This window comes from Shigella flexneri 2a str. 301, assembly GCF_000006925.2.
Taxonomy (GTDB): domain Bacteria; phylum Pseudomonadota; class Gammaproteobacteria; order Enterobacterales; family Enterobacteriaceae; genus ECMA0423.
In genome coordinates, this window is the sequence record NC_004337.2 from 864,378 (window position 1) to 921,929 (window position 57,552).

At 50.5% G+C, this 57,552-nt stretch carries 56 protein-coding genes, 1 tRNA gene, 2 pseudogenes, 11 other annotated features and 1 other gene (3 of these 71 only partly in view); of the genes and pseudogenes, 27 read left to right on the forward strand and 33 right to left on the reverse strand.

Features of this window, described 5'->3' with window-relative positions:
• Positions 1-1,161 (reverse strand) — a mobile genetic element (it extends 170 nt beyond the left edge of the window).
• The 5 genes from SF0830 to insA form a co-directional block, all read right to left on the reverse strand.
• Positions 1-747 carry the 5' portion of an IS2 transposase TnpB gene (locus SF0830; protein NP_706756.1) on the reverse strand. 159 nt of this gene lie to the left of the window's left edge, so the window shows 747 of its 906 coding nt (coding positions 1-747); the start codon lies at positions 745-747; its stop codon lies beyond the left edge, outside the window. It overlaps the preceding feature by 906 nt.
• Positions 705-1,115 (reverse strand): IS2 repressor TnpA, encoded by a 411-nt coding sequence (locus SF0831; RefSeq protein NP_706757.1) that lies wholly within the window; start codon positions 1,113-1,115, stop codon positions 705-707. (Lies within the feature at positions 1-1,161.) Before SF0831 ends, SF0830 begins: the two co-directional genes overlap by 43 nt.
• Positions 1,162-1,512: 351 nt before the next feature.
• Positions 1,513-2,208 (reverse strand): aquaporin Z, encoded by a 696-nt coding sequence (aqpZ, locus tag SF0832; protein NP_706758.2) that lies wholly within the window; start codon positions 2,206-2,208, stop codon positions 1,513-1,515.
• Positions 2,209-2,244: 36 nt separating this feature from the next.
• Positions 2,245-3,012 (reverse strand) — a mobile genetic element.
• Entirely contained in the window at positions 2,260-2,763 is a 504-nt protein-coding gene (gene insB / locus SF0833; RefSeq protein ID NP_706759.2) for an insertion element IS1 protein InsB, read from the reverse strand. It overlaps the preceding feature by 504 nt.
• Positions 2,682-2,957, reverse strand: a complete 276-nt coding sequence (insA, locus tag SF0834) for an insertion element IS1 protein InsA (protein NP_706760.1) — start codon at positions 2,955-2,957, stop codon at positions 2,682-2,684. (Lies within the feature at positions 2,245-3,012.) Before insA ends, insB begins: the two co-directional genes overlap by 82 nt.
• Before the next feature lie 396 nt (positions 3,013-3,408).
• On the opposite strand from insA, the gene ybjD reads away from it, so the two are divergent.
• Positions 3,409-5,067 (forward strand): hypothetical protein, encoded by a 1,659-nt coding sequence (ybjD, locus tag SF0835; RefSeq protein NP_706761.1) that lies wholly within the window; start codon positions 3,409-3,411, stop codon positions 5,065-5,067.
• On the opposite strand, the gene ybjX is transcribed toward ybjD, so the two are convergent.
• A complete protein-coding gene (ybjX, locus tag SF0836; RefSeq protein ID NP_706762.1) occupies positions 5,064-6,056 on the reverse strand; it encodes a hypothetical protein in 993 nt (330 codons plus the stop codon). The genes ybjD and ybjX overlap by 4 nt on opposite strands.
• 68 nt (positions 6,057-6,124) lie before the next feature.
• Here ybjX and SF0837 point away from each other — a divergent pair, with 68 nt between their 5' ends.
• Genes SF0837 through ybjZ form a run of 3 tightly spaced genes read left to right on the forward strand, consistent with a single transcriptional unit; the run spans position 6,125 to position 9,229 of the window.
• The gene (locus SF0837; RefSeq protein ID NP_706763.1) at positions 6,125-6,259 is read left to right on the forward strand and encodes a hypothetical protein; all 135 of its coding nucleotides are present in this window, start codon (positions 6,125-6,127) and stop codon (positions 6,257-6,259) included.
• Positions 6,171-7,286, forward strand: coding sequence for a macrolide transporter subunit MacA (locus SF0838; protein ID NP_706764.2), 1,116 nt, complete (start codon positions 6,171-6,173; stop codon positions 7,284-7,286). Before SF0837 ends, SF0838 begins: the two co-directional genes overlap by 89 nt.
• Positions 7,283-9,229, forward strand: coding sequence for a macrolide transporter ATP-binding /permease (ybjZ, locus tag SF0839; protein ID NP_706765.1), 1,947 nt, complete (start codon positions 7,283-7,285; stop codon positions 9,227-9,229). The genes SF0838 and ybjZ overlap by 4 nt, the downstream gene beginning before the upstream one ends.
• A 72-nt stretch (positions 9,230-9,301) precedes the next feature.
• Here the strand turns inward: ybjZ and cspD are convergent, their stop codons facing one another.
• Positions 9,302-9,526 carry a stationary phase/starvation inducible regulatory protein CspD gene (gene cspD / locus SF0840; protein NP_706766.1) on the reverse strand — a complete coding sequence of 75 codons (225 nt, stop codon included), beginning with the start codon at positions 9,524-9,526 and terminating at the stop codon, positions 9,302-9,304.
• Positions 9,527-9,848: 322 nt separating this feature from the next.
• On the opposite strand from cspD, the gene clpS reads away from it, so the two are divergent.
• Both clpS and clpA read left to right on the forward strand, forming a co-directional pair.
• On the forward strand, positions 9,849-10,169 hold the full coding sequence (clpS, locus tag SF0841; protein NP_706767.1) for an ATP-dependent Clp protease adaptor protein ClpS: 321 nt from the start codon (positions 9,849-9,851) through the stop codon (positions 10,167-10,169).
• A 30-nt stretch (positions 10,170-10,199) separates the two neighbouring features.
• A complete protein-coding gene (gene clpA, locus SF0842; protein NP_706768.2) occupies positions 10,200-12,476 on the forward strand; it encodes an ATP-dependent Clp protease ATP-binding subunit in 2,277 nt (758 codons plus the stop codon).
• A 402-nt stretch (positions 12,477-12,878) separates the two neighbouring features.
• Here clpA and SF4463 read toward each other — a convergent pair.
• The 6 genes from SF4463 to trxB form a co-directional block, all read right to left on the reverse strand.
• Positions 12,879-12,966, reverse strand: a tRNA-Ser gene (locus SF4463).
• A gap of 253 nt (positions 12,967-13,219) precedes the next feature.
• Entirely contained in the window at positions 13,220-13,438 is a 219-nt protein-coding gene (gene infA, locus SF0843; protein ID NP_706769.1) for a translation initiation factor IF-1, read from the reverse strand.
• A gap of 284 nt (positions 13,439-13,722) precedes the next feature.
• A complete protein-coding gene (gene aat, locus SF0844) occupies positions 13,723-14,427 on the reverse strand; it encodes a leucyl/phenylalanyl-tRNA--protein transferase (RefSeq protein ID NP_706770.1) in 705 nt (234 codons plus the stop codon).
• 41 nt (positions 14,428-14,468) lie between these two features.
• Positions 14,469-16,190 (reverse strand): cysteine/glutathione ABC transporter membrane/ATP-binding protein, encoded by a 1,722-nt coding sequence (gene cydC / locus SF0845; RefSeq protein ID NP_706771.1) that lies wholly within the window; start codon positions 16,188-16,190, stop codon positions 14,469-14,471.
• Positions 16,191-17,957 (reverse strand): cysteine/glutathione ABC transporter membrane/ATP-binding protein, encoded by a 1,767-nt coding sequence (gene cydD / locus SF0846; RefSeq protein ID NP_706772.1) that lies wholly within the window; start codon positions 17,955-17,957, stop codon positions 16,191-16,193.
• A 122-nt stretch (positions 17,958-18,079) separates the two neighbouring features.
• Positions 18,080-19,045: a thioredoxin reductase gene (gene trxB, locus SF0847; protein NP_706773.2), complete on the reverse strand. Its 966-nt coding sequence runs from the start codon at positions 19,043-19,045 to the stop codon at positions 18,080-18,082.
• A 543-nt stretch (positions 19,046-19,588) separates the two neighbouring features.
• On the opposite strand from trxB, the gene lrp reads away from it, so the two are divergent.
• From lrp to dmsC, 8 genes are all read left to right on the forward strand, one after another.
• Positions 19,589-20,083, forward strand: a complete 495-nt coding sequence (gene lrp, locus SF0848; protein ID NP_706774.2) for a leucine-responsive transcriptional regulator — start codon at positions 19,589-19,591, stop codon at positions 20,081-20,083.
• A gap of 134 nt (positions 20,084-20,217) precedes the next feature.
• Complete coding sequence (gene ftsK, locus SF0849) at positions 20,218-24,246, forward strand: DNA translocase FtsK (RefSeq protein ID NP_706775.1); 4,029 nt, start codon at positions 20,218-20,220, stop codon at positions 24,244-24,246.
• A gap of 151 nt (positions 24,247-24,397) precedes the next feature.
• A complete protein-coding gene (gene lolA, locus SF0850; RefSeq protein NP_706776.1) occupies positions 24,398-25,012 on the forward strand; it encodes a lipoprotein chaperone in 615 nt (204 codons plus the stop codon).
• Positions 25,013-25,022: 10 nt separating this feature from the next.
• Positions 25,023-26,366, forward strand: coding sequence for a recombination factor protein RarA (gene ycaJ / locus SF0851; protein NP_706777.1), 1,344 nt, complete (start codon positions 25,023-25,025; stop codon positions 26,364-26,366).
• 90 nt (positions 26,367-26,456) lie between these two features.
• A complete protein-coding gene (serS, locus tag SF0852) occupies positions 26,457-27,749 on the forward strand; it encodes a seryl-tRNA synthetase (RefSeq protein ID NP_706778.1) in 1,293 nt (430 codons plus the stop codon).
• A 565-nt stretch (positions 27,750-28,314) separates the two neighbouring features.
• Positions 28,315-30,432, forward strand: an annotated gene (gene dmsA / locus SF0853).
• Positions 30,433-30,442: 10 nt separating this feature from the next.
• Complete coding sequence (gene dmsB, locus SF0854) at positions 30,443-31,060, forward strand: anaerobic dimethyl sulfoxide reductase subunit B (RefSeq protein ID NP_706780.1); 618 nt, start codon at positions 30,443-30,445, stop codon at positions 31,058-31,060.
• A 1-nt stretch (position 31,061) separates the two neighbouring features.
• Positions 31,062-31,853, forward strand: a complete 792-nt coding sequence (gene dmsC / locus SF0855) for an anaerobic dimethyl sulfoxide reductase subunit C (RefSeq protein NP_706781.2) — start codon at positions 31,062-31,064, stop codon at positions 31,851-31,853.
• A 35-nt stretch (positions 31,854-31,888) separates the two neighbouring features.
• Here dmsC and ycaC read toward each other — a convergent pair whose 3' ends face one another.
• Positions 31,889-32,515, reverse strand: coding sequence for a hypothetical protein (gene ycaC, locus SF0856; RefSeq protein ID NP_706782.1), 627 nt, complete (start codon positions 32,513-32,515; stop codon positions 31,889-31,891).
• Positions 32,516-32,829: 314 nt separating this feature from the next.
• On the opposite strand from ycaC, the gene ycaD reads away from it, so the two are divergent.
• The 4 genes from ycaD (at position 32,830) to SF0860 (ending at position 36,930) form a co-directional block, all read left to right on the forward strand.
• Positions 32,830-33,978 (forward strand): MFS family transporter protein, encoded by a 1,149-nt coding sequence (gene ycaD, locus SF0857; protein ID NP_706783.1) that lies wholly within the window; start codon positions 32,830-32,832, stop codon positions 33,976-33,978.
• A 230-nt stretch (positions 33,979-34,208) separates the two neighbouring features.
• Positions 34,209-36,962 (reverse strand) — a mobile genetic element.
• Positions 34,291-34,965, forward strand: a complete 675-nt coding sequence (locus SF0858; RefSeq protein ID NP_706784.1) for an insertion sequence element ISSfl4 transposase — start codon at positions 34,291-34,293, stop codon at positions 34,963-34,965. Its footprint overlaps the feature before it by 675 nt.
• The gene (locus SF0859; protein NP_706785.1) at positions 34,962-35,309 is read left to right on the forward strand and encodes an insertion sequence element ISSfl4 ORF2; all 348 of its coding nucleotides are present in this window, start codon (positions 34,962-34,964) and stop codon (positions 35,307-35,309) included. The genes SF0858 and SF0859 overlap by 4 nt, the downstream gene beginning before the upstream one ends.
• The gene (locus SF0860) at positions 35,329-36,930 is read left to right on the forward strand and encodes an insertion sequence element ISSfl4 transposase (RefSeq protein ID NP_706786.1); all 1,602 of its coding nucleotides are present in this window, start codon (positions 35,329-35,331) and stop codon (positions 36,928-36,930) included.
• Positions 36,962-37,242, forward strand: a mobile genetic element (partial).
• A gap of 219 nt (positions 37,243-37,461) precedes the next feature.
• Positions 37,462-38,710 (reverse strand) — a mobile genetic element.
• Here SF0860 and SF0862 read toward each other — a convergent pair.
• The 3 genes from SF0862 to SF0864 all read right to left on the reverse strand — a co-directional run bounded on the left by SF0862 (position 37,470) and on the right by SF0864 (position 39,112).
• A complete protein-coding gene (locus SF0862) occupies positions 37,470-38,309 on the reverse strand; it encodes an insertion sequence element IS911 integrase core domain-containing protein (RefSeq protein ID NP_706788.1) in 840 nt (279 codons plus the stop codon). It overlaps the preceding feature by 840 nt.
• Positions 38,336-38,674: an insertion sequence element IS911 transposase InsN gene (locus SF0863; RefSeq protein NP_706789.1), complete on the reverse strand. Its 339-nt coding sequence runs from the start codon at positions 38,672-38,674 to the stop codon at positions 38,336-38,338. It lies within the feature at positions 37,462-38,710.
• Before the next feature lie 111 nt (positions 38,711-38,821).
• Positions 38,822-39,112: a bacteriophage protein gene (locus SF0864; RefSeq protein NP_706790.1), complete on the reverse strand. Its 291-nt coding sequence runs from the start codon at positions 39,110-39,112 to the stop codon at positions 38,822-38,824.
• A gap of 233 nt (positions 39,113-39,345) precedes the next feature.
• Positions 39,346-40,608, forward strand: a mobile genetic element.
• On the opposite strand from SF0864, the gene SF0865 reads away from it, so the two are divergent.
• Positions 39,410-39,712 (forward strand): insertion sequence element IS600 transposase, encoded by a 303-nt coding sequence (locus tag SF0865; protein NP_706791.1) that lies wholly within the window; start codon positions 39,410-39,412, stop codon positions 39,710-39,712. (Overlaps the previous feature by 303 nt.)
• A complete protein-coding gene (locus SF0866; protein ID NP_706792.1) occupies positions 39,748-40,566 on the forward strand; it encodes an insertion sequence element IS600 protein in 819 nt (272 codons plus the stop codon). (Lies within the feature at positions 39,346-40,608.)
• On the opposite strand, the gene SF0867 is transcribed toward SF0866, so the two are convergent.
• From SF0867 to SF0875, 10 genes and pseudogenes are all read right to left on the reverse strand, one after another.
• Positions 40,606-40,977: a bacteriophage protein gene (locus SF0867; RefSeq protein NP_706793.2), complete on the reverse strand. Its 372-nt coding sequence runs from the start codon at positions 40,975-40,977 to the stop codon at positions 40,606-40,608.
• 38 nt (positions 40,978-41,015) lie before the next feature.
• Positions 41,016-41,303, reverse strand: a complete 288-nt coding sequence (locus SF0868) for a hypothetical protein (protein ID NP_706794.1) — start codon at positions 41,301-41,303, stop codon at positions 41,016-41,018.
• A 249-nt stretch (positions 41,304-41,552) separates the two neighbouring features.
• Entirely contained in the window at positions 41,553-41,765 is a 213-nt protein-coding gene (locus SF0868a; protein YP_008439234.1) for a hypothetical protein, read from the reverse strand.
• A 170-nt stretch (positions 41,766-41,935) separates the two neighbouring features.
• Complete coding sequence (locus SF0869) at positions 41,936-42,502, reverse strand: hypothetical protein (RefSeq protein ID NP_706795.1); 567 nt, start codon at positions 42,500-42,502, stop codon at positions 41,936-41,938.
• Positions 42,503-42,769: 267 nt separating this feature from the next.
• Positions 42,770-43,183, reverse strand: a complete 414-nt coding sequence (locus SF0870a; RefSeq protein ID YP_008439235.1) for a hypothetical protein — start codon at positions 43,181-43,183, stop codon at positions 42,770-42,772.
• Positions 43,184-43,606, reverse strand: a complete 423-nt coding sequence (locus tag SF0871) for a bacteriophage protein (RefSeq protein ID NP_706797.1) — start codon at positions 43,604-43,606, stop codon at positions 43,184-43,186.
• Between the two features lie 14 nt (positions 43,607-43,620).
• Positions 43,621-44,367: a sequence feature (Similar to Escherichia coli K12 DNA replication factor ref: NP_415878.1 (248 aa). BLAST with identity of 92% in 248 aa. This CDS contains an in-frame stop codon. The sequence has been checked and is believed to be correct.), on the reverse strand.
• Positions 43,621-44,367: pseudogene (locus tag SF0872) on the reverse strand. (Overlaps the previous feature by 747 nt.)
• A gap of 145 nt (positions 44,368-44,512) precedes the next feature.
• Positions 44,513-45,145 (reverse strand): bacteriophage protein, encoded by a 633-nt coding sequence (locus SF0873; RefSeq protein ID NP_706798.1) that lies wholly within the window; start codon positions 45,143-45,145, stop codon positions 44,513-44,515.
• A gap of 77 nt (positions 45,146-45,222) precedes the next feature.
• Positions 45,223-45,645 carry a bacteriophage protein gene (locus SF0874; RefSeq protein ID NP_706799.1) on the reverse strand — a complete coding sequence of 141 codons (423 nt, stop codon included), beginning with the start codon at positions 45,643-45,645 and terminating at the stop codon, positions 45,223-45,225.
• The gene (locus tag SF0875) at positions 45,629-45,856 is read right to left on the reverse strand and encodes a DNA-binding transcriptional regulator DicC (RefSeq protein ID NP_706800.1); all 228 of its coding nucleotides are present in this window, start codon (positions 45,854-45,856) and stop codon (positions 45,629-45,631) included. Before SF0875 ends, SF0874 begins: the two co-directional genes overlap by 17 nt.
• Positions 45,857-45,932: 76 nt before the next feature.
• Between SF0875 and SF0876 the strand changes: the two genes are divergently transcribed.
• Positions 45,933-46,340 carry a transcriptional repressor DicA gene (locus SF0876; protein ID NP_706801.1) on the forward strand — a complete coding sequence of 136 codons (408 nt, stop codon included), beginning with the start codon at positions 45,933-45,935 and terminating at the stop codon, positions 46,338-46,340.
• A 202-nt stretch (positions 46,341-46,542) separates the two neighbouring features.
• Positions 46,543-46,698, forward strand: a complete 156-nt coding sequence (locus tag SF0877; protein NP_706802.2) for a hypothetical protein — start codon at positions 46,543-46,545, stop codon at positions 46,696-46,698.
• Positions 46,699-47,133: 435 nt separating this feature from the next.
• Positions 47,134-48,464: a mobile genetic element, on the reverse strand.
• On the opposite strand, the gene SF0878 is transcribed toward SF0877, so the two are convergent.
• A complete protein-coding gene (locus SF0878) occupies positions 47,145-48,050 on the reverse strand; it encodes an IS2 transposase TnpB (protein ID NP_706803.1) in 906 nt (301 codons plus the stop codon). (Overlaps the previous feature by 906 nt.)
• Positions 48,008-48,418, reverse strand: a complete 411-nt coding sequence (locus tag SF0879) for an IS2 repressor TnpA (RefSeq protein NP_706804.3) — start codon at positions 48,416-48,418, stop codon at positions 48,008-48,010. (Lies within the feature at positions 47,134-48,464.) Before SF0879 ends, SF0878 begins: the two co-directional genes overlap by 43 nt.
• 348 nt (positions 48,465-48,812) lie before the next feature.
• Here SF0879 and SF0880 point away from each other — a divergent pair.
• The 3 genes from SF0880 to SF0882 all read left to right on the forward strand — a co-directional run bounded on the left by SF0880 (position 48,813) and on the right by SF0882 (position 51,439).
• Entirely contained in the window at positions 48,813-49,769 is a 957-nt protein-coding gene (locus SF0880; protein NP_706805.1) for a bacteriophage protein, read from the forward strand.
• A 449-nt stretch (positions 49,770-50,218) separates the two neighbouring features.
• Positions 50,219-51,482: a mobile genetic element, on the forward strand.
• Positions 50,283-50,585: an insertion sequence element IS600 transposase gene (locus SF0881; RefSeq protein ID NP_706806.1), complete on the forward strand. Its 303-nt coding sequence runs from the start codon at positions 50,283-50,285 to the stop codon at positions 50,583-50,585. Its footprint overlaps the feature before it by 303 nt.
• Positions 50,621-51,439, forward strand: a complete 819-nt coding sequence (locus tag SF0882; protein NP_706807.1) for an insertion sequence element IS600 protein — start codon at positions 50,621-50,623, stop codon at positions 51,437-51,439. It lies within the feature at positions 50,219-51,482.
• On the opposite strand, the gene SF0883 is transcribed toward SF0882, so the two are convergent.
• From SF0883 to SF0885, 3 genes are all read right to left on the reverse strand, one after another.
• On the reverse strand, positions 51,464-52,108 hold the full coding sequence (locus SF0883) for an exodeoxyribonuclease VIII (RefSeq protein ID NP_706808.1): 645 nt from the start codon (positions 52,106-52,108) through the stop codon (positions 51,464-51,466).
• A 300-nt stretch (positions 52,109-52,408) precedes the next feature.
• Positions 52,409-53,672, reverse strand: a mobile genetic element.
• Positions 52,452-53,270: an insertion sequence element IS600 protein gene (locus tag SF0884; RefSeq protein NP_706809.1), complete on the reverse strand. Its 819-nt coding sequence runs from the start codon at positions 53,268-53,270 to the stop codon at positions 52,452-52,454. Its footprint overlaps the feature before it by 819 nt.
• Positions 53,306-53,608 (reverse strand): insertion sequence element IS600 transposase, encoded by a 303-nt coding sequence (locus SF0885; RefSeq protein NP_706810.1) that lies wholly within the window; start codon positions 53,606-53,608, stop codon positions 53,306-53,308. Its footprint lies within the feature at positions 52,409-53,672.
• A gap of 1 nt (position 53,673) precedes the next feature.
• On the opposite strand from SF0885, the gene SF0886 reads away from it, so the two are divergent.
• Positions 53,674-54,291 carry a bacteriophage protein gene (locus tag SF0886; RefSeq protein ID NP_706811.2) on the forward strand — a complete coding sequence of 206 codons (618 nt, stop codon included), beginning with the start codon at positions 53,674-53,676 and terminating at the stop codon, positions 54,289-54,291.
• Between the two features lie 179 nt (positions 54,292-54,470).
• Positions 54,471-56,281, reverse strand: a sequence feature (Similar to Shigella flexneri IpaH9.8 gb: AAC23714.1 (545 aa). BLAST with identity of 64% in 604 aa. This CDS has been disrupted by insertion. The sequence has been checked and is believed to be correct.).
• Here the strand turns inward: SF0886 and ipaH_2 are convergent.
• Positions 54,471-56,281, reverse strand: a pseudogene (gene ipaH_2, locus SF0887). It overlaps the preceding feature by 1,811 nt.
• A gap of 896 nt (positions 56,282-57,177) precedes the next feature.
• Here ipaH_2 and ybhE point away from each other — a divergent pair.
• Positions 57,178-57,552: the 5' end (the start) of a 6-phosphogluconolactonase gene (gene ybhE / locus SF0888; protein ID NP_706812.2), read on the forward strand. 621 nt of this gene lie beyond the right edge of the window; 375 of the gene's 996 nt are visible here — the first part of the coding sequence; its start codon is at positions 57,178-57,180; the stop codon falls past the right edge of the window.

The window sequence follows — 57,552 nt, forward strand, 5'->3', positions numbered from 1 at the left end:
GGGCATGATACTGATGTAGTCACGCTTTATCGTTTTCACGAAGCTCTCTGCTATTCCGTTACTCTCCGGACTCCGCACCGCCGTGTTCTTCGGTTCAAGTCCCAACATCCGGGCGAACTGGCGTGTTTCATTAGCCCGGTAGCATGAACCATTATCCGTCAGCCACTCCACTGGAGACGACGGAAGATCGTTGCCGAAGCGGCGTTCCACCGCTCCCAGCATGACGTCCTGTACTGTTTCACTGTTGAAGCCGCCGGTAGTCCCCGCCCAGTGCAGTGCCTCACGATCACAGCAGTCCAGCGCGAACGTGACACGCAGTCTCTCTCCGTTATCACAGCAGAACTCGAACCCGTCAGAGCACCATCGCTGATTGCTTTCTTTCACGGCTACTCTGCCTGTATGTGCCCGTTTCGATGGCGGTACAGCAGGTTTTCGCTCAAGCAACAGCGCATTCTGGCGCATGATCCGGTAAACACGTTTGGCATTGATCGCAGGCATACCATCAAGTTCTGCCTGTCTGCGAAGCAGCGCCCATACCCGACGATAACCATACGTGGGCAGCTCTCCGATAACATGGTGTATACGGAGAAGCACATCCGTATCATCAGTGTGACGACTGCGGCGGCCATCCATCCAGTCATCGGTTCGTCTGAGAATGACGTGCAACTGCGCACGCGACACCCGGAGACAACGGCTGACTAAGCTTACTCCCCATCCCCGGGCAATAAGGGCGCGTGCGCTATCCACTTTTTTGCCCGTCCATATTCAACGGCTTCTTTGAGGAGTTCATTTTCCATCGTTTTCTTGCCGAGCAGGCGCTGGAGTTCTTTAATCTGCTTCATGGCGGCAGCAAGTTCAGAGGCAGGAACAACCTGTTCTCCGGCGGCCACAGCAGTAAGACTTCCTTCCTGGTATTGCTTACGCCAGAGAAATAACTGGCTGGCTGCTACACCATGTTGCCGGGCAACGAGGGAGACCGTCATCCCCGGTTCAAAGCTCTGCTGAACAATTGCGATCTTTTCCTGTGTGGTACGCCGTCTGCGTTTCTCCGGCCCTAAGACATCAATAATCTGTTCTCCAATGACAAGTCTAAAAACTAGTATTAAGACTATCACTTAAATAAGTGATACTGGTTGTCTGGAGATTCAGGGGGCCAGTCTATAGGGATTTTTAATCCTATCTGAGTGTTTAGCATTGTTGCGCTCCTTTCATGTGCAATGCCATATAAAGCCACTGGCGGAGGGAGCGCGCAGGGGGCAGCCAGTCGCCGCCGCCCCCTGCACCCCCGGGCTCTGGCGAACAAAATCGCCGCTGCGCGGTACCTTCAGCTTATCCCCTTCGGCAACCGGGTCGGGCGCGAGGTAACGTCCTGTAAGACGCGCCCTCAGCCCACATTCATGTGGGCTGCCCCGGCCTTCGGGGAACGCTTCAGCGATTTTGACGCCACCAATACCCGTGCGGTTTGTAATGTCGAAGATAAAACAACCAGGGCAGATAAAATGCCAATGCTAATTAATCACGCTTTTCCAGCAGAGTCCGGTAAATCAGACCACCGATAATGCCGCCGACAATTGGCACCACCCAGAAGAACCACAGTTGTTCTAATGCCCAGCCGCCCTGGAAGATAGCAACCGCGGTGCTGCGCGCCGGGTTAACAGAAGTGTTAGTCACCGGAATACTGATTAAGTGAATCAGGGTTAAGGCCAGACCAATAGCGATCGGCGCAAAACCTGCCGGAGCGAATTTGTCGGTTGCACCGTGGATCACTAACAGGAAGCCCGCACTCAATACCAGTTCAACTACCAGCGCGGAAAGCATGGAATAACCGCCTGGTGAATGCTCGCCATAACCGTTAGAAGCAAAACCGCTGGCTGCCGCGTCAAAACCCGTTTTACCACTGGCAATTAAATACAGCAGCGCCGCTGCAACAATACCGCCGACAACCTGGGCAATTACGTAGCCAACGACTTCTTTTGCCGGAAAACGTCCGCCAGCCCATAAACCAATAGTGACCGCCGGGTTAAAATGACCACCAGAAATATGACCAACAGCGAAGGCCATCGTCAGAACGGTCAAACCAAATGCCAGCGCCACGCCGGCAAAACCAATGCCTAATTCCGGGAAGCCTGCGGCCAGTACAGCACTACCACAGCCACCAAAAACAAGCCAGAAAGTACCAAAACATTCAGCTGCTAATTTTCTGAACATATCCACCTCAATTAAAAATTGACCCTGTGAAAAATAGGTAATGACTCCAACTTACTGATAGTGTTTTATGTTCAGATAATGCCCGATGACCTTGTCATGCAGCTCCACCGATTTTGAGAACGACAGTGACTTCCGTCCCAGCCTTGCCAGATGTTGTCTCAGATTCAGATTATGTCGCTCAATGCGCTGAGTGTAACGCTTGCTGATAACGTGCAGCTTTCCCTTCAGGCGTGATTCATACAGCGGCCAGCCATCCGTCATCCATACCACGACCTCAAAGGCCGACAGCAGGCTCAGAAGACGCTCCAGTGTGGCCAGAGTGCGTTCCCCGAAGACGTGCGCCACAGCCGTCCTCCGTATCCTGTCACACGCGTAAAACAGCCAGCGCTGACGTGATTTAGCACCGACGTAGCCCCAATGTTCGTCCATTTCAGCGCAGACAATCACATCACTGCCCGGTTGTATGCGCGAGGTTACCGACTGCGGCCTGAGTTTTTTAAGTGACGTAAAACCGTGTTGAGGCCAACGCCCATAATGCGTGCACTGGCGCGACATCCGACGCCATTCATGGCCATATCAATGATTTTCTGGTGCGTACCGGGCTGAGAGGCGATGTAAGTGAACTGTAGTTGCCATGTTTTACGGCAATGAGAGCAGAGATAGCGCTGATGTCCGGCAGTGCTTTTGCCGTTACGCACCACGCCTTCAGTAGCGGAGCAGGAAGGACATCTGATGGAAATGGAAGCCACGCAAGCACCTTAAAATCACCATCATACACTAAATCAGTAAGTTGGCAGCATTACCGAAAAATATGGTCGTTTTATAGGGTCGTCGTAAAAAATGACGACGGAAATAATGCGCGGCTATTTTAAAAACGAAGGCGAGTCATTCACCAGATAAATAAATCCAGTAAATTTGATTTAGGGCAACAGCGGGTTGCCCCATATAGTCATTTGTCTGATTGACAGTGTAGTGCAAGCAAAAGATTTAATCCTTTAGGCGTAATAAAAAATAATTTATCATGCTAATTATTTGATTTTGTTGTTTTTGCGGGCTTATCAGCAAGAGGGAGTATAACGCGATTATTCGCTCATTTTTCAGACAATTGCCATGCTTAAATGTGATGTCATCACGTATTAGCAAGGCCTTTCCCGTTATACTGCGAGCGTAAAGGATAAGTCACATATTTCTGGAGGGGATATGATTCTTGAGCGCGTTGAAATTGTGGGTTTTCGCGGTATCAACCGTTTGTCGTTGATGCTCGAACAAAACAACGTCCTGATTGGGGAGAACGCGTGGGGTAAATCCAGCTTGCTGGACGCCTTAACCCTGCTGCTATCGCCAGAATCAGATCTCTACCATTTTGAGCGCGACGATTTCTGGTTCCCGCCGGGAGATATCAACGGGCGAGAACATCATCTGCATATTATTTTGACCTTCCGCGAATCGCTGCCAGGCCGACATCGGGTTCGCCGTTATCGGCCGCTGGAAGCGTGCTGGACGCCATGCACCGATGGCTATCACCGTATTTTTTATCGTCTGGAAGGGGAGAGTGCGGAAGACGGCAGCGTGATGACACTGCGCAGTTTTCTCGATAAAGACGGACATCCGATTGATGTTGAGGATATTAACGATCAGGCACGCCATCTGGTGCGTTTAATGCCGGTGCTGCGCTTGCGTGATGCCCGTTTTATGCGCCGTATTCGTAACGGCACGGTGCCAAATGTCCCCAATGTGGAAGTCACCGCGCGCCAGCTCGATTTCCTCGCCCGTGAGTTGTCCTCACATCCGCAAAATCTCTCTGATGGACAGATTCGTCAGGGACTTTCCGCAATGGTGCAGTTGCTTGAGCATTATTTCTCTGAGCAGGGGGCTGGACAGGCGCGATATCGTTTAATGCGGCGGCGGGCCAGCAATGAGCAACGAAGCTGGCGCTATCTGGACATCATCAACCGGATGATTGACCGACCTGGAGGGCGCTCGTATCGGGTTATTTTGCTCGGCCTGTTTGCTACTTTATTGCAGGCAAAAGGCACATTGCGACTGGATAAAGACGCGCGTCCGTTATTGCTAATTGAAGATCCAGAAACCCGCCTGCATCCGATTATGCTTTCCGTTGCCTGGCATCTGTTGAATCTTTTGCCTTTACAGCGTATTGCTACCACCAACTCTGGCGAGCTGCTTTCGTTAACTCCAGTGGAACATGTTTGCCGCCTGGTGCGTGAATCTTCTCGTGTTGCCGCCTGGCGTCTGGGGCCAAGTGGCTTGAGCACCGAAGACAGCCGCCGCATCTCTTTTCACATTCGTTTTAATCGTCCGTCATCGCTGTTTGCTCGCTGCTGGTTGCTGGTGGAAGGGGAAACGGAAACCTGGGTTATCAATGAACTGGCGCGTCAGTGCGGACATCATTTTGATGCCGAAGGGATCAAGGTCATTGAGTTTGCCCAGTCCGGGCTAAAGCCACTGGTTAAATTTGCCCGCCGAATGGGGATTGAATGGCATGTACTGGTCGATGGCGATGAAGCAGGGAAGAAATATGCCGCTACGGTACGCAGCCTGTTGAATAACGATCGGGAAGCCGAACGAGAACATTTAACGGCGTTACCGGCGCTGGATATGGAACATTTTATGTATCGCCAGGGATTTTCCGATGTGTTCCACCGCGTGGCGCAAATCCCGGAAAATGTACCGATGAATCTACGCAAAATTATCTCGAAAGCGATCCATCGCTCTTCCAAACCCGATCTTGCCATTGAAGTGGCAATGGAGGCAGGACGTCGTGGTGTGGACTCCGTACCAACGCTGCTGAAAAAAATGTTCTCACGCGTGCTGTGGCTGGCGCGCGGTCGCGCGGATTAACCGCGAAACATCGTGGCCATTTGTGGCTGAATAGCGTCGAGCATCTCATAGCGCCGACGGTATTCAGCCCGTTTTTTACTGGCGATTTCGGCAATCTCTTTTCGTGCTATCTGTGCTGGAAGGCGGTAATGGCGTTCAGCATCACATACGCCGCCAACCGACTCCCAGAACGCGTTGTAATCAGCATGGATCTTGCCTTCTTTATCGCGATAACGCAGGCTGCGGTAAATATGCGTTTCATTGCTGACGGCAATAATCTGCTCTACCTGCAAACGTTGGGCAAACAGACAGGCCGCTTCCATCACGAGGCGTTTGGGAAATAGCCCGTGGCAGGCTTTCGTCGCATTCTGGATTTCCTGATGTGGAATTTCCCATTTTGCGCCTTGCAGTCCGCCAATAAACATCGTTCTTTTCCCCTGATATTCACACAGGGTAAACGTGATCTCTGCCAGAGGAATACCTTCGCTGTTGCGGAACAGGATTGTGCTGTCACCTTCTTTATCCATTGAGATCATCATGGTCAGCTCAAGCGTGAACTGCTCACCGTTTTTGCCTTCCAGTTTAGCCAGTTGCAGCCCGGGGGTATTCAAATATAAGCTGAATTCTTCCGCCGACATACACCCGCGGAGTAACGCATAATGGTAACGTAACGCCTCCAGCAATTGCTTACGGCTAAGATTCGCGGCAAGGTAAGGGCGATGCAGACGCACAGGCAGTCGCGGCTGGCGCGTTAACAACACATTGAGATTAGGCCAGTGGGAAAGTTCGTTCATCCACTCAACGCTTAAACGCGGCATAATCAACGAGCGCAGCAAAAATTTCTGGCGAAAACTACAGCGATGCCAGAATTTACCCGGCCGACACTGTCCACGTGCCAGACTAAGAAAAAGTGACAGGCTGCTGAGAGATTCAGATGGCGTAAAGGTCCGTTCAGTTAGCTGCGACATATTCATGAAATCAATGGTTATACATGACGTCGATTTCACCATTGCGTATCTTAACCAAACATCAATAGTGTGATTACTAACGTAAATTTTAGGGTTTTGTTGATATTTCGTTGAAGTTAATGACCCGGATTGGCATATGGAGTATTCAGAATATTTATGAAAAAGCGGAAAACCGTGAAGAAGCGTTACGTTATTGCGCTGGTGATAGTCATCGCCGGACTGATTACGTTATGGAGAATTCTTAACGCACCCGTGCCGACTTATCAGACACTGATTGTGCGCCCCGGTGATTTACAGCAAAGCGTGCTGGCGACCGGAAAGCTGGACGCGCTGCGTAAGGTTGACGTGGGCGCGCAGGTCAGCGGTCAGTTGAAAACGCTGTCGGTGGCGATTGGCGATAAAGTAAAAAAAGACCAGCTTTTAGGGGTCATTGATCCTGAACAGGCTGAAAACCAGATCAAGGAGGTCGAAGCAACGCTGATGGAGCTACGCGCGCAGCGGCAGCAGGCGGAAGCGGAGCTGAAACTGGCGCGGGTGACGTATTCCCGTCAGCAACGTCTGGCACAAACGCAAGCGGTTTCACTGCAGGATCTCGATACCGCCGCGACGGAGATGGCTGTGAAACAGGCGCAAATTGGCACCATTGACGCGCAAATCAAGCGCAATCAGGCCTCTCTCGATACGGCTAAAACCAATCTCGATTACACCCGTATCGTTGCCCCGATGGCTGGGGAAGTGACGCAAATCACCACTCTGCAAGGCCAGACGGTGATTGCCGCACAGCAAGCACCGAACATTCTGACGCTGGCAGATATGAGCACTATGCTGGTAAAAGCGCAGGTTTCTGAAGCGGATGTAATCCACCTGAAGCCGGGGCAAAAAGCCTGGTTTACGGTGCTTGGCGATCCACTGACGCGCTACGAGGGGCAAATCAAGGATGTGCTACCGACGCCGGAAAAGGTAAACGACGCTATTTTCTATTACGCCCGTTTTGAAGTACCCAACCCCAATGGTTTGCTGCGGCTGGATATGACCGCGCAAGTGCATATTCAGCTCACCGATGTGAAAAATGTGTTGACGATCCCTCTGTCGGCGTTAGGCGATCCGGTTGGCGATAATCGTTATAAAGTCAAATTGTTGCGTAATGGTGAAACACGCGAGCGTGAAGTGACGATTGGCGCACGTAACGATACCGATGTTGAGATTGTCAAAGGGCTGGAAGCGGGCGATGAAGTGGTGATTGGTGAGGCCAAACCAGGAGCTGCACAATGACGCCTTTGCTCGAATTAAAGGATATTCGTCGCAGCTATCCTGCCGGTGATGAGCAGGTTGAGGTGCTGAAGGGCATCAGCCTCAATATTTATGCGGGTGAGATGGTCGCGATTGTTGGCGCTTCGGGTTCCGGTAAATCGACCCTGATGAATATTCTCGGCTGCCTGGATAAGGCCACCAGCGGCACCTATCGCGTAGCCGGTCAGGATATTGCCACGCTGGACGCCGATGCGCTGGCGCAACTGCGCCGCGAGCATTTCGGCTTTATTTTCCAGCGTTACCATTTGCTTCCGCATTTAACCGTCGAGCAGAACGTTGAAGTACCCGCCGTCTATGCCGGTCTTGAGCGGAAACAGCGACTGCTTCGTGCCCAGGAGTTGCTGCAACGGCTGGGGCTGGAAGACCGTACAGAGTATTATCCGGCACAGCTTTCGGGTGGTCAGCAACAGCGCGTCAGCATCGCGCGGGCATTGATGAACGGCGGTCAGGTAATTCTTGCCGATGAACCGACCGGCGCACTGGACAGCCATTCTGGCGAAGAGGTGATGGCGATCCTGCATCAGCTGCGCGATCGCGGGCATACGGTGATTATCGTCACCCACGATCCGCAGGTCGCTGCTCAGGCCGAGCGGGTGATCGAAATTCGCGACGGCGAAATTGTGCGCAATCCTCCCGCCATTGAAAAAGTGAATGTTGCTGGCGGGACGGAGCCTGTTGTCAATACAGTGTCTGGCTGGCGGCAGTTTGTCAGCGGTTTTAACGAGGCGCTGACGATGGCATGGCGGGCGCTGGCAGCGAATAAAATGCGTACTTTACTGACCATGCTGGGGATTATTATCGGTATTGCGTCGGTGGTTTCCATTGTCGTGGTGGGTGACGCCGCCAAACAAATGGTGCTGGCGGATATTCGTTCTATTGGTACGAATACTATTGATGTCTATCCCGGGAAAGATTTTGGCGATGACGATCCGCAATATCAGCAGGCGCTGAAGTACGACGACTTAATCGCCATCCAAAAACAACCGTGGGTCGCCTCAGCCACACCTGCCGTCTCGCAAAACCTGCGCCTGCGTTATAACAATGTTGATGTTGCTGCCAGTGCCAATGGCGTGAGCGGCGATTATTTTAATGTCTATGGCATGACCTTCAGTGAAGGAAACACCTTTAATCAGGAGCAGCTGAACGGTCGTGCGCAGGTCGTGGTTCTCGACAGTAATACTCGCCGCCAGCTTTTCCCCCATAAAGCAGATGTGGTTGGCGAGGTGATTCTGGTCGGCAATATGCCCGCCAGAGTCATTGGTGTGGCGGAAGAAAAACAGTCGATGTTTGGTAGCAGTAAAGTGCTGCGTGTCTGGCTACCTTACAGCACGATGTCCGGGCGAGTTATGGGCCAGTCGTGGCTTAACTCCATTACTGTCAGGGTGAAAGAAGGATTTGACAGCGCCGAGGCGGAACAGCAACTCACGCGTTTACTTTCACTGCGCCACGGTAAGAAGGATTTCTTTACCTGGAACATGGACGGCGTCTTGAAAACTGTTGAAAAGACCACACGTACTTTACAACTGTTTCTGACGCTGGTGGCGGTGATTTCGCTGGTGGTGGGCGGTATTGGTGTAATGAATATTATGCTGGTGTCAGTGACCGAGCGGACGCGGGAAATTGGCATTCGCATGGCTGTAGGTGCGCGAGCAAGCGATGTTTTGCAACAGTTCCTGATCGAAGCCGTACTGGTTTGCCTGGTCGGTGGCGCGTTGGGAATAACACTGTCACTGTTAATTGCTTTCACCTTGCAGCTTTTCTTACCCGGCTGGGAGATTGGTTTTTCACCGTTGGCGCTGCTGCTGGCGTTTCTCTGCTCGACGGCCACCGGGATTTTATTTGGCTGGTTACCCGCACGAAATGCGGCACGACTGGATCCAGTAGATGCTCTGGCACGGGAGTAATTTTTGAGATAAAAATGCCAGCCGATCGGGCTGGCATTTTGCCTTTAGGATGTACACAATGAGACAGAAGAGCTATGCGACTGCCGCTTCTACTTCGACGGGCACAATAACACTGGCGTGATTGCCTTTTGGCCCCTGGTGGACATCAAACTGAACGGATTGTCCAGCTTTTAGCGTTCTGTAACCATCCATCTGAATGGTGGAATAATGAGCGAAAATATCTTCGCCGCCGCCTTCAGGGCAGATGAAACCAAACCCTTTGGCATTGTTGAACCACTTAACAGTACCCTTTTCCATGCTTCGACATCCTTCGCAAATCTTATACAAGTAAGATGGAATAAACCGGGGTCAGAGAGGGGGCTGTTCAAAACCTCGCCAACTCTAGAAATACAATTTAGAGAATTAGGGCGAGCCGTCAAGCATTTGACAGGGGCCAGGGGGCAGGTATGAATCAAAAATTTGAAGCAGTTAACGCTATTGACAGGAATGTGACAGATGTCGCTGATGCCAACGATAGATGATAGTTATCTATCATGTGGAGTAGATTGGTCAGGCAAATAAGCTCTTGTCAGCGGCAGGGCGTTCTGCCGATAACCGTAACCGAAGATGATAACTGACAATGGGTAAAACGAACGACTGGCTGGACTTTGATCAACTGGCGGAAGAAAAAGTTCGCGACGCGCTAAAACCGCCATCTATGTATAAAGTGATATTAGTCAATGATGATTACACTCCGATGGAGTTTGTTATTGACGTGTTACAAAAATTCTTTTCTTATGATGTAGAACGTGCAACGCAATTGATGCTCGCTGTTCACTACCAGGGGAAGGCCATTTGCGGAGTCTTTACCGCCGAGGTTGCAGAAACCAAAGTGGCGATGGTGAACAAGTACGCGAGGGAGAATGAGCATCCATTGCTGTGTACGCTAGAAAAAGCCTGAATGCAGGCATAAAAATTGGGGGAGGTGCCTATGCTCAATCAAGAACTGGAACTCAGTTTAAATATGGCTTTCGCCAGAGCGCGCGAGCACCGTCATGAGTTTATGACCGTCGAGCACTTGTTACTGGCGCTGCTCAGTAACCCATCTGCCCGGGAGGCGCTGGAAGCGTGTTCTGTGGATTTGGTTGCGCTCCGTCAGGAACTGGAAGCCTTTATTGAACAAACCACACCCGTTCTGCCTGCCAGTGAAGAGGAGCGCGACACACAGCCGACGCTGAGTTTTCAGCGTGTACTGCAACGTGCGGTCTTCCATGTCCAGTCCTCCGGTCGCAATGAGGTTACCGGTGCAAACGTTCTGGTCGCTATCTTCAGCGAACAGGAGTCGCAGGCGGCATATCTGTTGCGTAAACATGAAGTCAGCCGTCTCGATGTGGTGAACTTTATCTCTCATGGCACGCGTAAAGACGAGCCGACACAGTCTTCTGATCCTGGCAGCCAGCCAAACAGCGAAGAACAAGCTGGTGGGGAGGAACGTATGGAGAATTTCACGACGAACCTGAACCAGCTTGCGCGTGTGGGCGGAATCGACCCACTAATTGGTCGTGAGAAAGAGCTGGAGCGTGCTATTCAGGTTCTCTGCCGTCGCCGTAAAAACAACCCGCTGCTGGTGGGGGAATCTGGTGTCGGTAAAACCGCGATTGCAGAAGGTCTTGCCTGGCGAATTGTTCAGGGTGATGTGCCGGAAGTGATGGCTGACTGTACGATTTACTCTCTCGATATCGGTTCTCTGTTAGCGGGCACAAAATATCGCGGCGACTTTGAAAAACGTTTTAAAGCGTTGCTCAAGCAGCTGGAGCAGGACACTAACAGCATCCTGTTTATTGATGAGATCCACACCATTATCGGTGCGGGTGCAGCGTCTGGTGGTCAGGTCGATGCGGCTAACCTAATCAAACCGTTGCTCTCCAGCGGTAAAATTCGCGTAATTGGTTCGACAACCTATCAGGAGTTCAGCAACATTTTCGAGAAAGACCGTGCTCTGGCGCGTCGCTCCCAGAAAATTGATATTACTGAACCGTCGATCGAAGAAACTGTTCAAATCATCAATGGCCTGAAACCGAAGTATGAAGCGCACCACGACGTGCGTTATACCGCAAAAGCGGTGCGTGCGGCGGTAGAGCTGGCGGTGAAATACATTAACGATCGTCATCTGCCGGATAAAGCCATTGATGTTATCGACGAAGCAGGCGCTCGCGCACGTCTGATGCCGGTAAGCAAACGCAAGAAAACCGTTAATGTGGCGGATATTGAGTCCGTGGTGGCCCGTATTGCACGCATTCCAGAGAAGAGTGTTTCTCAGAGTGACCGCGATACCCTGAAAAAACTCAGCGATCGCCTGAAAATGCTGGTCTTCGGCCAGGATAAAGCCATTGAGGCGCTGACTGAAGCCATTAAGATGGCGCGTGCAGGTTTAGGTCACGAACATAAACCGGTCGGTTCGTTCCTGTTTGCCGGTCCTACCGGGGTCGGGAAAACAGAGGTGACGGTACAGCTTTCGAAAGCGTTGGGCATTGAGCTTCTGCGCTTTGATATGTCCGAGTATATGGAACGCCATACCGTCAGCCGTCTGATTGGTGCGCCTCCGGGATACGTTGGTTTTGATCAGGGCGGTTTGCTGACCGATGCGGTAATCAAGCATCCACATGCGGTGCTGCTGCTGGACGAAATCGAGAAAGCGCATCCGGACGTGTTCAATATTCTGTTGCAGGTGATGGACAACGGTACGCTGACCGATAACAACGGACGCAAAGCGGACTTCCGTAACGTGGTGCTGGTGATGACCACTAACGCCGGGGTACGGGAAACTGAGCGCAAATCCATTGGTCTTATCCACCAGGATAACAGCACCGATGCGATGGAAGAGATCAAGAAGATCTTTACACCGGAATTCCGTAACCGTCTCGACAACATTATCTGGTTCGATCATCTGTCAACTGACGTGATCCATCAGGTGGTGGATAAATTCATCGTCGAGTTGCAGGTTCAGCTGGATCAGAAAGGTGTTTCTCTGGAAGTGAGCCAGGAAGCGCGTAACTGGCTGGCCGAGAAAGGTTACGACCGGGCAATGGGCGCACGTCCGATGGCGCGTGTCATCCAGGACAACCTGAAAAAACCGCTCGCCAACGAACTGCTGTTTGGTTCGCTGGTGGACGGCGGTCAGGTGACGGTTGCGCTGGATAAAGAGAAAAATGAGCTGACTTACGGATTCCAGAGTGCACAAAAGCACAAGGCGGAAGCAGCGCATTAATCTGATTGTCAGGTAGGTTGGTGAAGTCCGTAATCTCGTCAGGGGTTACGGACTTTTTATTTATGGGGTGGAACGGTGAAAACCCTATTTTTGGAGGTGAAGGTAAGTTGTTGATAATTAGTGCTGCTGGAAGGTAAGGATAAAAAAGGGTGCTGCAGGAGAATGGGATGGTTTTGCTTTATTAACAACGGGCTAAACGTGTAGTATTTGAGTTCACTGCCGTACAGGCAGCTTAGAAATCGACGGGGTGCGGTAAAACCTTTGCGAACGCGTTCACTGCCGTACAGGCAGCTTAGAAATTCACAGGTAACATACTCCACCCGCCCACCATGTTCACTGCCGTACAGACAGATAAAATGCGAAAAAAAAGCTCGCACTTTCGTACGAGCTCTTCTTTAAATATGGCGGTGAGGGGGGGATTCGAACCCCCGATACGTTGCCGTATACACACTTTCCAGGCGTGCTCCTTCAGCCACTCGGACACCTCACCAAATTGTTTTGCTACCAAACCTCATGGGTGGCAACGGGGCGCTACTATAGGGAGTTGGAGTAAAACGGTCAAGAAGAATTGTAATGATAATTATTGTTTGCTCATACTGTAAACAACTTGTGCAGTATATCTACATCGAGACAAGTTATGGACTTATACTTCCAAAGTACTTCATACATATCACAAAATAAAAAGGCCGGTTAAACCGACCTTTTACTCGTTCTTTCTCTTCGCCCATCAGGCGGTAAAACAATCAGCGACTACGGAAGACAATGCGGCCTTTGCTCAGGTCGTACGGGGTCAGTTCAACAGTCACTTTGTCGCCCGTCAGGATGCGGATGTAGTTTTTGCGCATTTTACCGGAGATGTGTGCAGTAACCACGTGACCGTTTTCTAACTCTACGCGGAACATGGTATTAGGCAACGTTTCAAGAACGGTACCTTGCATTTCAATATTGTCTTCTTTGGCCATCTAATCCTCTGGGGTATCACTACCGTAATTTGAACCGGCAAGATAATGCCGAAGTTCTGTAAATAAGTAAAGATTTGCGCGCTAAATCGCAACAAACAGGTTCGGCACATTACTCCGAAAACACACGGCTAAGCCGCACCAAAAGCGCAACGTATAAGGGAGCGGTGAGATAAACGATGGGCGTTACCTGACGCGAAAAATTCCTTATCGGCAGCGGGGTAATGAGCGTAACCAACTCTGCGACCGCAATTATAACACTCTGGGGAGAAATGTGCCGAAAACATTCATTCTTGTGGTGAAAACAAGCACCGTGGTACCCAGAAATTATTCGGCAATCGTCCGAGGCGCATTTGATTGAGATAATTAAGGTAATCCCGGCGGGGAATTTCGCAGGCACCAAGCGATGCTGTGTGATCGTTAAGGACCTGGCAGTCGATAAGCTTACCGCCATGACCGATAAATTCCTCACAGAATACCAGAAGCGCCGTTTTAGACGCATTTTCCATCCGGCTGAACATGGACTCGCCACAAAATAGCGTTCCCTGGGCCACGCCGTACATACCGCCGACAAGCTCATCTTCACGCCAGACTTCAATGGAGTGGGCATGACCGAGTTCGTGAAGGCGATGGTAGGCTTCGACCACGCCACGCGTGATCCAGGTTCCTTCTTCGCGATCGCTGGCACAGCCTTCAATGACCTGACCAAAAGCGTAATTCATCGTGACACGATAGGGCGAGCGTTTATGAAATCGCTTCATACTACGGCTGATATGCAGTGATTCTGGCCATAGCACCGCGCGGGGATCGGGCGACCACCAGAGGATGGGGTCGCCTGGAGAAAACCACGGAAAAATACCACGCTGGTAAGCCATTAACAGGCGCGCAGGGCTAAGATCGCCCCCAAGTGCCAGCAGGCCGTTAGGCTCACGTAATGCGCCTTCCGGGGAAGGGAAGGCTATTGAATGGCGAGAAAGCTGAACCAAGCGCATGACCGCAAAACTCCACGCAAGTCGGATCGTTCAATAATAGCTTACAAACCCTGCTTGAACTGGTAATAACGCCCCTGTCTGGCAAGCAGTTCTGCGTGAGTACCTTGCTCAATAATTTGCCCGTTGTCCATCACTATTATTTGTTGGAAACGAGAGAGTCCGCGAAGTCGATGGGTGACCATTAACACCGTTTTCTCACGCATCATTTTTGCAAGCAATTCAAGGATCTGGCTTTCGGTTGTGGCATCTAAGCCTTCGGTAGGTTCATCCAGCAACACCAGTGGCGCATCATGTAACAGCGTACGGGCGATAGCCAGACGGCGCAGTTCACCACCGGAGAGCTGGCGTCCGCCTTCACCTAACCAACTGTTGAGACCTGCATCCTCGAGCAGCTTCTCCAGACCAACGCGACGCAAGATCTCCGACAGAGCCTCATCACTACTGCCAGGCGAGGCGAGTAACAGATTATCACGCAGTGTGGCGCTAAACAGATGCACTCGCTGAGGAACAACGCTGATGGTCTGTCGTAGAGCCGCTTCATTCAGGCTGGCTATGGGGCTATCGTTAAGCAAAATCTCGCCCTGTTGCGGGTCCCATGCGCGGGTCAGCAGTTGTAACAGTGTTGATTTGCCGCATCCGGTTCGCCCGAGAATCGCTATATGTTCCCCGGCGTTTACCTGAAGAGAAATCCCTTTAAGTGCCTGTTGGGATTGCTTCGGATAAGTGAACTGAACATCCCGTAATGTCAGCGAAACGCGATCGGCAACACGAGTTTGGGTATCAGGGAAGGTGACCTCCGGTTTTTGATCCGTTAAGTCAGAGATACGTACGGCAGAGGCAATGACTTGCCCCAGATGCTGAAATGCACCCGTTACTGGTGCCAGTGCTTCAAACGCGGCTAACGCACAAAAGACAAACAGGGCAATTAATGCGCCGGGTTGAGCATTGCCGCCAACGCCGCCAGACGCCATCCACAGCATCAGGATCACCGCTAACGCGCCAATGAGCAGCATTATCGCTTGCGACAATGCGGTCAGTTCAGATTGACGGCGTTGCGCTTCCAGCCATTGAATTTCTGTATTCTCTAGTTGCGTGCGATAACGATCGCTGGCACCAAAAATGGTCAGCTCAGCTTGCCCTTGCAGCCAGGCCGTCAGTTGTTGGCGATACTGTCCGCGAAGATGAGTCAGATTTTGCCCGGTGCTTTTTCCCGCACGATAAAACAGCGGTGGCATCAGGAAAAGCGTCAGTAACATAACGCTGCCCAGCGTAAAGGCGAGGGTGAAATCAAGGAAACTTAACCCGATTGTCACCACCATAATCACCACAAAAGCGCCCACCAGCGGCGAGATAACGCGCAGGTAAAGATGATCGAGCGTATCAACATCCGCCACCACGCGGTTGAGCAATTCGCCCTGACGATAGCGCGCCAGTCCGGCAGGGGAGAGGGGCAACAATTTGCTGAAGGTGTAAATGCGCAGATGCTGCAACACGCGGAAAGTCGCGTCGTGACTTACCAGACGTTCAAAATAACGCCCGGCAGTACGGGTGATTGCGGCACCACGCACGCCCGCAGCGGGTAGCATATAGTTGAAGCTGTACAGTCCGGCAACCCCCGCAACCGCTGAGGCCGAGAGGAACCAGCCGGAAAGTGTCAACAGACCGATACTGGCGAGCAGCGTCACAATTGCCAGCACAATACCAAGACTTAACATCCATTTATGACGTTTATACAGTGCCAGATAGGGTAGCAAAGCGCGCATTTAAATCTCCTCCTGACGATGGGCCAGTAATGTGGCGAATGGGCCACCAGCCACACTTAATTCCGCGTAACGTCCTTGCTCAATAATCCGGCCATCCTGCATAACCCAAATGACATCCCAGTCAGCAAGATCTTCTAACTGGTGGGTGACCATTAACGTTGTCTGGCGCAGAGAGGCGGCATTCAGCGCCTCCATTACGCGCTGTTCACTGTGAGCATCAAGGCTGGCAGCGGGTTCATCCAACAGTAATAGCGAACAGGGATTTAGTAACGCACGGGCCACCGCCACGCGCTGCGCCTGCCCCACGGAAAGGCGGGCAGCCTGGTCGCCAACAGGTGTATCAACGCCTTGTGGCAGGAGCGGTAGAAACTCGCTGACCCAGGCGTTATCCAGCGCTGCTTGTAATTCTTGTTCGCTGGCATCAGGTCGCGCCAGTAGTACGTTATCCCGCAATTTTGCTGCCGGTAATTGTGGGTTTTGCCCAACCCAGGAGAGATGTTTACGCCATGATTCTGGTGATAAATCACGTAATTCTATCCCGTTGATTCGTAATGATCCCTGATATGAGAGAAAACCAGAAAGCGCGTTCAGCAGTGAGCTTTTACCTGAACCGCTGCGGCCAACCAACACTGCACGTTGGCCTGCTGGCAAAGTAAAGTTCAGCGGTCCGGCCAGCGTTTTACCTTCCGGCGACGTGATAAACAGATCCTCGGCCTCAATGGTCAGCGGATCGGTCAATGCTAATTCCGCCTCACCGCGCTGCGGATGGGCGAGCGGGGTTTCCATAAACGTTTTCAGACTGTCAGCTGCACCAACAGCCTGGGCTTTAGCATGATAAAACGTACCGAGATCGCGTAATGGCTGGAAAAACTCTGGCGCAAGGATCAGGGCCAGAAAACCTGCAGCCAGCGTCACCCCAGTATCGTAGTGACCAAAATCCAGCTCGCCGAGATAGGAAAAACCAAAGTAGACCGCCACCAGAGCAATTGACAGCGAGGTAAAAAATTCGAGAATGCCGGAGGATAAAAACGCCAGTCGTAGCACTTCCATTGTCCGTTGGCGGAAATCTTCCGAAGCAGAACGAATACTTTCAATTTCAGCTTCACCACGACCAAAAATACGCAATGTTTCCATGCCGCGCAGGCGATCGAGGAAATGCCCACTTAAGCGAGCAAGAGCGAGAAAGTTACGCCGGTTAGCATCGGCAGCCCCCATTCCAACCAGCGCCATAAACAACGGAATTAGCGGTGCTGTGCCCAGCAGAATGAGCGCCGCAGCCCAGTTAGAGGGGAAGATCGCCACCACAATCAGCAACGGCACCGACACTGCCAGCGCCATTTGCGGCAGATAGCGTGCATAGTAATCATGCATATCGTCAATTTGCTCGAGTACCAGCGTCGCCCAGCTCCCCGCAGGTTTACCCTGAATCCACGCTGGCCCTGCTTGTTGCAGACGGTCGAGAACCTGACGGCGGATGGCAAAGCGGATATGCTGCCCGGCGTGATAACCCACCCGTTCGCGTAACCAGACCACCCATGCGCGCAATACAAAGGTCAGAACCAGTAACGTAAAGGGAAGCAGCAGGGCTTCACGGGGAATATTCTCCATAATCATATGTTGCAGAATTCGCGCCATGAACCAGGCCTGGGCAATGATCAATATGCCGCTTACAAAGCCCAGCAGACGAGAAATATTCAGCCAACGTTGGGAGATGACGCTTTGCTGTTTTAACCAGCGGGTTAACTCTTTTTGACGAGATTTATTCATTGCACGCTTAGCAGGTGAGTTATCAGAATTATTTGCAGAGCAATGTTACAACGGGGAAAAAATAAAGGCGACCCATAGTCGCAAGGTGTCGCCTTCTTTACTTTTGTTACTGATTTGTAAAATTATTTTGCGTCAGCTAAACCATCGAGGTAGCGTTCCGCATCAAGTGCTGCCATGCAGCCAGTACCGGCCGAAGTAATGGCCTGGCGATAAATGTGATCCATCACGTCGCCTGCGGCAAAGACGCCAGGAATGCTGGTCTGGGTGGCATTACCATGAATACCCGACTGTACTTTGATGTAGCCGTTTTCCAGTTCCAGCTGCCCTTCGAAAATCGCAGTATTCGGGCTGTGACCGATAGCAACAAACAGACCGGCAACGTCGAGTGACTCGATGTTATCGCTGTTTTGCGTATCGCGCAGACGAACGCCAGTGACACCCATTTGATCGCCGGTCACTTCTTCCAGCGTACGGTTGGTGTGCAGAATGATGTTGCCGTTCTCCACTTTATCCATCAGACGCTTAATAAGGATTTTTTCCGCGCGGAAACCGTCACGGCGGTGAATCAGATGCACTTCCGAAGCGATGTTAGACAGATACAGCGCCTCTTCAACCGCGGTATTGCCGCCGCCGATGACCGCAACTTTCTGGTTGCGATAGAAGAAACCGTCGCAGGTTGCACAAGCAGAAACCCCACGGCCTTTAAAGGCTTCTTCAGAGGGCAGGCCGAGATAGCGTGCAGAAGCTCCGGTGGCAATAATCAGCGCGTCGCAAGTGTATTCGCCGTTATCGCCATTCAGACGGAACGGACGGTTTTGCAGATCCACCTTGTTGATATGATCAAAAATGATCTCAGTTTCAAACTTGGTGGCATGTTCGTGCATGCGCGCCATTAATAACGGACCGGTCAGATCGTTTGGATCACCAGGCCAGTTTTCCACTTCCGTGGTGGTGGTCAGTTGGCCGCCTTTTTCCATGCCGGTAATCAGCACAGGTTGCAGGTTGGCGCGCGCCGCGTAGACAGCAGCGGTGTATCCCGCCGGGCCTGAACCCAGGATAAGCAGTTTACTGTGTTTGGTCGTGCCCATGAGATCCCCATAGTTGTTGGCAGACAATGGGCAGGATTGTAGGGAATTTACAGACGTAAAAAAAGAGTATGACGATTTTGTTAACAATTTGTGCAATCGGCAGCATCGATAAGCAGGTCAAATTCTCCCGTCATTATCACCTCTGCTACTTAAATTTCCCGCTTTATAAGCCGATTAAATGATGAATAAACGCCCCTGTTAATGAATATCTGGCATGTTGTACTAAAAATCGATGTTTTGCTTTGACAATCCCCTGGTGTTTTGCGAAAACATTCGAGGAAGAAAAAAACAGTATTCTTATATGCGCATAACCATGTATGTAAATACCATGTTTACCGTGCTAGTGAAATCTACGTATGGCGTGGACAGACGCCATTCGTGATGTCGATAGCTGCCACAAGGCAACGGTCTTCTCACCGTAGACCCAGGCATTGCGCGCCGTGAATCTTCATGATTTCGGTCTATCGTGACGGGTAGCGACTCTGAACAGTGATGTTTCAGGGTCAGACAGGAGTAGGGAAGGAATACAGAGAGACAATAATAATGGTAGATAGCAAGAAGCGCCCTGGCAAAGATCTCGACCGTATCGATCGTAACATTCTTAATGAGTTGCAAAAGGATGGGCGTATTTCTAACGTCGAGCTTTCTAAACGTGTGGGACTTTCCCCAACGCCGTGCCTTGAGCGTGTGCGTCGGCTGGAAAGACAAGGGTTTATTCAGGGCTATACGGCGCTGCTTAACCCCCATTATCTGGATGCATCACTTCTGGTATTCGTTGAGATTACTCTGAATCGTGGCGCACCGGATGTGTTTGAACAATTCAATACCGCTGTACAAAAACTTGAAGAAATTCAGGAGTGTCATTTAGTATCTGGTGATTTCGACTACCTGTTGAAAACACGCGTGCCGGATATGTCAGCTTACCGTAAGTTGCTAGGGGAAACCCTGCTGCGTCTGCCTGGCGTCAATGACACACGGACATACGTTGTTATGGAAGAAGTCAAGCAGAGTAATCGTCTGGTTATTAAGACGCGCTAACACGGAACAGGTGCAAAATCGGCGTATTTTGATTACACTCCTGTTAATCCATACAGCAACAGTACTGGGGTAACCTGGTACTGTTGTCCGTTTTAGCATCGGGCAGGAAAAGCCTGTAACCTGGAGAGCCTTTCTTGAGCCAGGAATACACTGAAGACAAAGAAGTCACATTGACAAAGTTAAGTAGCGGCCGCCGCCTTCTGGAGGCATTGCTGATCCTTATTGTCCTGTTTGCCGTCTGGTTGATGGCTGCCTTACTAAGCTTTAACCCTTCGGACCCCAGCTGGTCGCAAACGGCCTGGCATGAACCTATCCATAATTTAGGTGGGATGCCCGGTGCGTGGTTGGCAGATACGCTGTTCTTTATTTTTGGCGTGATGGCTTACACCATTCCCGTCATTATTGTCGGCGGTTGTTGGTTTGCCTGGCGTCATCAGTCCAGCGACGAATACATTGATTATTTTGCCGTTTCGCTACGCATCATTGGCGTTTTGGCGCTCATCCTTACCTCCTGTGGTCTGGCGGCAATCAACGCTGACGATATCTGGTATTTTGCCTCCGGTGGCGTCATTGGCAGCTTACTAAGCACTACGCTACAACCACTGCTACACAGTAGCGGGGGAACTATTGCGCTGCTCTGCGTTTGGGCAGCGGGCCTGACGTTGTTCACCGGTTGGTCATGGGTGACCATTGCTGAAAAACTCGGCGGCTGGATTTTAAACATTCTCACCTTCGCCAGTAATCGTACCCGTCGCGATGATACCTGGGTCGATGAAGATGAGTATGAAGACGACGAAGAGTATGAAGATGAAAATCACGGCAAACAGCATGAATCACGCCGTGCCCGTATTCTTCGCGGCGCGCTAGCGCGTCGTAAACGGTTGGCGGAAAAATTCATTAATCCGATGGGGCGGCAAACAGACGCTGCGTTGTTCTCCGGTAAGCGGATGGATGATGACGAAGAGATTACCTACACTGCACGCGGTGTGGCTGCCGACCCGGACGACGTCCTATTTTCGGGCAATCGTGCAACGCAGCCAGAATATGACGAATACGATCCATTATTAAACAGTGCGCCAATTACCGAACCTGTCGCTGTAGCAGCTGCTGCTACCACGGCGACACAAAGCTGGGCTGCGCCGGTTGAACCTGTGACTCAGACGCCGCCTGTTGCCTCTGTTGATGTTCCACCTTCGCAACCTACAGTAGCCTGGCAGCCTGTACCGGGTCCACAAACGGGAGAGCCGGTTATTGCTCCTGCACCGGAAGGTTACCCACAGCAGTCACAATATGCGCAGCCTGCAGTGCAATATAATGAGCCGCTGCAACAACCAGTACAGCCGCAGCAGCCGTATTATGCACCTGCAGCTGAACAACCTGCGCAACAGCCGTATTATGCCCCTGCGCCAGAACAACCGGTGGCAGGTAACGCCTGGCAAGCCGAAGAGCAGCAATCCACTTTTGCTCCACAGTCTACATACCAGACTGAGCAAACTTATCAGCAGCCAGCCGCTCAGGAGCCGTTGTACCAACAGCCGCAACCCGTTGAACAGCAGCCTGTTGTGGAGCCTGAACCCGTTGTAGAAGAGACAAAACCCGCGCGTCCGCCGCTTTACTATTTTGAAGAAGTGGAAGAGAAGCGAGCCCGTGAACGTGAACAACTTGCGGCCTGGTATCAACCGATTCCAGAACCGGTTAAAGAACCAGAACCGATCAAATCTTCGCTGAAAGCACCTTCTGTTGCAGCAGTACCTCCAGTAGAAGCCGCTGCCGCTGTTTCTCCGCTGGCATCTGGCGTGAAAAAAGCGACACTGGCGACGGGGGCTGCCGCAACCGTTGCCGCGCCAGTCTTCAGTCTGGCAAATAGCGGTGGACCGCGTCCGCAGGTCAAAGAGGGGATTGGCCCGCAGTTGCCACGACCGAAACGTATCCGCGTGCCAACTCGTCGTGAATTGGCGTCTTACGGTATTAAGCTGCCCTCACAGCGTGCGGCGGAAGAAAAAGCCCGTGAAGCCCAGCGCAATCAGTATGATTCTGGCGATCAGTATAACGATGATGAAATCGATGCGATGCAGCAGGATGAACTGGCACGTCAGTTCGCCCAGACACAGCAGCAACGCTATGGCGAACAGTATCAACATGATGTGCCCGTAAACGCAGAAGATGCAGATGCTGCGGCAGAGGCTGAACTGGCTCGTCAGTTTGCGCAAACTCAACAACAACGTTATTCCGGCGAACAACCGGCTGGGGCGAATCCGTTCTCGCTGGATGATTTTGAATTTTCGCCAATGAAAGCGTTGCTGGATGATGGTCCACACGAACCGCTGTTTACGCCAATTGTTGAACCTGTACAGCAGCCGCAACAACCGGTTGCACCACAGCAGCAGTATCAGCAGCCACAACAGCCGGTTGCGCCACAGCAGCAGTATCAGCAGCCACAACAGCAGGTTGCGCCGCAGCCACAATATCAGCAGCCGCAACAACCGGTTGCGCCACAGCAGCAATATCAGCAGCCGCAACAACCAGTTGCGCCGCAGCCGCAGTATCAACAGCCGCAACAACCGGTTGCACCGCAGCCGCAGTATCAGCAGCCACAACAGCCAGTTGCGCCACAGCCGCAGGATACCCTGCTTCATCCGCTGTTGATGCGTAATGGCGACAGCCGTCCGTTGCACAAACCGACGACGCCGCTGCCTTCTCTGGATTTGCTGACACCGCCGCCGAGCGAAGTGGAGCCGGTAGATACCTTTGCGCTTGAACAAATGGCGCGTCTGGTGGAAGCGCGTCTGGCTGATTTCCGTATTAAAGCCGATGTCGTTAATTACTCTCCGGGGCCAGTTATCACTCGCTTTGAACTTAACCTGGCTCCTGGCGTAAAAGCGGCGCGCATTTCTAACTTGTCACGGGACCTTGCCCGTTCACTTTCGACGGTGGCGGTGCGTGTCGTTGAAGTTATTCCTGGCAAACCCTATGTAGGTCTGGAGTTACCAAATAAAAAACGACAAACCGTTTATCTGCGCGAAGTTTTGGATAACGCCAAATTCCGCGATAATCCGTCGCCATTAACCGTGGTGCTGGGTAAAGATATCGCCGGTGAGCCGGTGGTTGCCGATCTGGCGAAAATGCCGCACTTGTTGGTTGCGGGGACTACCGGTTCCGGTAAATCTGTCGGTGTGAACGCGATGATCCTGAGCATGCTTTATAAAGCACAGCCAGAAGATGTGCGTTTCATCATGATCGACCCGAAAATGCTGGAGCTTTCGGTTTATGAAGGCATTCCGCACCTGTTAACGGAAGTCGTTACTGATATGAAAGATGCCGCCAACGCGCTGCGCTGGTGTGTTAACGAGATGGAGCGTCGGTATAAACTGATGTCTGCGCTGGGTGTGCGTAATCTGGCGGGTTATAACGAAAAAATTGCTGAAGCCGATCGCATGATGCGTCCGATTCCAGACCCGTACTGGAAGCCGGGTGACAGTATGGATGCCCAGCATCCGGTGCTGAAAAAAGAACCATACATTGTCGTGTTGGTTGACGAATTTGCCGACCTGATGATGACGGTAGGTAAAAAAGTGGAAGAGCTGATAGCTCGTCTGGCGCAAAAAGCCCGTGCCGCGGGTATCCACCTCGTACTGGCAACTCAGCGTCCATCGGTTGATGTTATTACTGGTCTGATTAAAGCGAATATTCCGACCCGTATCGCCTTTACCGTATCCAGTAAGATTGACTCACGTACCATTCTTGATCAGGCTGGCGCGGAATCACTGCTGGGTATGGGGGATATGCTCTACTCTGGGCCGAACTCCACGTTGCCGGTACGTGTTCATGGTGCTTTTGTTCGCGATCAGGAAGTTCATGCCGTGGTGCAGGACTGGAAAGCGCGTGGTCGCCCACAGTATGTTGATGGCATCACCTCCGACAGCGAAAGCGAAGGTGGTGCGGGTGGTTTCGATGGCGCTGAAGAACTGGATCCGTTGTTCGATCAGGCGGTGCAGTTTGTCACTGAAAAACGCAAAGCGTCAATTTCTGGCGTACAGCGTCAGTTCCGCATTGGTTATAACCGTGCAGCGCGTATTATCGAACAGATGGAAGCGCAGGGGATTGTCAGCGAACAGGGGCACAACGGTAATCGTGAAGTGCTGGCCCCACCGCCGTTTGACTAATTAATGCATTGCCGGATAAGGCGCGGTAGCGTCGCATCCGGCACTCTATCAACTGAAAATTCAGTATTTTCTTCTTTCCTCAAGCTGATTATTAGCCTGGAATAGAGAGTAGAGGGAACTCCCGATCGGGAGTGACGTAATTTGAGGAATAATGATGAAAAAAATTGCTATCACCTGTGCATTACTCTCAAGCTTAGTAGCAAGCAGCGTTTGGGCTGATGCCGCAAGCGATCTGAAAAGCCGCCTGGATAAAGTCAGCAGCTTCCACGCCAGCTTCACACAAAAAGTGACTGACGGTAGCGGCGCGGCGGTGCAGGAAGGTCAGGGCGATCTGTGGGTGAAACGTCCAAACTTATTCAACTGGCATATGACACAACCTGATGAAAGCATTCTGGTTTCTGACGGTAAAACACTGTGGTTCTATAACCCGTTCGTTGAGCAAGCTACGGCAACCTGGCTGAAAGATGCCACCGGTAATACGCCGTTTATGCTGATTGCCCGCAACCAGTCCAGCGACTGGCAGCAGTACAATATCAAACAGAATGGCGATGACTTTGTCCTGACGCCGAAAGCCAGCAATGGCAATCTGAAGCAGTTCACCATTAACGTGGGACGTGATGGCACAATCCATCAGTTTAGCGCGGTGGAGCAGGACGATCAGCGCAGCAGTTATCAGCTGAAATCCCAGCAAAATGGGGCTGTGGATGCAGCGAAATTTACCTTCACCCCGCCGCAAGGCGTCACGGTAGATGATCAACGTAAGTAGAGGCACCTGAGTGAGCAATCTGTCGCTCGATTTTTCGGATAATACTTTTCAACCTCTGGCCGCGCGTATGCGGCCAGAAAATTTAGCACAGTATATCGGTCAGCAACATTTGCTGGCTGCGGGGAAGCCGTTGCCGCGCGCTATCGAAGCCGGGCATTTGCATTCTATGATCCTCTGGGGGCCACCGGGTACCGGCAAAACAACCCTCGCTGAAGTGATTGCCCGCTATGCGAACGCTGATGTGGAACGTATTTCTGCCGTCACCTCTGGCGTGAAAGAGATTCGCGAGGCGATCGAGCGCGCCCGGCAAAACCGCAATGCAGGTCGCCGCACTATTCTTTTTGTTGACGAAGTTCACCGTTTCAACAAAAGCCAGCAGGATGCATTTCTGCCACATATTGAAGACGGCACCATCACTTTTATTGGCGCAACCACTGAAAACCCGTCGTTTGAGCTTAATTCGGCACTGCTTTCCCGTGCCCGTGTTTATCTGTTGAAATCCCTGAGTACAGAGGATATTGAGCAAGTACTAACTCAGGCGATGGAAGACAAAACCCGTGGCTATGGTGGTCAGGATATTGTTCTGCCAGATGATACACGACGTGCCATTGCAGAACTGGTGAATGGCGACGCGCGCCGGGCGTTAAATACGCTGGAAATGATGGCGGATATGGCCGAAGTCTATGATAGCGGTAAGCGGGTCCTGAAGCCTGAATTACTGACCGAAATCGCCGGTGAACGTAGCGCCCGCTTTGATAACAAAGGCGATCGCTTTTACGATCTAATTTCCGCACTGCATAAGTCGGTACGTGGTAGCGCACCCGATGCGGCGCTGTACTGGTATGCGCGAATTATTACCGCTGGTGGCGATCCGTTATATGTCGCGCGTCGCTGTCTGGCGATTGCGTCTGAAGACGTCGGTAATGCCGATCCACGGGCGATGCAGGTGGCAATTGCGGCCTGGGATTGCTTTACTCGCGTTGGCCCGGCGGAAGGTGAACGCGCCATTGCTCAGGCGATTGTTTACCTGGCCTGCGCGCCAAAAAGCAACGCTGTCTACACTGCGTTTAAAGCCGCGCTGGCCGATGCTCGCGAACGCCCGGATTATGACGTGCCGGTTCATTTGCGTAATGCGCCGACGAAATTAATGAAGGAAATGGGCTACGGGCAGGAATATCGTTATGCTCATGATGAAGCAAACGCTTATGCTGCCGGTGAGGTTTACTTCCCGCCGGAAATAGCACAAACACGCTATTATTTCCCGACAAACAGGGGCCTTGAAGGCAAGATTGGTGAAAAGCTCGCCTGGCTGGCTGAACAGGATCAAAATAGCCCCATAAAACGCTACCGTTAATGTTATCGTTGCGGTAATGTTGTTACTGTATCCCTGTGGTCGCAGGCTGTGGCCACATCTCCCATTTAATTCGATAAGCACAGGATAAGCATGCTCGATCCCAATCTGCTGCGTAATGAGCCAGACGCAGTCGCTGAAAAACTGGCACGCCGGGGCTTTAAGCTGGATGTAGATAAGCTGGGCGCTCTTGAAGAGCGTCGTAAAGTATTGCAGGTCAAAACGGAAAACCTGCAAGCGGAGCGTAACTCCCGATCGAAATCCATTGGCCAGGCGAAAGCGCGCGGGGAAGATATCGAGCCTTTACGTCTGGAAGTGAACAAACTGGGCGAAGAGCTGGATGCAGCAAAAGCCGAGCTGGATGCTTTACAGGCTGAAATTCGCGATATCGCGCTGACCATCCCTAACCTGCCTGCAGATGAAGTGCCGGTAGGTAAAGACGAAAATGACAACGTTGAAGTCAGCCGCTGGGGTACCCCGCGTGAGTTTGACTTTGAAGTTCGTGACCACGTGACGCTGGGTGAAATGCACTCTGGCCTCGACTTTGCAGCTGCAGTTAAGCTGACTGGTTCCCGCTTTGTGGTAATGAAAGGGCAGATTGCTCGCATGCACCGCGCACTGTCGCAGTTTATGCTGGATCTGCATACCGAACAGCATGGCTACAGTGAGAACTATGTTCCGTACCTGGTTAACCAGGACACGCTGTACGGTACGGGTCAGCTGCCGAAATTTGCTGGCGATCTGTTCCATACTCGTCCGCTGGAAGAAGAAGCAGACACCAGTAACTATGCGCTGATCCCAACGGCAGAAGTTCCGCTGACTAACCTGGTGCGCGGTGAAATCATCGATGAAGATGATCTGCCAATTAAGATGACCGCCCACACCCCATGCTTCCGTTCTGAAGCCGGTTCATATGGTCGTGACACCCGTGGTCTGATCCGTATGCACCAGTTCGACAAAGTTGAAATGGTGCAGATCGTGCGCCCAGAAGACTCAATGGCGGCGCTGGAAGAGATGACTGGTCATGCAGAAAAAGTCCTGCAGTTGCTGGGCCTGCCGTACCGTAAAATCATCCTTTGCACTGGCGACATGGGCTTTGGCGCTTGCAAAACTTACGACCTGGAAGTATGGATCCCGGCACAGAACACCTACCGTGAGATCTCTTCCTGCTCCAACGTTTGGGATTTCCAGGCACGTCGTATGCAGGCACGTTGCCGCAGCAAGTCGGACAAGAAAACCCGTCTGGTTCATACCCTGAACGGTTCTGGTCTGGCTGTTGGTCGTACGCTGGTTGCAGTAATGGAAAACTATCAGCAGGCTGATGGTCGTATTGAAGTACCAGAAGTTCTGCGTCCGTATATGAACGGACTGGAATATATTGGCTAATACCCAATTTTTCTGAATCTAAAAAGCGCCTTTAGGGCGCTTTTTTTGTCTCCCTTTGATACCGAACAATAATTACTCCTCACTTACACGTAATACTACTTTCGAGTGAAAATCTACCTATCTCTTTGATTTTCAAATTATTCTATGTATACAAGCCTATATAGCGAGCTGCTATAGAAATAATTACACAATACGGTTTGTTACTGGAATCAATCGTGATCAAGCTTGAGTGAGCCATTATGAAAACGAAAATCCCTGATGCGGTATTGGCTGCTGAGGAGAGTCGCCGTGGTTTGGTAAAAACGACAGCGATCGGCGGCCTGGCAATGGCCAGCAGCGCATTAACATTACCTTTTAGTCGGATTGCGCACGCTGTCGATAGCGCCATTCCAACAAAATCAGACGAAAAGGTTATCTGGAGCGCCTGTACAGTTAACTGTGGTAGTCGCTGCCCGCTACGTATGCACGTCGTGGACGGTGAAATCAAATATGTCGAAACGACAATACCGGCGATGACAATTACGACGGCCTACACTAGGTTCGCGCCTGCCTGCGTGGGCGTTCCATGCGTCACCGTGTCTACAATCCGGACCGCCTGAAATATCCGATGAAACGAGTCGGGGCGCGCGGTGAAGGCAAATTCGAGCGCATTAGCTGGGAAGAAGCCTACGACATCATCGCGACCAATATGCAGCGCCTGATCAAAGAGTACGGCAACGAGTCTATCTATCTGAACTATGGCACCGGTACGCTGGGCGGCACCATGACCCGCTCCTGGCCGCCGGGAAATACCCTGGTCGCGCGCCTGATGAACTGCTGCGGCGGTTATCTTAACCATTACGGTGACTACTCTTCCGCGCAAATTGCGGAAGGTTTGAACCATACCTACGGCGGCTGGGCAGATGGTAACAGCCCGTCGGATATCGAAAACAGTAAATTGGTAGTGCTGTTTGGTAATAACCCAGGCGAAACGCGAATGAGTGGCGGTGGGGTGACTTACTATCTTGAACAGGCACGCCAGAAATCTAATGCTCGCATGATCATCATCGATCCGCGCTATACCGACACCGGTGCCGGGCGCGAAGATGAGTGGATCCCTATTCGTCCAGGAACAGATGCCGCACTGGTTAACGGTCTGGCGTACGTCATGATCACTAAAAACCTGGTGGATCAGGCATTCCTCGATAAATATTGCGTTGGCTATGACGAGAAAACCCTGCCCGCCAGTGCGCCGAAAAATGGTCATTATAAAGCTTATATTCTGGGTGAAGGGCCAGATGGCGTGGCTAAAACACCGGAATGGGCCTCGCAAATCACCGGTGTTCCGGCAGACAAAATCATCAAACTGGCTCGTGAAATCGGCAGTACCAAACCGGCGTTTATCAGCCAGGGATGGGGCCCGCAGCGTCACGCTAACGGTGAAATCGCAACCCGTGCTATCTCGATGCTGGCGATTCTGACCGGTAACGTTGGTATTAATGGAGGGAACAGCGGCGCGCGTGAAGGTTCATACAGCTTACCGTTTGTCCGTATGCCGACCTTGGAAAACCCGATCCAGACCAGCATTTCGATGTTTATGTGGACCGATGCCATTGAACGTGGCCCGGAAATGACGGCGCTGCGTGATGGTGTGCGCGGGAAAGATAAGCTGGATGTGCCGATCAAAATGATCTGGAACTATGCCGGTAACTGCCTGATTAACCAGCATTCTGAAATCAACCGTACCCATGAAATCCTCCAGGATGATAAGAAGTGCGAGCTGATTGTGGTTATCGACTGCCACATGACCTCATCGGCGAAATATGCTGACATCCTGCTGCCTGACTGCACCGCTTCCGAACAGATGGACTTTGCACTGGATGCATCCTGCGGGAATATGTCTTACGTGATTTTCAACGATCAGGTGATTAAACCGCGCTTTGAATGTAAGACCATCTATGAAATGACCAGCGAACTGGCAAAACGTCTTGGCGTTGAGCAACAGTTTACTGAAGGCCGTACCCAGGAAGAGTGGATGCGGCATCTGTATGCCCAGTCGCGGGAAGCGATTCCTGAACTGCCAACGTTTGAAGAGTTCCGCAAGCAGGGGATCTTTAAAAAGCGCGACCCACAAGGGCATCACGTTGCTTATAAAGCCTTCCGTGAAGATCCGCAGGCAAACCCACTGACTACGCCATCGGGCAAAATTGAGATTTATTCGCAGGCGCTGGCTGACATTGCCGCTACCTGGGAATTGCCAGAAGGCGATGTGATCGATCCACTGCCGATCTACACGCCGGGCTTTGAAAGTTATCAGGATCCGCTGAACAAACAGTATCCGCTGCAGCTTACAGGTTTCCACTATAAATCTCGCGTTCACTCAACTTACGGCAACGTTGATGTGCTGAAAGCGGCTTGCCGTCAGGAAATGTGGATCAACCCGCTTGATGCCCAAAAACGCGGTATCCACAACGGCGATAAAGTCAGGATCTTTAACGATCGTGGTGAGGTTCATATTGAGGCGAAAGTGACGCCACGAATGATGCCGGGCGTGGTCGCACTGGGTGAAGGCGCCTGGTATGACCCGGATGCAAAACGTGTCGATAAGGGCGGTTGTATCAACGTACTGACCACTCAACGTCCGTCTCCTCTCGCTAAGGGGAATCCGTCACATACAAACCTTGTTCAGGTTGAAAAGGTGTAAGGAGTAACCGATGACAACCCAGTATGGATTTTTTATTGATTCCAGCCGTTGCGCCGGTTGCAAAACCTGCGAGCTGGCTTGTAAAGACTACAAAGATTTGACGCCAGAAGTCAGTTTCCGCCGCATTTATGAATATGCTGGCGGCGACTGGCAGGAAGATAACGGTGTCTGGCACCAGAACGTGTTTGCCTACTATCTGTCGATTTCGTGCAACCACTGCGAAGATCCGGCTTGTACTAAAGTCTGCCCGAGCGGTGCGATGCATAAACGCGAAGATGGTTTTGTTGTGGTCGATGAAGATGTATGCATTGGCTGCCGTTACTGTCATATGGCTTGCCCGTATGGCGCACCGCAATATAACGAAACGAAAGGCCATATGACCAAATGCGATGGTTGTTATGACCGTGTTGCGGAGGGTAAAAAGCCGATCTGTGTTGAATCTTGCCCGCTGCGGGCGCTGGATTTCGGCCCTATCGACGAGCTGCGTAAAAAACATGGCGATCTGGCGGCCGTTGCGCCGTTGCCGCGAGCTCACTTTACCAAACCGAATATTGTGATCAAACCCAATGCCAATAGCCGCCCGACCGGGGATACCACTGGCTATCTGGCAAACCCGAAGGAGGTGTGAGATGGGAAGTGGATGGCATGAATGGCCGCTGATGATCTTCACGGTCTTCGGGCAATGTGTGGCGGGTGGTTTTATCGTTCTGGCTTTGGCGCTGCTCAAAGGCGACCTGCGAGCAGAAGCCCAGCAGCGTGTTATCGCCTGCATGTTTGGCTTATGGGTACTGATGGGCATTGGCTTTATCGCCTCTATGCTCCATCTTGGTTCACCGATGCGCGCCTTTAACTCGCTCAACCGGGTAGGGGCTTCAGCACTCAGTAACGAAATCGCCAGCGGTTCGATCTTTTTTGCTGTAGGCGGCATCGGCTGGTTGCTGGCAATGCTGAAAAAGCTGTCACCGGCATTGCGTACGCTATGGCTGGTGGTGACGATGGTTCTTGGCGTCGTCTTTGTCTGGATGATGGTGCGTGTGTATAACAGCATTGATACCGTTCCGACCTGGTACAGCATCTGGACGCCGATGGGCTGGGCGATGCGTCTGCTGCCAGCCATTTCTGTACTGGCACTGGTGGTGAGTGGCGTGATGTCAGTGATGCAGGGCACAGAGCTGGCAACTATTCATAGTTCTGTGCAGCAGGCCGCAGCGCTGGTGCCGGACTATGGTGCGCTGATGTCCTGGCGGATCGTGCTTTTGGCCGTTGCCCTGTGCTTGTGGATTGCACCACAGCTAAAAGGTTATCAGCCTGCGGTTCCGCTACTATCCGTCTCATTCATTCTGCTTCTGGCAGGGGAATTAATCGGTCGCGGCGTATTCTATGGTTTGCATATGACCGTGGGGATGGCCGTCGCAAGCTAATCAGTAACAACCGGGGTTTCGGCCCCGGTTCTCTTTTATTTCTGCTTCGTTAACGTGTCATAACTGGTCATCAAATTACGATAATCAGGAATATGGTTAGAGAACAACGTCGCCAGTCCTTCAATATCATTACGCCAGTCACGGTGCAGCTCGCAAGCCACGCCGAACCATGTCATCAATTGCGCACCAGCTTGCGACATGCGATCCCACGCCGAATGCCGGGTAATTTCATTAAAGGTCCCTGATGCATCAGTCACGACAAAGACATCAAACCCTTCTTCAATGGCTGAAAGCGCCGGGAATGCCACGCAAACTTCGGTTACCACACCGGCAATAATTAACTGTTTTTTACCTGTCGCTTTGACTGCTTTTACAAAATCTTCGTTATCCCAGGCGTTAATATTGCCCGGGCGAGCAATGTAAGGTGCATCGGGGAATTGTGCTTTCAGTTCTAGAACTAATGGGCCGTTAGGACCGGTTTCAAAACTGGTGGTAAGAATAGTTGGTAAGTTGAAATACTTAGCCAGGTCACCCAGCGCCAGCACGTTATTTTTAAACTTATCGGGTTCGATATCCCGTACAAGGGAAAGTAAACCAGCCTGGTGATCAACAAGCAAAACGGCAGCATCATTTTTATCAAGACGAACATACGGTTTGGTCATCCTCTTCTCCTTTCGAGAGTCAGTGGTACGTCTGAAATCGGTCAGACGCGATGCATTGCTCTGAAAGCATAGACGGGAAATATGAGTTTGCTGTGACCATGAAATTTTTCGACTGAACGAAGCGTATGAAATTTGTGTTAGATCAATAAAAACAATCAGATGAGATTAATCATCTCTTCAGCATTAGCGTTATGAATGAGTAATATAAATCGATAATACCGCCGCTGCGATATGCGCGTATTTTCACCCATTGACAATGTTTTTGGCGGTGGCATGATGCGCATGAAATTTGAACTTCCTCACGGTTTTAATTCATGTCCACGTATACCCGGCCTGTCATGCTTTTGCTGTCTGGCCTGCTTTTGTTGACTCTGGCGATCGCGGTGTTAAATACACTCGTGCCGCTTTGGCTCGCCCAGGAACACATGTCCACATGGCAGGTAGGCGTTGTCAGCTCATCCTATTTTACCGGCAACCTTGTCGGTACATTGCTGACAGGGTATGTCATTAAACGCATTGGCTTTAACCGCAGCTATTATCTGTCCTCCTTCATTTTTGCTGCTGGCTGTGCCGGCCTTGGCCTGATGATTGGTTTCTGGAGCTGGTTGGCGTGGCGTTTTGTCGCGGGCGTCGGCTGTGCCATGATTTGGGTGGTTGTTGAGAGCGCGCTGATGTGCAGTGGGACGTCACGTAACCGTGGGCGTTTGCTTGCTGCGTATATGATGGTTTATTACGTGGGAACGTTTTTAGGCCAGTTACTGGTCAGCAAAGTCTCAACCGAGCTGATGAGCGTATTGCCGTGGGTTACAGGTTTGACATTGGCAGGGATCTTACCGCTGTTGTTTACGCGTGTCCTGAATCAGCAGGCTGAAAACCATGATTCGACGTCAATTACGGCAATGCTAAAACTCCGTCAGGCGCGGCTTGGCGTGAATGGCTGCATTATCTCAGGAATCGTTCTGGGATCTCTATATGGCCTGATGCCTCTGTACCTCAATCACAAAGGGGTGAGCAATGCCAGTATTGGTTTCTGGATGGCGGTACTGGTCAGTGCGGGTATCCTCGGACAATGGCCGATTGGACGTCTGGCGGATAAGTTTGGTCGACTGCTGGTTTTGCGTGTTCAGGTCTTTGTCGTCATTCTCGGCAGTATTGCGATGCTTAGCCAGGCGGCGATGGCCCCAGCGTTATTCATCCTCGGTGCCGCTGGCTTTACGCTATATCCGGTGGCGATGGCCTGGGCTTGTGAGAAAGTTGAACATCATCAACTGGTGGCGATGAACCAAGCCTTACTGTTGAGCTATACCGTGGGAAGTCTGCTTGGCCCGTCATTTAGCGCTATGCTAATGCAGAATTTCTCCGATAATTTATTGTTTATCATGATCGCCAGCGTATCGTTTATCTATTTGCTGATGCTGCTTCGCAACGCCGGTCATACGCCGAAACCCGTTGCTCACGTGTAAATGAATTCAAGCAAAGTGTGAACTTACTGTTTCACACTCTGCTTTTTTGTTTCTTCTATCTGACTTGCTTTTTTCCAAATTTTATTCGTTTAAAAATAAAATGTGCAGCAGGTTATAATTTTGCATTTCGCTATTTCCGCACTTCTTATTTGCCGCGCATAATCCCTCGTTTTACAGATGCCCCTTTAATTTTGGCGAAGGATTTGTCTATGGCTGGGAATGTTCAGGAAGTAAGCGCCCCATCAGCGACGTCTTGTGAAAATTGTCCTGTCTGGCAACAATCGCGCCCATCTATATTGATGGACACGAACGATGAATTCCCAGACAACAAAAGATATTCCCTGCTTCCGTTCTTATTTGCCTGATGCCCTGCGTTTAAGATTTGAAGATAAACTGACCATCCGGGCCATCGCTCAGCGTCTGGGTCTCAGTCATTCCACAATACATACGCTTTTTCAGCGATTTCTTGCATCCGGTATCGCATGGCCATTGCCCGATTCAGTTTCATTCGCTCAACTTGACGCCATCCTTTATGCCAACAGAAAGAAGGAATTAACAGAGCCTCAAATCAGAGAAGGCTCATGGCGAAAAGAACGGCGAACCAGCTATAGCCGTGAATTTAAGGTCCGTCTGGCTAAGCAGGCGTTACAGCCTGGGGCTGTTGTTGCCCGGATCGCCAGAGAACACGATATCAATAATAACCTGCTGTTTAAATGGAAAAGCCAGTACGAGGACGGCTTACTGAGCGATGATGACATACAGGAATGCATGCCTGTCCCGGTGGCACTGACTGATACGCCGGAGCCGACCAGACCAGTTACAAATCCCTTCTGGCGTAACAAGCATGATGAGCGCCCTGAGGGGGCTCCCGGAAACGTCCCACGGTGCGAGCTGCATCTTAAATCAGGTGTGGTAAAACTGTTTGACCCTCTCACTCCGGAACTGTTACGGGCGCTAATCCGCGAAATGAAAGGGGGTATCCGATGATAACGCTGCCGACCGGTACCAAAATCTGGATCATCGCTGGCATCACAGATATGCGTTGTGGCTTCAATGGCCTGGCTTCGAAGGTGCAGAACACGCTGAAAGATGACCCGTTCTCCGGGCATATCTTCGTCTTCCGGGGCCGCAGTGGCAAAATGGTGAAAATACTGTGGGCCGATCGTGACGGGTTATGCCTGTTCACCAAACGTCTGAAACGGGGCCGCTTCGTCTGGCCGGTGACCCGGGAAGGGAAAGTGCACCTGACGCCAGCTCAGTTATCCATGCTACTGGAGGGGATCGCGTGGCAACATCCCAAACGGACAGAACGGCCTGGCATCCGGATATAACCCGTGATAAAACAAGGGAATGAACAATGAACTCCCCGATGATATTGAGCTGCTTAAAGCCATGTTGCGTAAGCAACAGAGTCGGCTTCGACAGTATGCCTGTCAGGTCGCGGGCTATGAGCAGGAAATTGAACGGCTGAAAGCGCAACTCGACAGGTTGCGTCGTATGTTGTTCGGCCAGAGTTCAGAGAAAAAGCGTCATAAGCTTGAAAATCAGATCCGACAGGCAGAAAAACGACTGTCGGAACTGGAAAACCGGCTGAACACAGCCAGAAATCTTCTGGAAGATGCATCGTCAGTCACAGATTCACCTGACACCAGTCCCCCGTCAGAAAACCCGATCGCCAGTAAGCCTGAATCCCCGGGACGAAAATCTTCACGAAAACCGCTGCCGGCAGAACTTCCCCGGGAGACACATCGCCTTCTGCCTGCTGAAACCAGTTGCCCGGCCTGTGGAGGTGTTCTGAAAGAAATGGGGGAAACAATCTCAGAGCAACTGGATATCATTAATACCGCCTTTAAAGTTATCGAAACCATACGTCCCAAACTGGCCTGTAGCCGGTGTGATGTCATCGTTCAGGCACCACTTCCTCCTAAACCGATCGAACGCGGTTATGCCAGTGCAGGGTTACTTGCACGGATCCTGGTCAGCAAATATATGGAACATATCCCTTTATATCGCCAGTCAGAAATATACGCGCGACAGGGCGTGGAGCTGAGCCGTAATACCATGGTGCGCTGGGTATCAGAAATGGCAGACAAACTCCGTCCTCTGTATATAGCGCTGAATGACTATGTTCTGGAGGCAGGAAAGGTGCACGCAGATGACACTCCGGTGAAAGTACTGGCCCCGGGGAACGGAAAGACGAAAACGGGTCGTCTGTGGGTATACGTCAGGGATGATCGTAATGCGGGTTCATCCCTGCCGGCAGCCGTCTGGTTCGCGTATTCGGCAGATCGCAAAGGAGAACATCCGCAGCTCCACCTGGCAAAGTATCAGGGCGTACTGCAGGCTGATGCCTATGCAGGTTATAACGTACTGTACGAAACGGGCCGGGTGAAGGAAGCCGGGTGCCTGGCCCACGCCCGCCGAAAAATCCATGACGAGGATGTGCGCCGTCCGACAGAAATGACTCAGGAAGCGCTCAGACGGATAGCAGAGTTATACGACATAGAAGCGGAGATACGTGGCAGTCCGGCAGAGGAACGGCTTGCAGTCAGAAAAGCCAGAAGCGTCCAGTTGATGCAGTCGTTGTACGACTGGATACAGTTGCAGAGGAAAACGCTGTCGAAACATGCGGAGATGGCGAAGGCGTTCGACTATATCCTGAATCACTGGAATGCGCTGAACGAGTTCTGTCGTGACGGCTGGGTGGAAATAGACAACAACATCGGTGAAAACGCGTTACGATCGGTGGCGGTTGGAAGAAAAAATTATCTCTTTTTCGGCTCAGACAAGGGAGGAGAAAGTGCGGCGATCATCTACAGTCTGCTGGTCACCTGCAAACAGAACGAAGTGGAGCCGGAGGACTGGTTGCGCGAAGTGATCGAGAAGCTCAATGACTGGCCGTCGAACCAAGTGCATGAACTGCTGCCCTGGAACTTCTCGTCTGTAAAATAATCCTTACGCTACGTACTTCTCGGGGCGCTTACGGATGTTGGGACTTGAACCGAAGAACACGGCGGTGCGGAGTCCGGAGAGTAACGGAATAGCAGAGAGCTTCGTGAAAACGATAAAGCGTGACTACATCAGTATCATGCCCAAACCAGACGGGTTAACGGCAGCAAAGAACCTTGCAGAGGCGTTCGAGCATTATAACGAATGGCATCCGCATAGTGCGCTGGGTTACCGCTCGCCACGGGAATATCTGCGGCAGCGGGCTTGTAATGGGTTAAGTGATAACAGATGTCTGGAAATATAGGGGCAAATCCAGTCACCGCGATTATCTCCGCTCTGGTTATCTGCATCATCGTCTGCCTGTCATGGGCTGTTAATCATTACCGTGATAACGCCATTACCTACAAAGAGCAGCGCGACAAAAACGCAAGAGAACTGAAGCTGGCGAACGCAACCATTACTGACATGCAGCAGCGCCAGCGTGCTGCTGATGCACTCGATGCTAAATACACGACGGAGTTAGCCAATGCGAAATGAAGTGGTCAACAAAAACTGGCCACCGAGTTAGAGTTTTTCCAGTATCGATTTTCCGATTCGTTTGGGGGTAACCCACCGTTATATTCGTGCGGTCTTAGTGCACTGTAATATCCAACGATATAGTCCGTTATGGCGTGAGCTGCCTCGCTGAAGCTTACGTAACCCACCACCGGCATCCATTCGTTCTTCAGACTCCTGAAGAAGCGTTCCATTGGGCTGTTATCCCAGCAGTTTCCGCGCCGGCTCATACTCTGTCTGATCTGGTATCGCCACAATAACTGCCGGAACTGCCTGCTCGTATAATGACTGCCCTGATCGCTGTGGAACATCACCCCGCCGGGCTTACCACGGGTTTCCCATGCCATTTCCAGCGCTTTCATGGTGAGCCTGCTGTCCGGCGAGAACGACATGGCCCAGCCCACTGGTTTTCTTGCGAACAGGTCGAGAACAACGGCGAGGTACGCCCAGCGCTTACCCGTCCAGATATAGGTCACATCACCGCACCACACCTGATTTGGCTCGGTCACGGCGAACTGCCTTTCAAGGTAGTTAGGGATAGCAACATGTTCATGACCACCACGTTTATACCGGTGAGTCGGCTGCTGACAGCTGACCAGCCCCAGCTCTTTCATGAGCCTGCCAGCAAGCCAGCGTCCCATCTGGTAGCCTCTCCGGGTTGCCATTGTGGCGATGCTTCTTGCTCCGGCCGAACCGTGGCTGATGCCATGTAGCTCAAGTACCTGACTGCGTAATACAGCCCGTCTGCCGTCTGGTTTTTCAGGACGGTTTTTCCAGTATCTGTAGCTGCTGCGATGAACCCCGAACACATGGCAGAGTGTGACCACAGGATAATGCGCTCTGAGTTTCCCGATTATCGAGAACTGTTCAGGGAGTCTGACATCAAGAGCGCGGTAGCCTTTTTTAATATTTCATTCTCCATTTCAATGCGTTGTAGCTTTTTCCTGAGCTCACGGATTTCAATTTGTTCCGGGGTAATGGGGGAGGCTTTTGGTGTTTTGCCCTGACGCTCATCACGCAGTTGTTTGACCCATCTTGTCATTGTGGAAAGGCCAACATCCATAGCTTTGGCGGCATCTGCCACCGTGTATTTCTGGTCAACAACCAGTTGAGCGGATTCGCGTTTAAACTCTGCGCTAAAATTTCTTTTTTTCATTGGAGCACCTGTGTTGTTCTGAGGTGAGCATATCACCTCTGTTCAGGTGGCCAAATTCAGTGTGCCACTTCACACCAATATACGACCAGCGCCCCCACATACGTAGTTTTCCCTGAATCCAGACACTTTCCAGCGTGGTGAGACGAAGGTGTTCTCCGCTTTTTCCTGTATTCGTTGGGTAAATCATAAATATCCCTCCTTTCTCCAGATTTCTTGTGTGCGAAAAACACCTTCTGCATGCATCAGGCGTAATTCTTCTTTGGTGTAATCGCTGGTTTTTACCCGCCCGTCGATTAAATCGTGGCACGAGCTACAGGCAATCGCTGCCTGCATATCGTGTGGCTTTATCGCTGTTCCGCACGTTCCCGCCAGTCGGTAATGCGCCAGCACAGACGTTTCCGGATCGTGATTGCAGTAGCCAGGAATTCTGACGGTGCACATCTGCCCCCGCGCCGCTTTAAGTAAATCCACCATTACGCAAACTCCAGCAGCTGCGCGGCCACATTTTCGACTTGTTCCGGAGAGGAAAATTTACGGAACAGAATCCAGTTCCACAGCACATTCAGTACAGATTTATAAACCTGCTGAAACTCGGTTTCGTCCATATTCGCAAACGCGATAGATTTCGCCCGACACCCACGGCTACCGTCCGGATAAAAATGCTCGGTGTAAAATCCGGCCTGAATGGCTACCCACTCGCGGAAAGCTGAGGTAGCCTGAGTTTAACGGACACTCCTTCCTGAAATAGAATGGCATCAGAAGGAGCTAATAATGAGCAGAAAAACCCAACGTTACTCTAAAGAGTTCAAAGCCGAAGCTGTCAGAACGGTTCTTGAAAATCAACTTTCGATCAGTGAAGGCGCTTCCCGATTATCCCTTCCTGAAGGCACTTTAGGACAATGGGTTACCGCCGCCAGAAAAGGGCTCGGTACTCCTGGTTCCCGCACGGTGGCTGAACTGGAATCTGAAATTCTGCAACTGCGTAAGGCGTTAAATGAAGCTCGCCTTGAGCGAGATATATTAAAAAAAGCAACAGCGTATTTTGCACAGGAGTCGCTGAAAAATACGCGTTAATCGAACAATGGCGACAACAATTTCCCATTGAAGCGATGTGTCAGGTATTTGGTGTATCCAGGAGCGGTTATTACAACTGGGTACAGCATGAACCCTCAGACAGAAAACAAAGTGATGAGCGGCTAAAGCTGGAGATTAAGGTGGCACATATCCGCACTCGCGAAACATATGGAACCCGGCGGCTCCAGACGGAGCTGGCAGATAACGGAATTATCGTCGGTCGTGACAGACTGGCACGTCTTCGTAAGGAGCTGAGGCTGCACTGTAAGCAGAAACGCAAGTTCAGGGCGACCACAAGCTCTGACCACAATCTGCCGGGTACGCCGAATCTGCTGAATCAGAACTTTACGCCCACAGCACCTAATCAGGTCTGGGTCGCAGATTTAACGTATGTTGCCACCCGGGAAGGATGGCTGTATCTCGCTGGCGTCAAACATGTTTATACGTGCGAAATTGTCGGCTACGCCATGGGAGAGCGCATGACAAAAGAGCTGACAGGTAAAGCCCTGTTTATGGCGCTCAGGAGCCAGCGCCCACCTGCCGGGCTAATCCACCACTCTGATCGAGGTTCACAGTACTGCGCATACGATTACCGGGTCATACAGGAGCAGTCTGGTCTGAAAACATCAATGTCGCGTAAAGGTAACTGTTACGACAACGCTCCGATGGAAAGCTTCTGGGGAACGCTGAAAAATGAGAGCCTGAGCCACTATCGTTTTAATAACCGGGATGAAGCCATCTCAGTAATACGGGAATACATTGAGATTTTCTACAATCGTCAGCGTCGTCACTCTCGTCTGGGGAATATCTCCCCGGCAGCCTTCAGGGAAAAATATCATCAGATGACTGCTTAAAAAAGAACAAATGGTAGTGTCCGCTATTGCCAGTACACCTCAAGCCTCAAACGACTTTAGCAATGCCGTATCACGGGTTCTGCGTGTCGCAACTGTATTCAGATATTGCTCTGCGGCTTCGCTCAGAGCTGGCGTATGTTCCCGGCCTACTGATTCACACAGGTAATCAACGAAACCGGACACCAGTTTTCGTTCGCGAGGCGTGATCGCCCCACCGACCGGAGTCCAGTAATCGAAACCCAGTTGCAGGAGTTTGAAAAAACGCTTGTGGAATGCGTAGTTACGCACACGCTTAAAGTCTGCGTGTATCCACTCACCTATTTTGATTTGATGCAGAAAATCGCAACTCTCCGGCGTCGCCGGGAGAAGTAATCCGGAAGAGGTTTGTTTGACCAGTTGTATATGTGCCATCGGCTTTCTCCGGTGGCACGGTGTTACACAGCAGGAGTTCAATCCTGCTCAAGATTGTAGATGAGTTTATTCTTCAGCAAAAGCAGAAAACCAGCCTTAAAACCAATCTTTTTCAAAACCCGTAATGATGTGACAAATTCGTCCTCACGCAAAATAAAACCGTCCGTCAGAAGTCCATTACAAAAATAAAATAACACAGCACCGCTCTTCCTTTGTTGAGATTGCAAACATCTAATGCGGCAATGGCTGACAATCGCTCCATTCTCAACGCGCACAGCATAGAGGCCATTTTCACTAAAAATTTCACGCAATTCTTCGATTTTCATCTTCAGAATCCTTCCAGATAAATAGCTCTCCCCTGTTCGGGGTCCATCCCTCTTCTCCCTGCGCGCTACTTAAGTGAGTCGATTCTATCTGCGAAGGTGCGCGAATCAAATTCACCGGAAATAAACAACAAAAAACCCGCCGAAACGCTGAGAGATCACGGCGATGGGCGGGTTAAGTGCGGGTGCGTTGAGGATGCCTGACACATCAGAGGTGGGCGGGGATGGGATCAGCTCCCCACCCGGTCACTCTTACTTCCTGGATTCGTAGTCTACGAAGACAGCGACCTCCGTCTGGCCGGTTCGGATTCGTACCTCACAGAGGTCTTTCCTCGTTACCAGTGCCGTCACTATGACGGTTAAACAGATGACGATCAGGGCGATTAACATCGCCTTTTGCTGCTTCATAGCCTGCTTCTCCTTGCCTTTCGGCATGTAAGAGGCTAACCTACATGTGCAAAGCATGAAATTGGCCTCAGATTAATGTTAAGCGTCTTGCCGGACGCGTAATGTTAACTGGGGCTTTTCTCTATCTGCCTTTTGGTGTTCATGCCTGAAGCAGATAGCCTCAAGCACCCGCAGTCATTCTACTTACCTCGCCAATATGAAATCAATCAGAAAGGTGCCCCATAAAATCACTCCTTCTCTTCTTTACCGTAGTGGAGTTGACCAATTTTGATAAGAGGGCGTCCCTGAGATTTGCGGTGTAGATTGGTATCGCGCAGAGAATACACACAGCCACAATATTCCTGCTGATAGAATTTTTCGCGCTTGCTGATTTCAATCATACGGGACGAGCCGCCCTGCTTGCGCCAGTTATAATCCCAGTACACCATGCCCGGATAATGCGCGACGGCTCGCCGCCCACAGTCGTTAACCTGCTGCATATTTTTCCAGCGTGAAATGCCCAGTGAACTGCTGATCACACTGAAACCATTTTCAGCGGCGTACAGCGCTGTCCGCTCAAAACGCATGTCAAAACACATGGTGCAACGGATCCCTCGTTCGGGCTCCCATTCCATTCCTTTGGCTCGTTCAAACCAGTTGTCTGTGTCGTAATCAGCATCAATAAACGGCACGCCGTGTTGTTCAGCAAAGCGAATATTCTCATCCTTACGAATTAAATACTCTTTCTGAGGATGAATGTTCGGGTTGTAGAAAAAGATGGTGTAGTCGATTTCCGAGGCCTGAAGCGCCTCCATCACCTCACCGGAACATGGAGCACAGCAAGAGTGCAGTAGTAGTTTGTTTGCCCCGTTTGGGAGCTCCAATTTGGGCCGTTTGAAATCAGCAACTGTCATAAATATGTTTATTGAGGTCATAAAAATATCAAAGAGTGTAGCATTAGAACGGGGCTATCGGAAACAGATGTGTGACTGCTCCCCGCCCTTTCGGGCGGTCTCCTGATGATTTGAGGGTGCAGAAATCCCTCCGGTTAAGGATTAAATTTTTAACAGTGCTAAATTTAATTATTCAGTTCTGGATTTTGTCGCCCTGCGTATCCGCGCTTTCGCGTTACGCTCAATCTGTATCAGCTTTTCTATATTTCTCCGCCTTTCCTGTTCCTCCTGGCGCAATAGCCTTACATCATCTGCCAGTCTGGTTTCTCTTTTTGCCACAGAGAGCATCCAGTCAAACGGCTCCACAACCGCACCGCAGATTTTACAGCGGACCTGACGCTCTTTTTCGTCAACCCGTACAGAGGCGTGATGGCAATATGGTCTTTCCGATGGCTTATAAAGAAAATTAACCTGATTACGAGGGTCATCCTCTTTTATCGGAAATAAAACGATATTGCTTAACTCATCTTCTGGTTTTATTTCCATGCTCCTCTCCTTTGATGCGAATGCCAGCGGTAATTGAAGCCTGATAGCTAATTTCATTCACAGTATCGCCTCCTGAAAATTACCCTGATAGAAAGCCAGTACACGCTGCATAGCTTCGCTCTTCCGGCACTCGCGACAGATTATATTCAGGCGCCTGTCGTAGCGGCGTATTTCTCCGTCAGGTAATGACCAGATAAGGTCCGGATCAACAACAACCGGTTTCCTCACCTTTACTCTCGAGAGTTTTTTGCGGGCGCTTTGCCAGTCCTTGCGAGCCTGTTCAGACGGGAATAAGCCGTAGCCAGAATTATATACATCACCACTTGCGACCAGTTCTATGCATAAGCGACCGACAGACGCACGACTGATACCTGTTTCATCGGACAACTGCCGAATCGTGACCCGACCGTCCTGATGCACGAGTTCCACAATTCGCGTCTTCAGTTCTTCCCGCTGTTCGGGAGTAAAAGGTTTCGCCATAAATCCTCCTGAAACTACTTAACAACCCTCGAATGGCTAACATTCGGACGCCAGCTCTCCCAGTTAAAATTAACCCAGCGCCCGCCGTTCATGACCATGCGATCCATCACCCGCTCGCCGAGCAATGTTTTCATCACCTCATAGTTCAGGTTTGTCAGCATCCCCACGCTGCGCATCGACGCTGTCCGGCGATCAACAATCTGGTGCAGCACCACCTGCTCGTTTTTCGTCTCGCGCTGAATGCCAATTTCATCAAGAACCAGCAGATCCACTTCGCACAGCTCCCGCAAAAATTTTTCGCCTGACTGCCCGTCGTCATAGCTGGCGTGCAGGGCGCTCATAACATCAGCCACGGTAACCACAATCACTGTCTGACCGTCTTTCAGCAGGCGATTCCCGATAGCTGCCGCTAAGTGATTCTACCCGGTATCAGGTTTTCCGCTGAACGCAAAATTTGTACACCCGGTCATCAGTTCATCGGCGATGGATTTCGCCTGGCTTAACGCGTATCGCTGGCCGTCGTTCTGCACCTGGTAATTCGCAAACGAGCATTTACGGTGCAACGGCTGGATGCCTGAGCGATTCAGAATTTTTTCCACCCGCAACTGGCGATTCAGGCGGTTGATCTCCTCGCTACGTTTCTGGCCTTCAGCAAGTTGCCACTCGCGCCACTCCGCTACCGTTCTGAATGGGGCGGTTACATGTTGCGGGGTCAGTCGGCGGATGCGTTCCAGAACGCCGCCTGTCGCAATATTTTTCATGGTCCGTTACCCCCTGAAGCCTGGCGGGATCGCACTGTCCGGCAACGAGACGGTGTTAACCTGTCGGAGCAACGTCTCAGGCCGAACACCTTTCGGCGCGAACAGGCCCTGGTATTCATTGGCGATGCTGTGTCGAATCACCTGCTCAGGTGTAAAACCCTGCTGACGGAATTTTTCCAGTTCCCGTATCGCCCTGCTCCGTTCGAATCGGTTTTCGCAATGCCTGTCTGAACCGGACCCACTCATGCCAGAGTGTTTCCGGCAACCAATCGGGCAGCTCAATAGCCTCCGGCTCGAATTTTTTAGACGCTCGTTTTTGGCGAGGGGGATTTAGGGGGAGATCAGTATTTAGATCTTCCTCTTCCACTGGTAACGCTTTTTGATCCGTTTGTGTAACGCTGGCAGCGTTACCTTTTCGTTTCAGTTCGCGTATTTTTGTTACTCGCTCGTTTGTAACCGCCCGTTTTTTAGAGCTTTTTCCGTTATGACGTTCAAAGTTAGGTAGAGAAAGCCCACCGTCATTTTCGACCAGCCATCCAACCTGAATTAACGCATCAGCAAAACCAGACATAAAAGTGATGCGATCTATTGCACTTTTTGTAACGCCGCGAGCGTTACAATCTGCATTACCGTCTATCATTTGTTGATCCGCCCATGCCCAGAAGCGAATAACCTTCCCTAATGCGGCATCTGGATCAATATTCAGAATCTCAGCAAGCCTGAATATTTCCGGCTTATCCGGCGTAATAACCTCGAGCTTTATCCAGTTTGAAGCCATTTGTTTTCACCTTGTAACGCTCGCAGCGTTACATTTAACTGATACCGAACAAAACAATCCGGCACGATTAATTTCAATCAATGCACTACGACAGAATCGCCGGGCGACCCACCACCGCTGAAATGTGCTTTCCGGTAAACGGCCTGGACAGCATCATCATGCGCATCAATTGCCGTACTCAACGCTTCCTGCGCCGCCAGTAATGCACGGCGTTCCAGGGTATCGAAGATACAGAGTCGGTGACGCAGCTCACGCGGAAGAATTGCCAGAACCGCAGGGATCAGTTTCTGAATTTTTTCCCTTTGCGCTTTCGTTTCACCTTTCAACCAACGGTGATAGATATTCTGCTGATTGTTCCAGTCCTTGCCTGGTACCAGAGACAATTCGCCGCCCCCCTGCCGCAGATATTCTTCAGTAATTGCGTTAGCGACCCACGCCTGCCCTTTTTCGGCTGCCAGGGCTAACAGCACTGATTCGATGTGCTCATGCCTGATTTTCATGAATCACCTTCCCAGGTCGTTTTGCCTTACGATATTCGTCATAAACTTTGGGGTCGTACTGAAGTTCCCCGCCAGATGCCTCTTGCAGGCGCATCGCGCGACCTTCAGGAACCAGTTCCCCCCATGCAGCAATGCTTGCCAGCCTAACTCCTGCGGCATTGGCAAGCTTTGTTTTGCTGCCAAAAAACGCTATAGCATCAATTTTCAACATATCGAGCTCCTTAGATTTTCCTAAGGAAACCAGGCCGTAGAGAAACCTAAGTCAAGAAAAATTAGAATTCCCTAATATGAAAAACGAAACCTTCGGTGCTCGCCTCTTACATAGGCGTAAAAAATTAAAACTGTCTCAGGCCGCATTAGGTAAGCTGGTCAAAGTGGCTCACGTAACAATTTCTCAATGGGAAAGAGATGAAACACAGCCGGCGGGGAAAAGATTATTCGCACTGAGCCAAGCGCTTCAGTGCTCACCGACTTGGCTTCTTTTTGGGGATGAAGATAAACAACCAGGCGAACCGATCCCGGATAATCAGCCAGCCATTCTGACAGAAGATCAAAAAGAGTTACTTCAACTGTTCGACGCACTGCCTGAGTCAGAGCAAAAGGCCCTGTTGTCAGAGATGCGTGCTCGAGTTGAAAATTTCAACAAACTTTTTGAAGAACTACTCAAAGCTCGCAAAAGAAGCGCAAACAAATAATCCCCTTTTTTCTCCACACCCTGTAATAAAAAGCACAAACTTTCAAACACTTGTGTTTTTCACATCAAAAAACTTAGGTTTTTCTACACAAAAATCTTGATCACCCTCCTTAGGTTATTCTAAATTTTATTCATCAAGACACCGCACGGTGTTCTCAGCAAACAGTTCCGCTACCCCGGCGTTAAGGGGAAATGGGGTCAACATGAATACTATCGATCTTGGCAACAACGAATCTCCGGTGTACGGCGTGTTCCCCAACCAGGACGGCACATTCACCGCCATAACGTATACCAAAAGCAAAACGTTTAAAACCGAAGCTGGCGCACGTCGTTGGTTGGGAAGACATTCAGGTGAGTAAAATGAACGAGACAGAATTAAAACACGTTATCGCTCTACTCCTAGAAGATGCAAAACGCCTCCAGCAACTGGAGCCAAATGCAGGCACTGGGGCACGCATCTGGCTGGCTAAAGAAGCGCTGGAATCTGGCGATTATGATAGCGAAGAAGCCTTCTACAAAGCAGAAGGCCGTGCAGGATATTCACCGGGTCTTGGCGGGGTATAAATACCATGCGCATTGACTGAATTCGCAAACAAAAACAGACGCGCGATACCCGGATAGTCGGTCTGCATAGTCAGATATCTGGCTGCGAATTTGATAAATATCACCGCCCTTTTCGGAAACATAAGTTCCGTCCGGGAGTTGATTATACGAACCATCTCCATGGGGGATCGTTCTCCTGAATCCTAGTGAGAGCATATATTTATGAAGCCCTTCGTAATCCTCTGGCTCAGTGGATTTGCCCCTATATTTCCAGACATCTGTTATCACTTAACCCATTACAAGCCCGCTGCCGCAGATATTCCCGTGGCGAGCGATAACCCAGCGCACTATGCGGATGCCATTCGTTATAATGCTCGAACGCCTCTGCAAGGTTCTTTGCTGCCGTTAACCCGTCTGGTTTGGGCATGATACTGATGTAGTCACGCTTTATCGTTTTCACGAAGCTCTCTGCTATTCCGTTACTCTCCGGACTCCGCACCGCCGTGTTCTTCGGTTCAAGTCCCAACATCCGGGCGAACTGGCGTGTTTCATTAGCCCGGTAGCATGAACCATTATCCGTCAGCCACTCCACTGGAGACGACGGAAGATCGTTGCCGAAGCGGCGTTCCACCGCTCCCAGCATGACGTCCTGTACTGTTTCACTGTTGAAGCCGCCGGTAGTCCCCGCCCAGTGCAGTGCCTCACGATCACAGCAGTCCAGCGCGAACGTGACACGCAGTCTCTCTCCGTTATCACAGCAGAACTCGAACCCGTCAGAGCACCATCGCTGATTGCTTTCTTTCACGGCCACTCTGCCTGTATGTGCCCGTTTCGATGGCGGTACAGCAGGTTTTCGCTCAAGCAACAGCGCATTCTGGCGCATGAGCCGGTAAACACGTTTGGCATTGATCGCAGGCATACCATCAAGTTCTGCCTGTCTGCGAAGCAGCGCCCATACCCGACGATAACCATACGTGGGCAGCTCTCCGATAACATGGTGTATACGGAGAAGCACATCCGTATCATCAGTGTGACGACTGCGGCGGCCATCCATCCAGTCATCGGTTCGTCTGAGAATGACGTGCAACTGCGCACGCGATACCCGGAGACAACGGCTGACTAAGCTTACTCCCCATCCCCGGGCAATAAGGGCGCGTGCGCTATCCACTTTTTTGCCCGTCCATATTCAACGGCTTCTTTGAGGAGTTCATTTTCCATCGTTTTCTTGCCGAGCAGGCGCTGGAGTTCTTTAATCTGCTTCATGGCGGCAGCAAGTTCAGAGGCAGGAACAACCTGTTCTCCGGCGGCCACAGCAGTAAGACTTCCTTCCTGGTATTGCTTACGCCAGAGAAATAACTGGCTGGCTGCTACACCATGTTGCCGGGCAACGAGGGAGACCGTCATCCCCGGTTCAAAGCTCTGCTGAACAATTGCGATCTTTTCCTGTGTGGTACGCCGTCTGCGTTTCTCCGGCCCTAAGACATCAATCATCTGTTCTCCAATGACTAGTCTAAAAACTAGTATTAAGACTATCACTTAAATAAGTGATACTGGTTGTCTGGAGATTCAGGGGGCCAGTCTACTCAGCATTATATAGTTCTACTCTGGCGAGATACGTTGGCATATTCATTTCCTTACTGGTTGTGTGAGAACTTCAGTAAAGATACCACCAAAGCCCGGAAGTGGTGAAATAAAACCGGGCACAACACGAAGGCGCATTTCCGGTATCCATAAAGAGTCGGTCTTGTCTGTGAAATTTAAATGGTGGGAGTGCGCTTCCGGTTGTAAATAACGACATTGCTGTGTGAAGTACCAGTTGGCGGCATCGGTTTAATTGCTGGCTGATGTCCGCCCTTTTTAAAGTGAATTTTGTGATGCGGTGAATGCGGCTATGCGCACGCGGCACAGTTAAAAGTCATGTTAGTCCTTATTGGTTTGGGTGGGAAAGCCAACTGTAATTGTTAACTGGTTAACGTCACCTGGAGGCACCAGGCACCGCATCAACAAAGTTCACTTCGGTGATGAAAGGAAAGAGAAAATGTTGAATGTAGCTATTGAAAACCAGAACGGGTGGAATTATAGTGCACCTGCACCTCATAAAACGGGTGCCGGGATTGCTACCCCGACGATGACTACTGCGCATAACCGCGCTCAGGCGGTTTTTTTATGCGTCAAGCACAGCCACATTCAGATTATGGTGGGGCGTGCAGGGCAGCCGCAAGGCTGGCCGGTTTCGGTAGTCACCGGTTGTAGCAACCCTGTGCGTCTCACCACCCATGAGATTGCTACCTCTGGTGGTGAGTCATTTAAACTGACTATCGAGGCTGCCATCATGGCTACTATCCTTACCCTTTCTCACCCTGACGCAACCATCGAAAATGGTCGCGCTGTCACTACGTCTGTTGCGGTTGCGGAGTTCTTCCGGAAAATGCACAAAAACGTTATTCAGAAGATCGAAACTCTCGAATGCTCGCCGGAGTTTAACCGGCTTAATTTTAAGCCCGTCACCTATACCGACGCCAAAGGCGAAAAACGCCCAATGTACCAAATCACCAAAAACGGCTTCGTTTTCCTGGTGATGGGCTTCACTGGCAAAAAAGCCGCCGCATTCAAGGAAGCCTACATTGCTGAGTTCGACCGCATGGAGGCCGAACTGCGCCAGAATAACACCCCACCTGCAGACAAGATGATTCCGGGTGATGGTCGCACTCTGGTTGTTCACTTCGACAAATTCGGCAATGTCGAATTCACCGAAACCGTTCCTGATGGCGCACTGGTCTGTACCCTGGAGACTTTCCGGTTTTATCTGGAAAAACAGGGATGGACTCTTGTTAACCGGGGCGCAATTAAAAATATGACTGTGGAACAATTACTTTCTTTAAAATAAAAATGGAGCTACGGATATGAACCCTATGCTTGATTATTGTTTTACCTCTGCACCTCAGCAGACCATAACACACACCGGAATCAAAAATTTGTTATGGATAATCAAAAAAAACCTCCAGTAGAAAGGTGATCCCGATTTAATTCCCTGTGCTTATGGCCTGTGTGACAGACAAGTAAGCCCTGATAAGGCTTACACTGCTGAACTTATTTACATGCACGGAACCATGATGAGGAAAAAGAAACGCAAATATTGTAGTGAAATCTGCGCCGAAAAAGACCAGATGGCACACGAACTTTAATTAACTGACTATTCGAAACTGAATTTATGCCAGCAATGGCAGGGATTCGCTCAACCTTAATTAAGGAGAAAAACATGAACACCAATTATGAAGCCACTGTTGCAACTACTGATAACATTGTTCACGAGGTTTACCTGGAAGGAAAGCATATTGAGGTAGCCTGAGTTTAACGGACACTCCTTCCTGAAATAGAATGGCATCAGAAGGAGCTAATAATGAGCAGAAAAACCCAACGTTACTCTAAAGAGTTCAAAGCCGAAGCTGTCAGAACGGTTCTTGAAAATCAACTTTCGATCAGTGAAGGCGCTTCCCGATTATCCCTTCCTGAAGGCACTTTAGGACAATGGGTTACCGCCGCCAGAAAAGGGCTCGGTACTCCTGGTTCCCGCACGGTGGCTGAACTGGAATCTGAAATTCTGCAACTGCGTAAGGCGTTAAATGAAGCTCGCCTTGAGCGCGATATATTAAAAAAAGCAACAGCGTATTTTGCACAGGAGTCGCTGAAAAATACGCGTTAATCGAACAATGGCGACAACAATTTCCCATTGAAGCGATGTGTCAGGTATTTGGTGTATCCAGGAGCGGTTATTGCAACTGGGTACAGCATGAACCCTCAGACAGAAAACAAAGTGATGAGCGGCTAAAACTGGAGATTAAGGTGGCACATATCCGCACTCGCGAAACATATGGAACCCGGCGGCTCCAGACGGAGCTGGCAGAGAATGGCATCATCGTTGGTCGTGACCGACTGGCACGTCTTCGTAAGGAGCTGAGGCTACGCTGTAAGCAGAAACGCAAGTTCAGAGCGACTACGAACCCGAACCACAATCTGCCAGTTGCGCCAAATCTGCTGAACCAGACGTTCGCTCCTACAGCACCAAATCAGGTCTGGGTGGCGGACCTGACGTATGTTGCCACACAGGAGGGATGGTTGTACCTCGCTGGCATCAAAGATGTTTATACGTGCGAAATTGTCGGCTACGCCATGGGAGAGCGCATGACAAAAGAGCTGACAGGTAAAGCCCTGTTTATGGCGCTCAGGAGCCAGCGCCCACCTGCCGGGCTAATCCACCACTCTGATCGAGGTTCACAGTACTGCGCATACGATTACCGGGTCATACAGGAGCAGTCTGGTCTGAAAACATCAATGTCGCGTAAAGGTAACTGTTACGACAACGCTCCGATGGAAAGCTTCTGGGGAACGCTGAAAAATGAGAGCCTGAGCCACTATCGTTTTAATAACCGGGATGAAGCCATCTCAGTAATACGGGAATACATTGAGATTTTCTACAATCGTCAGCGTCGTCACTCTCGTCTGGGGAATATCTCCCCGGCAGCCTTCAGGGAAAAATATCATCAGATAGCTGCTTAAAAAAAGAACAAATGGTAGTGTCCGCTATTGCCAGTACACCTCAGCCTTAATTGCATCAGTCAGGCGGAGCAGGGCGGCATTATCCAGAGTTGTCGGTTCTGCCATGCCGCGTATGGCCAACAGCAGATTCTGGACATAGCTGTTTTCCTGATCCATCTCAAGAGCAGTAATGTGTTTGCGTTGTTCACGGGTGGCATGATGCAGGTATTTCAGATCCCCGGCAGCATACGTAAAAATGTGCAGAAGACGCTGTGTGAACCGCAAAGTGGCTACAGAGACTTCGCAATCCTGGCAATCCTCGTGGGCGTCTGCCTGCGCGTTTTCTTCCTGGCCTCCCGCCAGTTCTTTGGTTTCTTGAGCATTATCCTGGTGGTGAACGTCGTCTGGCGCTGCTCCCGGTTTTAGTTCCCATGTCATGGAGTCTTTGCTGAGTTGATAGCGTTCACTCCAGGTAAAATCGATCTCACCTTCAGGGGGAAGGTCATTAACGACAGGAAAATTTGTGGCAACAGCTTTAAAATAGTTGCTCAGTTTTTTACCTGACTTAACGAGCAGATAGTCCAGAGTGGTGCTGGTCGATTCAAAATCGTCGCTTGCCCACAGGACGACGTCAGGTTCACCGGATGATTTTTTCGCTTTCCGTAACAGGAAGAGTGGTTTTGTGCTCATTGTTTTTTAACCTCAACTCAGATTAAAATTACTGCGAGTGATGAATAAATGTCCCAGGTTCTTCACTCAGGCCTGCACACTGTGCAGGCTTTCTTTTTTTCAGATTTCACCTTTTAATTTCATTGCAATCAGATTTGCCAGAAATTCGGCTTTTTTTCTGCGGGCAGATTATTTCCGATGTAAACTAGGCACATTTTTGTGGCACCTTCAACAAGAGTTTTAAAGTTTCCTGATAGACCGTCGATATCAACTACAGTGAATGGGGTTTCTTTATTTTCTGTTTTAATTACGTAGCCAATATGAGGTGTACTGGCAATAGCGGACACTACCATTTGTTCTTTTTTTAAGCAGTCATCTGATGATATTTTTCCCTGAAGGCTGCCGGGGAGATATTCCCCAGACGAGAGTGACGACGCTGACGATTGTAGAAAATCTCAATGTATTCCCGTATTACTAAGATGGCTTCATCCCGGTTATTAAAACGATAGTGGCTCAGGCTCTCATTTTTCAGCGTTCCCCATAAGCTTTCCATCGGAGCGTTGTCGTAACAGTTACCTTTACGCGACATTGATGTTTGCAGACCAGACTGCTCCTGTATGACCCGGTAATCGTATGCGCAGTACTGTGAACCTCGATCAGAGTGGTGGATTAGCCCGGCAGGTGGGCGCTGGCTCCTGAGCGCCATAAACAGGGCTTTACCTGTCAGCTCTTTTGTCATGCGCTCTCCCATGGCGTAGCCGACAATTTCACACGTATAAACATCTTTGATGCCAGCGAGGTACAACCATCCCTCCTGTGTGGCAACATACGTCAGGTCCGCCACCCAGACCTGATTTGGTGCTGTAGGAGCGAACGTCTGGTTCAGCAGATTTGGCGCAACTGGCAGATTGTGGTTCGGGTTCGTAGTCGCTCTGAACTTGCGTTTCTGCTTACAGCGTAGCCTCAGCTCCTTACGAAGACGTGCCAGTCGGTCACGACCAACGATGATGCCATTCTCTGCCAGCTCCGTCTGGAGCCGCCGGGTTCCATATGTTTCGCGAGTGCGGATATGTGCCACCTTAATCTCCGGTTTTAGCCGCTCATCACTTTGTTTTCTGTCTGAGGGTTCATGCTGTACCCAGTTGTAATAACCGCTCCTGGATACACCAAATACCTGACACATCGCTTCAATGGGAAATTGTTGTCGCCATTGTTCGATTAACGCGTATTTTTCAGCGACTCCTGTGCAAAATACGCTGTTGCTTTTTTTAATATATCTCGCTCAAGGCGAGCTTCATTTAACGCCTTACGCAGTTGCAGAATTTCAGATTCCAGTTCAGCCAGCGTGCGGGAACCAGGAGTACCGAGCCCTTTTCTGGCGGCGGTAACCCATTGTCCTAAAGTGCCTTCAGGAAGAGATAATCGGGAAGCGCCTTCACTGATCGAAAGTTGATTTTCAAGAACCGTTCTGACAGCTTCGGCTTTGAACTCTTTAGAGTAACGTTGGGTTTTTCTGCTCATTATTAGCTCCTTCTGATGCCATTCTATTTCAGGAAGGAGTGTCCGTTAAACTCAGGCTACCTCACATGTCTCTGGCGCAATGCCCGGGCTTTTTATTCGCACATCGTGAGGAATGCACCGTGGAAATTAAAAAAATCATTAATCCCCGTTATACCGAAAGTGGCGCAGTAGACTGTGACGTTTTTTTTGACGACAGGGACCAGGCAGTCCCCTACACAGCCACCGCTGATGATGTCGCACCGACGGGTCAGCGAATCTGGCAGGAACTGCAAAGTGGCAAATGGGGTGAGATAGCCCCATTCACTGTGACACCAGAAATGCTGGAAGCGGCCAGAGAGGCCAGACGTCAGGAAATTGAAGCATGGCGCACAGAACAGGAGGCGAAGCCGTTCACGTTTGAATGGAACGGTCGTATCTGGAATGCTGGCCCCAACTCACTGGGCCGCCTTTATCCGGTGGTAATGGCTGCGAAATCCGACATTGTACGGGACGTGATGACGTGGGGTGATGCCGATAATCAGCAGGTGAAACTGTCGATGCCGGAACTGGAAGAACTGGCGGCAGCAATGGTGCAGGCGCAGGTCGATCGCAACGATGAGATTTATCGCCGTCAGCGTGAAATGAAAGAGGAGCTGAGCGGTCTGGATGATTTGGCTTCAATTCGGGCGTTTGACGTTGAGTAATGAATAAGCCGCAACTGGCGGAATCACAGAAGACCGCTTTGCTTACCGAAGCGGAGTCTGTCATCCGGCCGCCGGGGCGTGCTGTCAGGCTGAACAGGGAAACGGATGAATCCGGGGAGGCCCGGGGGCGGGCCTCTGTTTTTCCGGAGTCAGTCCGGTCTGTGGTTTATGCGATGTGATTATGAATGGTGCAGTTGTGAGCCGTTTTCAGACAATCGCAGGGCCAGTACCTCGTCAGTCAGCTGACGGTAAATCTGCTGTTCAGTCTCACGCATCACCTGTGCTCCTGCTTCCCTCTCCGCATCCGCATCATCGCTCAGACCGGATGCTTTCAGCCGGTCAGCCACCCTCTGAGGGTACTCATTCTCCAGCATCTCATACTTCTGCTCTTCTGCCTGCGCCCAGCGGTCAGCTTCCGTACGCTTCAGTACAGCATGCCATGGTCCCCAGAGGGAGAACCAGTCCGTAAATTCATTCTCTTCACGGCTTCTGACCATGGCTTCGGCAGTGCGGAGGTCATTTGCTGTCACTCCCGACACGCCATAGAAACGCATTTCCTTCACGGCAGTGGAGAGCTGAAGTTTCTCTGCGAGCATGGTCTGGAAGGCCAGGTAGACTTCTATCTCATCCACAAAATGGAGAGTTCTGACTTTATCCCGGGCAATGTCCTCCAGAATTTCGAGGCGGAACATTTCCCTGCCCAGGGAGAGCAGAGCGCCGGTATCATTATCGAAAAGGCCTTCAGATGCCTGATGGACCAGGAGGGTTTTCCGGAGATTGTTCCATGTGAGCGCGACACGGTCCTCACAGCTCTCAGTGGCATCAGCAGCAACAGCGAAAGACTGCTGTCGAAGCTCCGCAGAGGCACTGAGTTTTTCCAGCCATGCAGCGACCTGTTCACGGAATCCGGAGGTATTGCGTGCAGAGACGGTATCGGAAAGGCGGTCAAGGAACGCGGAGAATGCCCGGGAATTCTCCTCGGTGGAAAAAGAAGTCCATTGTGTAGAAACCTCCCGACGATCTGCTTCAGGAAACCAGGCTGCCACAGTTTCGGGAAGAGGGGGGATCTGAAAGTTCTGCCCCCCTTCAGTGATGACTCTGATATGGCGCGAATGTAAATTTTGCGGCAACATCTGGCGTAAAAACAGTCTGTTTTGGTCTGACAGGGAAATACGAAACTGAGGCCCGTTAAAATTTGGAACCGAAGTTTGCTGTATTAAGAATAGCAGAGTTTGATCTGATAAGGGGTTATTTGCAATCTCAATAGTTATATGAGGATCTAAACGAAAAAGATTTGTCGGGATTGTAGTTATTTGGTTGTTTTCAAAATAAAAAAATCTTCTCATGATAATATTTTCTTGGATGTTTGGTAAGTTGCTTAATCTATTGCTATATGCAAAAAGAAGTTGCAGTCTCCTAGGTAAAGGGGGCAGTTCAGTAAGATGGTTGTGCGCAACCTTAAGTATCTTAAGATTAGAAGGCAGAGATGGAAGAGTTTGCAGTTCGTTGTTCCTAACCTCAAGTTTTTTAAATTCAAGGGTAATGAAGGCAGTGTGGATAACCTATTATACTCTGCGCTTAGTGATTTGATGGTGTCTGGTAATAACGGCAGATTCTCTAATTGATTTTCGGACACATCCAAAGTTATTAGATAATGTGGTAATGCAGATATATGTGTTAAGAAATTATCTCTTGCAATAAGTTCTTTAATATTTTCAGGTAAATCAGTAAGGATGGTTAATTTATTACAGCTCACATCAAGCTTTTTAATGCAAGCAGGGAGTACAGGTAGCGAGGAAAGCGCCAAGGCTCGCAGGTCCAGTTTATGCCCCTTAGAGGTAAGACATGCACGAAGTCTTCTTACCGCCTCAGTACGCTGTTCTTCCGGTAACCCCTGTTTCTCCCAATCATCCCATTCGGACAAATAATGGTTGGGGGATGTAATTGTGCTGATATGTGGAAATAAACAGGATGAAATGTTTCTGAGCATATTAATTTCTCGCATATGGATATGGAATTAGATTGTGAATAAATTGTATTTAATGTATCTCTCCTAATGAGGAGGGTGTTTCAGAATATTCGCCATAAGGGAATGAGTGTTATATCATGCTTTCTACCCTAGTAAGTATATTTGCTTTTTTCGTATATTTGGTTCATCTTTTTTTGATGTTTTACATATTCACAATGCAGAGGATTTATACCAGAGGACATTAGTCTTGAGTAAGATACTACAACATCTCCAACTATTTTAGCCAGCCTGACTACTTGACTTGGTAATATTTGTTGCTAATAATCATGTATAAAATAAGCTTATATACATAGTAACTTCAGCAAAGGATTTAGTAATGATCAAAATCATATCTCAATGTACTGTTTTTTTCTTTAAAAAAACAGTACATTCTATTTTATAATGACTGTGTATTCCCATGGAAGGAGATCACCCAATTCTCCCCCCCGACTTTTGACGCAGTGTCTTGTTAACAGGGGGATTGACCATGCTTATTGGCTATGTACGCGTATCAACAAATGACCAGAATACCGATCTACAACGTAATGCGTTTATTTGTGCCGGAAGTGAGTTGATTGTTGCGCGAATGGGAAGTTGGCCAGAAGTTGTTATGGCATAGTGTTTACGGTCGTTGATACAGGTAAACAAAAGCGGGGAGAGTCATACTCCCTGAATAGTCGCGAAAATATCTGTGGCATTGTCAAATTCGTGTCGGTGACTAATATTTTAGTAATATGCCATTCGAAATGGAGTGCTAACTTATTGATTTAATTGATGTGCGATATTGTATTTTATCGTGTTTTGTTGTCTGTTTTTTATCCAGTAAGTGTTGTTATATGTATGAAAGATAAGGGATTTATCATTTTTGAGGTGTGTTCATGAAGCAAACAGTTTATATCGCCAGCCCTGAGAGCCAGCAAATTCACGTCTGGAACCTGAATCATGAAGGCGCACTGACGCTGACACAGGTTGTCGATGTGCCGGGGCAGGTGCAGCCGATGGTGGTCAGCCCGGACAAACGTTATCTCTATGTTGGTGTTCGCCCTGAGTTTCGCGTCCTGGCGTATCGTATTGCCCCGGACGATGGCGCACTGACCTTTGCCGCAGAGTCTGTGCTGCCGGGTAGTCCGACGCATATTTCCACCGATCACCAGGGGCAGTTTGTCTTTGTAGGTTCTTACAATGCGGGTAACGTGAGCGTAACGCGTCTGGAAGATGGCCTGCCAGTGGGCGTCGTCGATGTAGTCGAGGGG

Bases quoted from the DNA above. Each gene is read 5' to 3' on its own strand.
- SF0874 (NP_706799.1), bottom strand. From the start codon at position 45,645: ATGAAAATCAGGCATGAGCACATCGAATCAGTGCTGTTAGCCCTGGCA.
- SF0882 (NP_706807.1), top strand. From the start codon at position 50,621: ATGTGTCAGGTATTTGGTGTATCCAGGAGCGGTTATTGCAACTGGGTA.
- infA (NP_706769.1), bottom strand. From the start codon at position 13,438: ATGGCCAAAGAAGACAATATTGAAATGCAAGGTACCGTTCTTGAAACG.
- cydD (NP_706772.1), bottom strand. From the start codon at position 17,957: ATGAATAAATCTCGTCAAAAAGAGTTAACCCGCTGGTTAAAACAGCAA.
- SF0873 (NP_706798.1), bottom strand. From the start codon at position 45,145: ATGGCTTCAAACTGGATAAAGCTCGAGGTTATTACGCCGGATAAGCCG.
- ycaC (NP_706782.1), bottom strand. From the start codon at position 32,515: ATGACCAAACCGTATGTTCGTCTTGATAAAAATGATGCTGCCGTTTTG.
- serS (NP_706778.1), top strand. From the start codon at position 26,457: ATGCTCGATCCCAATCTGCTGCGTAATGAGCCAGACGCAGTCGCTGAA.
- dmsB (NP_706780.1), top strand. From the start codon at position 30,443: ATGACAACCCAGTATGGATTTTTTATTGATTCCAGCCGTTGCGCCGGT.
- SF0859 (NP_706785.1), top strand. From the start codon at position 34,962: ATGATAACGCTGCCGACCGGTACCAAAATCTGGATCATCGCTGGCATC.
- SF0871 (NP_706797.1), bottom strand. From the start codon at position 43,606: ATGGCGAAACCTTTTACTCCCGAACAGCGGGAAGAACTGAAGACGCGA.
- SF0881 (NP_706806.1), top strand. From the start codon at position 50,283: ATGAGCAGAAAAACCCAACGTTACTCTAAAGAGTTCAAAGCCGAAGCT.
- aqpZ (NP_706758.2), bottom strand. From the start codon at position 2,208: ATGTTCAGAAAATTAGCAGCTGAATGTTTTGGTACTTTCTGGCTTGTT.
- insB (NP_706759.2), bottom strand. From the start codon at position 2,763: ATGTCGCGCCAGTGCACGCATTATGGGCGTTGGCCTCAACACGGTTTT.
- clpS (NP_706767.1), top strand. From the start codon at position 9,849: ATGGGTAAAACGAACGACTGGCTGGACTTTGATCAACTGGCGGAAGAA.
- clpA (NP_706768.2), top strand. From the start codon at position 10,200: ATGCTCAATCAAGAACTGGAACTCAGTTTAAATATGGCTTTCGCCAGA.
- cydC (NP_706771.1), bottom strand. From the start codon at position 16,190: ATGCGCGCTTTGCTACCCTATCTGGCACTGTATAAACGTCATAAATGG.
- SF0868 (NP_706794.1), bottom strand. From the start codon at position 41,303: ATGAAAATCGAAGAATTGCGTGAAATTTTTAGTGAAAATGGCCTCTAT.
- SF0883 (NP_706808.1), bottom strand. From the start codon at position 52,108: ATGAGCACAAAACCACTCTTCCTGTTACGGAAAGCGAAAAAATCATCC.
- SF0838 (NP_706764.2), top strand. From the start codon at position 6,171: ATGAAAAAGCGGAAAACCGTGAAGAAGCGTTACGTTATTGCGCTGGTG.
- ybjD (NP_706761.1), top strand. From the start codon at position 3,409: ATGATTCTTGAGCGCGTTGAAATTGTGGGTTTTCGCGGTATCAACCGT.
- lrp (NP_706774.2), top strand. From the start codon at position 19,589: ATGGTAGATAGCAAGAAGCGCCCTGGCAAAGATCTCGACCGTATCGAT.
- aat (NP_706770.1), bottom strand. From the start codon at position 14,427: ATGCGCTTGGTTCAGCTTTCTCGCCATTCAATAGCCTTCCCTTCCCCG.
- SF0870a (YP_008439235.1), bottom strand. From the start codon at position 43,183: ATGAAATTAGCTATCAGGCTTCAATTACCGCTGGCATTCGCATCAAAG.
- SF0877 (NP_706802.2), top strand. From the start codon at position 46,543: ATGAATACTATCGATCTTGGCAACAACGAATCTCCGGTGTACGGCGTG.
- ybjX (NP_706762.1), bottom strand. From the start codon at position 6,056: ATGGTGAAATCGACGTCATGTATAACCATTGATTTCATGAATATGTCG.
- ycaD (NP_706783.1), top strand. From the start codon at position 32,830: ATGTCCACGTATACCCGGCCTGTCATGCTTTTGCTGTCTGGCCTGCTT.
- SF0875 (NP_706800.1), bottom strand. From the start codon at position 45,856: ATGTTGAAAATTGATGCTATAGCGTTTTTTGGCAGCAAAACAAAGCTT.
- SF0864 (NP_706790.1), bottom strand. From the start codon at position 39,112: ATGGTGGATTTACTTAAAGCGGCGCGGGGGCAGATGTGCACCGTCAGA.
- SF0886 (NP_706811.2), top strand. From the start codon at position 53,674: ATGTCTCTGGCGCAATGCCCGGGCTTTTTATTCGCACATCGTGAGGAA.
- lolA (NP_706776.1), top strand. From the start codon at position 24,398: ATGATGAAAAAAATTGCTATCACCTGTGCATTACTCTCAAGCTTAGTA.
- SF0869 (NP_706795.1), bottom strand. From the start codon at position 42,502: ATGGAGGCGCTTCAGGCCTCGGAAATCGACTACACCATCTTTTTCTAC.
- SF0860 (NP_706786.1), top strand. From the start codon at position 35,329: ATGAACAATGAACTCCCCGATGATATTGAGCTGCTTAAAGCCATGTTG.
- SF0865 (NP_706791.1), top strand. From the start codon at position 39,410: ATGAGCAGAAAAACCCAACGTTACTCTAAAGAGTTCAAAGCCGAAGCT.
- SF0885 (NP_706810.1), bottom strand. From the start codon at position 53,608: ATGAGCAGAAAAACCCAACGTTACTCTAAAGAGTTCAAAGCCGAAGCT.
- SF0867 (NP_706793.2), bottom strand. From the start codon at position 40,977: ATGGCACATATACAACTGGTCAAACAAACCTCTTCCGGATTACTTCTC.
- ybjZ (NP_706765.1), top strand. From the start codon at position 7,283: ATGACGCCTTTGCTCGAATTAAAGGATATTCGTCGCAGCTATCCTGCC.
- dmsC (NP_706781.2), top strand. From the start codon at position 31,062: ATGGGAAGTGGATGGCATGAATGGCCGCTGATGATCTTCACGGTCTTC.
- SF0858 (NP_706784.1), top strand. From the start codon at position 34,291: ATGAATTCCCAGACAACAAAAGATATTCCCTGCTTCCGTTCTTATTTG.
- SF0868a (YP_008439234.1), bottom strand. From the start codon at position 41,765: ATGCTTTGCACATGTAGGTTAGCCTCTTACATGCCGAAAGGCAAGGAG.
- cspD (NP_706766.1), bottom strand. From the start codon at position 9,526: ATGGAAAAGGGTACTGTTAAGTGGTTCAACAATGCCAAAGGGTTTGGT.
- trxB (NP_706773.2), bottom strand. From the start codon at position 19,045: ATGGGCACGACCAAACACAGTAAACTGCTTATCCTGGGTTCAGGCCCG.
- SF0866 (NP_706792.1), top strand. From the start codon at position 39,748: ATGTGTCAGGTATTTGGTGTATCCAGGAGCGGTTATTACAACTGGGTA.
- SF0884 (NP_706809.1), bottom strand. From the start codon at position 53,270: ATGTGTCAGGTATTTGGTGTATCCAGGAGCGGTTATTACAACTGGGTA.
- SF0876 (NP_706801.1), top strand. From the start codon at position 45,933: ATGAAAAACGAAACCTTCGGTGCTCGCCTCTTACATAGGCGTAAAAAA.